This window comes from Burkholderia sp. ABCPW 111, from assembly GCF_000773065.1.
Taxonomy (GTDB): Bacteria; Pseudomonadota; Gammaproteobacteria; order Burkholderiales; family Burkholderiaceae; genus Burkholderia; species Burkholderia savannae.
The window spans coordinates 57,672-115,342 of record NZ_JPWT01000110.1; the positions used below are offsets into that span (position 1 = coordinate 57,672).

Genomic DNA, 57,671 nt, shown 5'->3' on the forward strand with positions numbered 1-57,671 from the left:
GCATCGACAAGTGGCTCTGGGCCGCGCGCTTTTTCAAGACCCGTTCGCTCGCGGCCGACGCCGTCGAAAAAGGGCGGGTGAGGATCGGCGGCGCGGCCGTCAAGCCGGCGAAGGAGGTGCGCGTCGGCGATCGGGTCGACGTGACGATCGAAGGCGTCGTCTGGGAGGTCGACGTGCTCGGCGTGTGCGACGTGCGCGGGCCCGCGAGCGTCGCGCAGACGCTCTACGCGGAGACGGAAGCGGGGCGGGAGAAGCGTCTCGCGGAACTCGAGCGGCGCCGGCATTTCCGCGAGCCGGCGGCGCAGTTGCACGGGCGGCCGACGAAGCGGGACCGCCGCGTCATCGACAGATTTTCGAATGAGAACTGAATAGCTGATCGAACGTCGCGCGTGCGCTGCCGTATTCGGTCGTCCGTTCGGTGACGGCGCCCGATAGGCAGATGGTCGTCGTGCCGGCGATGAGTACCAGCGCGACTGCCGAGATAGCGAAGGTCAGTTTCACGGTACTCCCCTCGAGAAGACGGGTGAAAGGGCCTCTGGTCCGGTGTCGGGCGACTGTCGGGGTAGGGTATACGTGCTCCGCGACACGCCTGATGGAAGTGTAGTTCAGCGCATTGGTGCGATCCAGCGAACGGTCGGTAAGGGTTGTTACAGGCCGTTTCGGCCCGAATTCGCGACGCGCGGCCGCATCGCACCGCAATGCGGCGCGATGCCTTCGCCGGGGGCGCGATTCTTGCGGAAACTCCTCTTGAATTTGCCGCCCCGGGCCCCATTTGCACCGATATTGTGCGGCGCCGGCCGTTTGCCCGCAAAAGCGCGGAACCGGTTGCCGTTTTGGCTTTAACCTCTAAACCGACTTTCTAGCGATATGGAAAACACGCAAGAGAACCCGACTGACCAAACGACTGAAGAAACCGGTCGCGAGGCGCAGGCCGTGGAAAACGCGGCGTCGGCTGCCGAAGCCGCGCTCGCCGAGGCTCAAGCCAAGATCGCCGAGTTGCAGGAAAGCTTCCTGCGCGCGAAGGCGGAAACCGAAAACGTGCGCCGCCGCGCGCAGGATGACGTCGCGAAGGCGCACAAGTTCGCGATCGAGGGCTTCGCCGAAAACCTGCTGCCCGTGCTCGACAGCCTCGAGGCGGCGCTCGGCGATACGTCCGGCGATCTCGCGAAGGTCCGCGAAGGCGTCGAGCTGACGCTGCGCCAACTGGCGAGTGCGCTCGAGAAGGGCCGTGTCGCGGCGCTCAATCCGGTCGGCGAGAAGTTCGATCCGCATCTGCACCAGGCGATTTCGATGGTGCCGGCCGACCAGGAGCCGAACACGGTCGTCGCCGTGCTGCAAAAGGGGTACACGATCGCCGACCGCGTGCTGCGTCCGGCGCTCGTGACGGTCGCGCAGTCGAAGTAAGCGGCGGCGATGGCGGGCACGGGCGTCGACGCGGCGGCGTTCGCGGCGTTCGACATGCGGGCGCTGGATGCCGCGAATTTCGACGCCGGGCTCGCGAGCGCGGGCGATGCGCTCGCCGCCGTGTCCTTCTGGGGCGCCCCCAAGGGGGCTTGGCTCGCGGCGCCGACTGCTTCAACTGCGAAATCGCGAAGAAGGCGATGCTCGCGAACCCTGACGCGATCCGCGCGCTCGGCCTCGAATGGTTCCATGGCGACGCCTACGAACATCGCGCGCTCGCGCGGCGCTTCGCGCTGCACGGCGTGCCGACCTGGTTGTTCTTTCGGCGCGTCAGGAAGCTCGGCCGGGCGACCAGCCGGCACGGGCTCGCGCAGTTCGAGGCGGCCGTCGCCGCGGCCCGCGCGAAGGCTGACGCCGCGGGCGAAGCCGGGCGTCCCGCCGATTGAAAAAATTTAATGGCCGCATCGTCTTCGGGGTCTTGAAAACGGCGCGGCCGCACTTATTTCGAGTGCAGAGTCGAATTTGGCGCGGCGCGGCGGATGCAACCCGGCGCGACGCAGCGAACGGAATTTCTGGAGATTAGGAAAAATGGGAAAGATCATCGGTATTGACCTCGGCACCACGAACTCGTGCGTCGCCGTGATGGAAGGCAATCAGGTCAAGGTCATCGAGAACTCGGAAGGCGCGCGCACGACGCCGTCGATCATCGCCTACATGGACGACAACGAGGTCCTCGTCGGCGCGCCCGCCAAGCGTCAATCGGTGACGAACCCGAAAAACACGCTCTTCGCGGTCAAGCGCCTGATCGGCCGCCGCTTCGAGGAAAAGGAAGTGCAGAAGGACATCGGCCTGATGCCCTACAAGATCACCAAGGCGGACAACGGCGACGCGTGGGTGGAAGCGCACGACCAGAAGCTCGCGCCGCCGCAGGTATCGGCCGAAGTGCTGCGCAAGATGAAGAAAACCGCTGAGGATTACCTCGGCGAGCCGGTCACGGAAGCCGTGATCACGGTGCCGGCGTACTTCAACGACAGCCAGCGTCAGGCGACGAAGGACGCAGGCCGCATCGCCGGCCTCGAAGTCAAGCGGATCATCAACGAGCCGACGGCCGCGGCGCTCGCGTTCGGCCTCGACAAGGCCGAGAAGGGCGACCGCAAGATCGCGGTGTATGACCTCGGCGGCGGCACGTTCGACGTGTCGATCATCGAGATCGCGGACGTCGACGGCGAAATGCAGTTCGAAGTGCTGTCGACCAACGGCGACACGTTCCTCGGCGGCGAGGACTTCGACCAGCGCATCATCGACTACATCATCGGCGAGTTCAAGAAGGAGCAGGGCGTCGACCTGTCGAAGGACGTGCTCGCGCTGCAGCGCCTGAAGGAAGCCGCCGAAAAGGCGAAGATCGAGCTGTCGTCGGGCCAGCAGACCGAAATCAACCTGCCGTACATCACGGCCGACGCGTCGGGCCCGAAGCACCTGAACCTGAAGGTCACGCGCGCGAAGCTCGAGGCGCTCGTCGAGGAACTGGTCGAGCGCACGATCGAGCCGTGCCGGATCGCGATCAAGGACGCGGGCGTCAAGGTGTCGGACATCGACGACGTGATTCTCGTCGGCGGCCAGACCCGCATGCCGAAGGTCATGGAGAAGGTGAAGGAGTTCTTCGGCAAGGACCCGCGCCGCGACGTGAACCCGGACGAAGCCGTTGCCGTCGGCGCGGCGATCCAGGGCCAGGTGCTGTCGGGTGACCGCAAGGACGTGCTGCTGCTCGACGTGACCCCGCTGTCGCTCGGCATCGAGACGTTGGGCGGCGTGATGACGAAGATGATCAACAAGAACACGACGATCCCGACGAAGCACGCGCAGGTGTATTCGACGGCGGACGACAACCAGGGCGCCGTGACGATCAAGGTGTTCCAGGGCGAGCGCGAGATGGCGGCGGGCAACAAGCTGCTCGGCGAGTTCAACCTCGAGGGCATCCCGCCCGCGCCGCGCGGCGTGCCGCAGATCGAAGTGACCTTCGACATCGACGCGAACGGCATCCTGCACGTCGGTGCGAAGGACAAGGCGACCGGCAAGGAGAACAAGATCACGATCAAGGCGAACTCGGGCCTGTCCGAAGCCGAGATCGAGAAGATGGTGAAGGACGCGGAAGCGAACGCGGCGGAAGACCACAAGCTGCGTGAGCTCGCCGAATCCCGCAACCAGGGCGACGCGCTCGTGCACAGCACGAAGAAGGCGCTCACCGAGTACGGCGACAAGCTGGAGGCGGGCGAGAAGGAGAAGATCGAAGCGGCGCTCAAGGAGCTCGAGGACGTGCTGAAGAGCGCGTCGAGCGACAAGGCGGCGATCGATGCGAAGATCGAAGCGGTCGCGACGGCGTCGCAGAAGCTCGGCGAGAAGATGTACGCCGACATGCAGGCGCAGCAGGCCGGCGCGGCGGGCGCTGCCGGCGCGGCAGCCGAAGGTGCGGCGCAGGGCGGCGCGCAGGCGGCCGACGACGTCGTCGACGCCGACTTCAAGGAAGTGAAGAAGGACTGAAGCCGGGTCGAGGTTCGGCCGCGCCGGGCGCCCACGCGAGGCGCCCGGCGCGGCCTTCCCGGGTCCGTTGCTTCACTGCCGAATTGGCGGATCATACTTGCGCCTGGCGGGCCTCGCGGCTCTCCGGGCACATTTGTTTTATGGCGAGCGCCGCGCCGGCCGGCTTCTGCGGGCCGGCCGGCGCGGCGCTCAACCAGTCGCAAGACTTTACTGGAAGCGAGAGGAGCCGTTGCGCGCGCTTCGCGCGGCGGCATTGAAACGATATGGCGAAACGGGATTACTACGAGGTTCTGGGCGTCGCGAAGAACGCGAGCGACGACGAAATCAAGAAGGCATATCGCAAGCTCGCGATGAAGTACCACCCCGACCGCAATCCGGACAGCAAGGACGCGGAAGAGCATTTCAAGGAAGCGAAGGAAGCCTATGAAATGCTGTCGGACGGCCAGAAGCGGGCGGCGTACGACCAGTACGGCCACGCGGGCGTCGACCCGAACGTGGGGGCGGCCGGCGCGCAAGGCTTCGGCGGTTTCGCCGATGCGTTCGGCGACATCTTCGGCGACATCTTCGGCCAGGCGGCGGGCGGCGGCCGCGCGCGCGGCGGCCCGCAGGTGTATCGCGGCGCGGACCTGCGCTACAGCATGGAAATCACGCTCGAGCAGGCGGCGCACGGCTACGACACGCAGATCCGCGTGCCGAGCTGGGCGTCGTGCGGCGTTTGCCACGGCTCGGGCGCGAAGCCGGGCACGAAGCCGGAAACCTGCCCGACCTGTCACGGCCAGGGCACGGTGCGGATGTCGCAGGGCTTCTTCAGCATCCAGCAGACCTGTCCGAAGTGCCACGGCACCGGCACCTACATCCCGGAGCCATGCGTGCATTGCCACGGCTCGGGCAAGGTGAAGGAAACCAAGACGCTCGAGGTGAAGATTCCGGCGGGCATCGACGACGGCATGCGTATCCGCTCGGCGGGCAACGGCGAGCCGGGCATCAACGGCGGGCCGTCCGGCGATCTGTACGTCGAGATCCACATCAAGCCGCACTCGGTGTTCGAGCGAGACGGCGACGATCTGCACTGCCAGATGCCGATTCCGTTCACGACGGCGGCGCTGGGCGGCGAGATCGAAGTGCCGACGCTCGCCGGCCGCGCGTCGTTTACGGTGCCGGAAGGCACGCAGTCGGGCAAGACGTTCCGTCTGCGCGGCAAGGGCATCAAGGGGCTGCGCTCCAGCATCGCGGGCGATCTGTACGTGCACGTGCAGGTCGAGACGCCCGTGAAGCTCACCGAGCAGCAGCGCGATTTGCTCAAGCAGTTCGAGAAGTCGCTCGCGGAAGGCGGCCCGCGTCATAGCCCGCAGAGCAAGAGCTGGTTCGACCGGGTGAAGAGCTTCTTCGAGTGACGGACGGCACGCAGCACGCAGGTGATGCAGGATGACTGACGAAGCGGGCGCGGTGTTCGCGCTCTTCGACGATTGCGACTCGACCGCGGCAGCGCGGTCGAGTCGTTTGTATTTGGGGTTCTCGCACGAGCGCGTCTGCGCCGATCCGGCCGAGCTCGACGCGGTGTGCGCGGCCGTCGCCGACGATGCGCGGCGCGGGCTGCACGCGGCCGTGCTCGGCGATTACGAATTCGGGCGCGACCTGCAGCTCGGAACGCGCGGCGGCGGCGCGCTGCGTTTTCTGCTGTTTTCCGAATGCGCGAAGCTGTCGCGCGACGAAGTCGACGCGTGGCTCGCTGCGCGCGACGGCGGCTTGGCCGAGCCGTCGGCGGCGGGCGTCGCGCACGTGACGAAGAGCGTCGCGCGCGACGCGTTCGACGCGGCGATCGCCGCCGTGCACGACGCGCTGCGCGCGGGCGACTCGTATCAGATCAACTACACGTACCGGCTGCGCTTCGAGGCGTTCGGCGCGCCGCTCGCACTGTATCGCCGCCTGCGCGCGCGCCAGCCGGTGCGCTACGGCGCGCTCGTCGCGCTGCCGGGCGGTGCGTGGGTCGTGTCGTGCTCGCCGGAGCTGTTCGTCGAGAAGTCGGGCGCGCTCCTGCGCGCGCGGCCGATGAAGGGCACCGCGCCGCGCTCGGACGATCCGCGCGAGGATGCGGCAGCGGCCGTGTTTCTCGCGAACGACGCGAAAAACCGCGCCGAGAACGTCATGATCGTCGATCTGCTGCGCAACGATCTCGCGCGGATCGCGCGCACGGGATCGGTGACGGTGCCGGCGCTCTTTTCGGTCGAGCCGTATGCATCGGTGTGGCAGATGACGTCGACGGTCGAAGCCGGCATCGTCGGCGGCGCGACGTTCGCCGACGTGCTGCGCGCGCTTTTCCCGTGCGGCTCGATCACGGGGGCGCCGAAGCACAAGACGATGCAACTGATCGACGCGATCGAGACGACGCCGCGCGGGCTCTATACGGGCGCGATCGGTTGGCTCGATGCGCCGCCGGACGACGGCGGGCGCGAAATTGCCGGAAAGGGCGGTGCGGCCGACGTTCCTTCGGCGCGCGCGCCGAAGGATGGCGGCCACGGATCGACGCATAACGAACCGCGTGCGGAAACCGCCGCGAAAAACCGAGAGGCGCATGCGTCGAGCGAACCCCGCTCGTGCGCCGCGACGCATGCGTGCGGCGACTTCTGCCTGTCGGTCGCGATCCGCACGCTGACGCTCGCCGCGCCGGCGGCCGACGGCGCGCGGTGCGGCACGATGGGCGTCGGCGCGGGCATCGTGCTCGACAGCGTCGCCGCCGACGAATATGCGGAGTGCGAATTGAAAGCGCGATTCCTGACCGATGCCGATCCCGGCCTTCAGCTGTTCGAGACGATGCACGCGACGCGCGAGGCCGGCGTGCGCCATCTCGAGCGCCATCTCGCGCGGCTGCGTTCGAGCGCCGACGCGCTCGGCTTCGTGTTCGACGAAGCGCAGGCGAAGCGGCGCATCGACGCGCGCTGTGCGCAGCTCGCCGATGGCGAGCACCGCGTTCGCGTCGCGCTCGCGAAGGACGGCGCGCTCGATGTCGCGGCCGCGCCGCTTGCGCCGCTCGCGGGCGACGCGGTCGACGTGCTGCTCGCCCCCGAGCACGGCTTCGCGCCGATGCGCTCGGGCGACCTGTTGCTCGCGCACAAGACGACGCGCCGCGCCGATTACGATCGCGCGTGGAAGGACGCCGAGACGTACGGCGCGTTCGACATGCTGTTCTTCAACGAGCGCGGCGAGCTGACGGAAGGCGGGCGGGCGAACGTGTTCGTGAAGCTGGACGGGCGCTGGCTCACGCCGCCGCTGGCGTCGGGCGTGCTGCCGGGCGTGATGCGCGGCGTGCTGCTCGACGATCCGGCGCTGCAGGCGTCCGAGTGCGTGCTCACGCTCGACGACGTGCTGCGCGCCGACGCGCTGATGCTGACGAACGCGCTGCGCGGCGCGGTGCCTGCGCGGCTCGTGCGAGGCGGCGAGACGGCGGCGGAACGGGGGCGATAGGCGCGCCGGCGGCGGCCGGACACGCGCTCGTTTTGTGGCCCGGCCCGCGACGACTGCAGTCGGCACGGTCTGGACGGGCGGCGTTGTCGCGGCGACGGGCATGCTCCCGAGCGAGGGCGGCCGCGTCGACGTGCGCCGCAGGCCGCGGTTGCCGGTTCGCGGTTGCGGCCTGCGGGTTGCATGATGTGGCGATCGCGCGAGCGCGGCGACGGTGGCGGCGTGCGCGCAACATCGATATCGCATCAGGAGCGGCATACGCGTGGAGCGCCCGATCAGCCGCGGTCGGGCGGCGGTCGACGGGCCGCGCGGAGCGCCGCATTGTTTCGACAGGGCGGCTCGCACCGGCGCGAGCTCCGAGGCGCGACGCCGTTCGGGCGCGCGCGCCACGAATGCATCGGCTCGTGCACCCGCCCGCTCTCGCATTGCGCCGCGACCAATAAAAAAGCGGCATCCGCCTGCGTCAGATGCCGCACTTTTTTGACGGTGCGGCGCCCGAACCTCGCTTGCGCCGCGTAAGCGAAGCGCCGCCGTGCGAAACGATTCGGACGGCCGCGCCGTCAGAACGAATGCTCGGGCCCGGGGAAACCGCCGTCCTTCACCGCGCGCACGTAAGCCTCCACCGCCGCGAAGATGCCCGGCTGCCCGTGCATGAAATCCTTGACGAAGCGCGGCCGCTTGCCCGGGAAGATGCCGAGCATGTCGTGCAGCACGAGCACCTGGCCCGAGCACTCGACGCCCGCGCCGATGCCGATCGTCGGAATCGACAGCTCGCGCGTGACTTCGGCCGCGACGAGCGTCGGCACCGCTTCGAGCACGACGAGTTGCGCGCCCGCTTCCTCGACCGCGCGGGCGTCGCGCAGCAACTGCGCGGCGCCCGCTTCCGTCTTGCCCTGCACCTTGAAGCCGCCGAACGCGTGAACCGACTGCGGCGTGAGCCCGACGTGCGCGCACACGGGCACCGACCGCTCGACGAGGAAGCGCACCGTGTCGCCGAGCCATTCGCCGCCTTCGAGCTTGACCATCTGCGCGCCCGCGCGCATCAGCTTCACCGCGCTCGCGAACGCGTCGGCGGGCGTGCCGTACGAGCCGAACGGCAGGTCCGCGACGACGAGCGCGCGCGGCTGCACGCGCGCGACGCAGGCGGTGTGATACGCGATGTCGTCGAGCGTGACGGGCAGCGTCGTCGTCTGGCCTTGCAGCACGTTGCCGAGCGAATCGCCGATCAGCAGCACGTCGACGTTCGCGCGGTCGAGGAGGGCGGCGAAGCTCGCGTCGTAGCAGGTCAGCATCGCGATCTTCTCGCCGGCTTCACGCATCGCCTGCAGCTTGGGTACCGTCACGGCCGGTCGGCTGGATTCCTGGAGGTAGGTCATGGGAGGTCCGATTCGATGGTGAAAGAAAGGGCGGCGTCGCGACGGGCGACCGCGCGCGTGCGTCAGCGCGCGCTGCCGCCCTTGACGAAGAATTCCTTGCGGCCGCGCATCGACGCGATGCGGTCGACGAGCAGCGCAAGGTCGTCGGGGGAGTCGAGCGGATTCAGGTGCTCGGCCGCGACCGTCAGTACGGGCGTACGGTCGTAGTGATAGAAGAATTCGTTGTATGCGTCGCAGAGCGAGCGCAGATAGGCATCGCCGATCTGCAGCTCCATCGGCTCGCCGCGCTTCTGGATTCGCGCAAACAGCACTTCGGGGCTCGCCTGCAGATAGACGACGAGGTCGGGGGCGGGCGCCGGCGTGTCGAGGTGCGCGGCGAGCGACCGGTACAGCTGCCATTCGTCGTCGGGCAGCGTGAGCCGCGCGAAGATTTCGTTCTTCTGCGGCATGAAATCCGCAACGATCGGCGTGTTCGATTCGTATGTCGCAGCAATCTCGCGCGCCTGGCGCTCGCGCTGCAGCGCGAACGCGAGCTGCGTCGGCAGCGCGTAGCGCGCGGTGTCGCGATAGAAGCGTTCGAGAAACGGGTTGTCCTGCGGGCGTTCGAGGAGCGCGCGCATCGACCAGCGTTCGGCGAGCAGCGTCGCGAGCGTCGTCTTGCCGACGCCGATCGGCCCTTCGATCGCGAGGTAGCGGCACGGCGGCCGCCAGTCGGGGGCAGTGACGGTGAGCGGTGTCGAGTTCATCGGCAGCGGTTTTTTTCGGCGGCGGCCCGCATGGCCAGGCACTGGCAGGTCTGGACCTTCTCGATGCGCTGGTGCGCGACGTCCGCGAGGAATTCGTCGGCGCGGCCGCGCGCGGGAATCGCGAGCGCCGGATCGATCTCGACGAGCGGCACGAGCGCGAACGCGCGTTCGGTCAGGCGCGGATGCGGGACGACGAGGTCGGGTTCGGCGATCGTCAGTTCGCCGTAGAGCAGGATGTCGATGTCGAGCGTGCGCGGCGCGTTCCGGTACGGACGCTCGCGGCCGAAGTGGTGCTCGATCTTCTGGCAAAGCGCGAGGAGCGCACGCGCGGCGAGCGTCGTGTCGATCTTCACGACGCAGTTGTAGTAATCGCCGCCGTCCGCGTCGACGGGCGCCGTCCGGTACAGGCTCGACTTGCCGAGCACCGTGATGGTGTGCTGCTGGGCGAGGCAGACCACTGCGTCCTTCAAGGCCTGGCGCGCGTCGCCGAGATTGGCCCCCAGCCCGAGATAAGCAACCGTCATGGCTTTCCTTCCTACGTCGTTCGACGGCGCAAGCGTCAGTCGTTCGCGTCGGACTCGCCGCGCACGGCGCCTTCCGTGCCCTCGGCGCTTTCGTCCGTCCGGCGGCTGCGTCCGCCGCGGCGGCGCCGCTTGCGAGGCGACTTGTCGCGGCTGCCGCCCTGCGTGAGGAGAGCCTCGCGCGTCGCGGCGTCGCCGTCGATGAAATCAGTCCACCACTGTCCGACGGCGGGATCGAGCTCGCCGGATTCGCAGCGTAACAGGAGGAAATCATACCCCGCTCTGAATCGTTGGTGTTCGAGCAGCCGCAGCGCGCTGCGGCCGGAGCGCTTCTCGAGGCGCAACTGCAGCCCCCAGATCTCGCGCATGTCGGCCGAATAGCGCTTGTGGATCGCGAGCTTCTCGGTCTGCATGTCGATCACGTCGTCCATCGCGCGATTGATCGCGGGGACCGGATACTCGCCGTTTGCGGCGTACTGCTCGAAGCGCTGGCGCATGTCGTGCCAGAGGAGCGTCGCGAACAGGAAGCCGGGCGACACCGGCTTGCCCGCGCGCACGCGCGCGTCGGTGTTGTTCAGCGCGAGCGTGACGAACTTCTCGCCCTGCGGCTGTTCGAGCACGACGTCGAGGAGCGGCAGCAGCCCGTGGTGCAGCCCCTGCTTGCGCAACTGCTTCAGGCACGCGAGCGCGTGGCCCGACAGCAGCAGCTTCAGCATCTCGTCGAAGAGGCGCGCGGCCGGCACGTTGTTGATCAGATCGGCGAGCTCCTTGATCGGCTCGCGCGTCTTTTCCTCGATGTCGAAGCCGAGCTTCGCCGCGAAGCGCACGACGCGCAGCATCCGCACCGGGTCCTCGCGGTAGCGCGTCGCCGGATCGCCGATCATCCGCAGCAGGCGCGCGCGCATGTCGGCCATCCCGTCGTGATAGTCGAGCACGGTCTGCGACGCGGGATCGTAGTACATCGCGTTGATCGTGAAGTCGCGGCGCGCCGCGTCCTCGTGCTGCTCGCCCCACACGTTGTCGCGCAGCACGCGGCCGCTCGCGTCGACCGCGTGCGTGCGGCGGTCGAGCTCGTCGCGCTTCAGGCGCTTCGCGGGCGCGGGGTCGGCGGGCTCCTGCGGCGCGTCGACGAGCGCGCGGAACGTCGACACCTCGATCAGCTCCTGCCCGAACTGCACGTGGACGATCTGGAAGCGCCGGCCGATCAGCCGCGCGCGGCGGAACAGGCGCTGGACCTCGGTCGGCGTCGCGTCGGTCGCGACGTCGAAATCCTTCGGCGCGATGCCGAGCAGCAGGTCGCGCACGGCGCCGCCGACGATGAACGCGCGAAAGCCCGCTTGCTGCAGCGTGTCGGTCACGCGGATCGCGTTTTTCGAGATGAGCGCGGGATCGATCGCGTGAACGCTCGCGGGCACGACGGTCGGCTCGCCGTTGCGGGCCTTCTTTGGCGCGCTACGCGCGGATTTCGCGCGGCTCGCGGCGGCGGGCGCGGCCGATGCGCCGCCAACGGCGGCTTCGCGCGGGGCGGCCGGGGCCTGCGGCGCGTCTTGCGCCTCGCGGGCGTCCTGCCCGAACAGCTTGCGGATGAGTTTCTTGATCACGACGGTTGGAAGAGGTCGAGGATGCGCCAGCCGTGTTCGCGTGCGTATGCGCGCAGCGTGTCGTCGGGATTGGTCGCGATCGGGTCGGTGACTTTTTCGAGGAGCGGAATGTCGTTGTGCGAATCGCTGTAGAAGTAGCTGCGATCGAAGTCTTCCCAGCGCTTGCCGAGCGACGCGAGCCACGCCTGCGTGCGCGTGATCTTGCCTTCGCGGTAGCTCGGCGTGCCGCGCGGGCGGCCGGTGAACGCGGAGTCGGGACGGCCGTCGACGGTTTCCACTTCGCACGCGATCAGCGTGTCGACGCCGAACGCGGTCGCGATCGGGCGCGTGATGAATTCGTTCGTCGCGGTGACGATGCAGCAGAGGTCGCCCGCGTCCTGGTGCCGGCGCACGAGCTCGATCGCGGCGGGCAGCATCGCCGGCCGGATCACCTCGTGCATGTACTGGTCGTGCCATTGCGCGAGCTGCGCGCGCGAATACTTCGCGAGCGGCGTGAGCATCGCGCTCAGGTACGCGTGGATGTCGAGCTTGCCGGCCTTGTAGTCGGCGTAGAAGCTGTCGTTCTGACGCGAGAAGCTGTCCGCGTCGACGATGCCGAGACGGACCATGAAGCGGCCCCACTCGTGGTCGCTGTCGGTCGGGATCAACGTGTGATCCAAGTCGAAAAGTGCCAAATTAGTCATGGATGCGCATTTTACTTGAAGCTACTTGAACCGGCCCGGGGCGGCCTCGTCGCGCTCCGGCGCGGCCAGCATCGCGCGCAGGAGCGGCAGCGTCACCGCCCGCTTTTGCTCGAGCGAGAAGCGGTCGAGCGCGTCGAGGAGCGCCATCAGGCTCGGCATGTCGCGGCGGAAATGGGTAAGGAGGTAGAACGGCACGTCGTCGGCGAGCGCGATCCCGCGCTCCTTCGCCGCGTGCTTGAGCACGGCCACCTTGCCTTCGTCGGTGAGCGGCGCGAGATGGAACACGAGCCCCCAGCCGAGGCGGGTGCGCAGGTCCTCGCGGACGTCGAGCGCGAGCGGCGCGGCGGGGCCGGCCGCGACGAGCGCCGTCATCGGATGCGCGCGCACTTCGTTGAACAGGTTGAAGAGCGCGATCTGCTGCGCATCGTTGAGCGCGTCGCAGTCGTCGACCGCGTAGAGCGACGCGCGCGGATCGAACACGAACGCGTCGAGCCCGCTTTGCGGGCTCACGTAGCGCGCGTGGCCGTACGTCGTGTCGTGCACGAGCGCCTGCAGCAGGTGACTGCGGCCGCTGCCCGCTTCGCCCCATACGTAGAACGTGCGGTCGGCCACGGGGCCGGCCGCGAGCGCGAGATCGAGCTCGCGCAGGCGCGTGACGAGCTCGGCGTTCGTGCCCGAGTAGAAATTGTCGAACGTCGCGGGCGGCGGGGTGCCGAGGTCGAGCGTCAGTTGACGGGATACAGTCACGGTGCGAATCGGGTCCGGTGTTGCGTGCCCGAAGGGCGGCGGCGCGTGAACGGCATCGTCGGCGAGCGTCCGCGTCCGCGGCCGCTCGCGGCGGGCCGGCAGGCGGCGCGCCGCGAGCGGGCGGCCCGCCGTGCGGCGGCGCCCGCCAGGCGAGGGCGCGGCCGCTCGAGCGGCGAAAACGGTGACGAATGGAGCACGATGCGTTCCCTGATGAATCGATGCGGGGAATTCCGGCCGCCCGGCCGGCTTCGGGTAAAATCGCATTTTACCGACCTTCTCGCATTCCCCCATGAATCCTCCGAAATCCGCTCCTGACGCTCAAGGTCTGTCCTATCGCGACGCGGGCGTCGACATCGACGCGGGCGATGCGCTCGTCGACAAGATCAAGCCCTTTGCGAAGAAAACGCTGCGCGACGGCGTGCTCGGCGGCATCGGCGGGTTCGGCGCGCTGTTCGAAGTGCCGAAGAAGTATCGCGAACCGGTGCTCGTGTCGGGCACCGACGGCGTCGGCACGAAGCTCAAGCTCGCGTTTCATCTGAACAAACACGACACGGTCGGCCAGGATCTCGTCGCGATGAGCGTGAACGACATCCTCGTGCAGGGCGCCGAGCCGCTGTTCTTCCTCGACTATTTCGCGTGCGGCAAGCTCGACGTCGACACGGCCGCGACCGTCGTCAAGGGCATCGCGCAGGGCTGCGAGCTGTCGGGCTGCGCGCTGATCGGCGGCGAGACGGCGGAGATGCCGGGCATGTATCCGGACGGCGAATACGATCTGGCGGGCTTCGCGGTCGGCGCGGTCGAGAAAAGCAAGATCATCGACGGCAGCACGATCGTCGAGGGCGACGCGGTGCTGGGCCTCGCGTCGAGCGGCATCCATTCGAACGGCTTCTCGCTCGTGCGCAAGATCATCGAACGCGCGAATCCGGACCTGTCGGCCGATTTCCACGGCCGCTCGCTCGCCGACGCGCTGATGGCGCCGACCCGCATCTACGTGAAGCCGCTCCTCGCGCTGATGGAGAAGATCGCGGTGAAGGGCATGGCGCACATCACGGGCGGCGGCCTCGTCGAGAACATTCCGCGCGTGCTGCGCGACGGCCTCACCGCCGAACTCGACCAGCGTACGTGGCCGCTGCCGCCGCTGTTCCAGTGGCTGCAGCAGCACGGCGGCGTCGCCGACGCGGAAATGCACCGCGTGTTCAACTGCGGGATCGGGATGGCCGTGATCGTATCGGCCGCCGATGCGGACGAAGCGCTCCGCCAGCTGACCGACGCCGGCGAGCAGGTGTGGAAGATCGGCGCCGTGCGCGCGAGCCGCGAGGGCGAGGCGCAGACGGTCGTGGTCTGACGCGCCGCGCCGTCGGGATGTTCATCGAAAGCCGCCCGGAGCCGATCCGGGCGGCTTTTTTTCTGGGCCGCGCGCTGCGCCGATGACGGCCGCGCATGGGGCCGGAGCAAGTGCCGAAGCGCCAGCAGCTTTGCACGGGTCGGGATTAGGCGCTGATGCGCCGAGTTTCGTCGACGTCCGCCCGGCATGAGCGCTGAAGCGCCACCTGTGGTCGATAGGAGGAACGACGATGACCGACGACGAACACGCGATTCGCGAACTGATCGAAACCTGGTTCGTCGCGAGCCGGCGCGGCGATCTGACGACGGTGCTCGATCTGATCGCCGACGACGCGATCTTCATGGTGCCCGGCCGGCCGCCGTTCGACAAGGCGGCGTTCGCCGCCGCGTCGCGGGACGCGAATGCGGTGAGCCCGCCGCCGCGGATCGACGGCCGCTACCGGATCGACGAATTGCGCGTGCTGGGCGACTGGGCGTACCTGCGCAACTTCCTCGAAATCGACGTGACGCCGCCGGGCGGCGACACCATGCGCCGCTGCGGCCATACGCTGACGATCCTGCGCAAATCGGACGGCCGCTGGCGGCTCGTGCGCGACGCGAATCTGCTCGCGTCGCCCGCCTGACGGGCGGGGCGGGCGGCGTGCAGCCCGTCAGGCCGGCGCGCGGCCGTCGAGCACCCGCTCGAGCGCGTCGACCGCGCGCGCGGTCGCGTCCGTGGCGCAGCAATCGACGACGACCCGCTCCGGCATCGCGCGCAGCCATGTCAACTGCCGCTTGCAGAGCTGCCGGGTCGCGAAGATGCCCTTGTCGCGCATCGTCCGGTAGTCGGTCACGCCGTCCAGATACTCCCACGCCTGCCGGTAGCCGACGCAGCGCATCGACGGCAGGCCGAGATGCAGATCCTCGCGCCGGCGCAGGCGCTCGACTTCGTCGATGAAGCCCGCCTCCAGCATCGCGTCGAAGCGCGCGGCGATGCGCGCGTGCAGCACCGCGCGGTCCGACGGCTCGAGCGCGACGGGCACGAACCGCAGGCCCGCCGCCGCGTCGTCGTCGCGCGGCGGCGCGGCGAGGAGCGCGGACATCGGCCGCCCCGTCAGCCGATACACCTCGAGCGCGCGCTGAATGCGCTGCGAATCGTTCGGCGCGAGCCGCGCGGCCGTCGCCGGATCGACGCTCGCCAGGCGCGCGTGCAGCGCGGGCCATCCGTCGCGCGCGGCTTCGGCGTCGAGCGTCGCGCGCACCTCCGGGTCGGCCGCCGGCAGGTCGTTCAGGCCCTGCGTCAGCGCCTTGTAGTAGAGCATCGTGCCGCCCGCGAGGAGCGGCGTGCGGCCGCGCGCGGCGATTTCGGCGACGACGCGCAGCGCGTCTGCGCGGAATTCGGCGGCCGAGTAAGCGTCGGCCGGATCGACGATGTCGATCAGATGATGCGGCACGGCCGCGCGCTCGTCGCGCGTCGGCTTCGCGGTGCCGATGTCCATTCCGCGGTAGACGAGCGCCGAATCGACGCTGACGATCTCGATCGGCCGGCGCGCGGCGAGCGCGAGCGCGGCGGCCGTCTTGCCGGACGCGGTCGGGCCGAGCAGGCACGCGACCGTCCGCGCGGGTGCTGCGGTGCGTTCGCTCATTGGCCGCGCATGAAGAGCCGGTCGAGATCGCCGAGCGTCAATTGATACCAGGTCGGCCGGCCGTGGTTGCATTGGTCCGCGCGCTCGGTCGCCTCCATCTGGCGCAGCAGCGCGTTCATCTCGTCGAGCGTGAGCCGCCGGTTCGCGCGCACCGCGTGATGGCACGCGAGCGTGCCGAGCAGTTCGTGCTGGCGCTCGGTCAGCACCCGCGAGCCGCCGAATGCGTGCAGATCCGCGAGCACCGCGCGCGCGAGCGCCTGCAGGTCGGCATCCTTCAGGAGCGCGGGCACCGCGCGGATCGCGAGCGTCGTCGGCGACAGCACCGCGAGATCGAAGCCGAGCGCGTCGAGCGTCTCGCGCTCTTCCTCGGCCGTGCCGATCTCGACGGGCGTCGCGCTCATCGACACAGGAATCAGCAGCGTCTGCACGGCCACCGTGCGGTCGGCGAGCGCGCGTTTGAACTGCTCGTACAGAATCCGCTCGTGCGCGGCGTGCATGTCGACGATCACGAGGCCGCGCGCGTTCTGCGCGAGCACGTAGATGCCGTGGATCTGGCCGACCGCGAAGCCGAGCGGCTGCTCGTCGTGCATCGGGAGGGCGGACGCATCCGCCGCCGAGAACGCGGGCGACGCGGCGCCGCCCGGCATGGTCGCGAAGCGGTGCGCGCTCGGCGTATCCGCTGCATCCGTCGCGTCGCGTGCCTCGAGCCCGTCGCCCGTCGTTCCGTGCGGCGTGCCCGCGTCGTTCCGGCCGAAAAGCGCGTCGTACAGCGCGAGCGGTTGCGCGACGGGCAGCGTGCCTTGCGTCATCCGCGATTGCCGCAGCCACGTGTGGCCGGGCGCCGGCTGGCCGGCGCCGGCGTCCGCGCCGGCCGCGAGGCCCGGGCGGACGAACGACGCGCCCGGCGCGGCGAACGATTCGGTCGACGCCGGCTCGACCGGCGAAAGATGCGCGGCGTGGCCGCCCGCGGTCGTTTCCGGCGACGCGCCCGCATGCCGCGCGAGCGCGCGCTGCACCGCATGGAACACGAACTGGTGGATCGAGCGCGAATCGCGGAAGCGCACCTCGATCTTCGACGGATGGACGTTCACGTCGACGGCTTCCGGCGGCAGGTCGAGGAACAGCACGTACGACGGATAGCGGTCGCCGTGCAGCACGTCCTCGTACGCGGCGCGCGCCGCATGCGTGAGCAGCTTGTCGCGCACGAAGCGGCCGTTGACGAAGAAGTATTGCTGGTCCGCGCGGCCGCGGCTCGCGGTGGGCAGCCCCGCGCAGCCGTAGACGGCAAGCGGCCCGGCGCGCTCGTCGAGCGGCAGATGCGCGCTCGAGAAGCCTTCGCCGAGAATCTTCGCCACGCGCGCCGCCGGCTCGCTCGCGTTCCAGTGCTCGACCGCGCGGCCGTTGTGCAGCACCGAGATCGCGACGTCCGGCCGCGCGAGCGCCGCGCGGCGGATCATCTCGAGGCAATGGCCGAATTCGGTCTGCTCGCTCTTCAGGAATTTGCGGCGCGCGGGCGTGCTGAAGTACAGCTCGCGCACTTCGATCGTCGTGCCGCGCGTGCCGGCCGCGGGCGCGAGCACGCCCGTCTGCGCGTCGATGCGCGTCGCGTGCGCGGCCTCCTCGGTGCGGCTCGTGATGAACATTTCGGCGACCGATGCGATCGACGCGAGCGCCTCGCCGCGGAACCCGAGCGTCGCGACCGCCTCGAGCTCGGCGAGCGAGCGGATCTTGCTCGTCGCGTGGCGCATCAGCGCGAGCGGCAGCTCGTCGGCGGGAATCCCGCAGCCGTCGTCGGTGATCGAGATGCGCTTGACGCCGCCTTCGTCGAGCATGATGCGCAGCGTGCTCGCGCCCGCGTCGAGCGCGTTTTCGACGAGCTCCTTGACGACGGACGCGGGCCGCTCGACCACTTCGCCCGCCGCGATCTGGCTGATCAGCTGATCGGGCAGCGGCTGGATCGCGCGCAGCTGGCGCGGCGCGGACGGGGAGGCGCCGTCGGGCGTCGCGCCCACGGCGGAATCGGTGAATTCGGACATGGCGGAATTATAGCGAGCCTGTGCCGGGCGTCGCCCGCCGCGCTCGGTGCGCGACGTCGCTCGCCGACCAAATTTCACGGTCGCTTAAGGCACTTTCGGTATCATGACAGCATGGATTTTTCGCATCCGGCCCTGCTTCTGGCCTTTTTGCGGCCGGCGCGCGCTCACTTCGTCACCGACACAAGGAAACGCATTTGGAAACGCTGCTTCATTTCGTCAGCCTCGTCTTGCACATCGATGCATTTCTCGGCGATTTCATCCGGCAGTATGGCGCCTGGGTCTATCTGGTGCTGTTCCTGATCGTTTTCTGCGAAACCGGGCTCGTGGTCTTCCCGTTCCTGCCGGGCGATTCGCTGCTCTTCATCGCGGGCGCGTTCGCGGCGACGGGCGAAATGACGCTCGCGGGGCTCATCGTGCTGCTGCTCGTCGCGGCGGTCGGCGGCAATACGGTCAACTATCTGATCGGCCGCGCGATCGGGCCGAGAGTCTTCAACACGCACATTCCGGGGCTCGAGCGCTTCCTCGATCGCGCCGCGCTGCAAAAGACTCACAACTTCTACGAGCGGCACGGCGGCAAGACGCTCGTGCTCGCGCGTTTCATCCCGGTCGTGCGCACGTTCGCGCCGTTCGTCGCGGGCGCATCGGCGATGAGCTTCGCGCGCTTTCAGCTGTTCAACGTGATCGGCGCGCTGATCTGGGTGCTGCTGCTCGTGTTCCTCGGCTACTTCTTCGGCAACATTCCGTTCATTCGCCATTACCTGAACGTGATCGTGCTCGTCGGGATCGGCGCGGCGGTGATTCCCGTCGCGATCGGCGCGCTGTGGAAGCTGCTGCGCCGCAAGTCGGACGGGCAGAAGACGCAGGGGAGCCGCTGAGCGGCGAGAGGCGGGAGCCGCCGCGACGCGCGCGGCCTGCGACGCGCGCGGCACGGTGCGCAGGATTGCACGGCGTGGCATGAGCCACGCCGTTTTTCATGGTGCGTCGTGCGGCGTGATTCGGCTCGACGCGTGAACGGCCTGTCGCCGCATGGCAAGCTGGAACGGAAACGATCGCCGAATGCGACGCCGCCCGCTTCGAAGAGGGGGGCGACGATGGAAGGGCCAAGCGGGGCGGCCTGCGCGGTGCGCACCGCGCGAGCATGTCGTCGCGACGGTGCGATTGCGCGGCGCGCGCCGCGCGACGGCGTCAGGACTTGACGGCATCCGCGGTCGTCCGATGCGCGATCGGGGTTTCCGGCGTCGGATAGCCGGCTTCGCGGAACGTGTCGAGGATCGCGCGATTGGTGTCGCAGTACACCTGCCAGTAGTTCCCGGGTTGCGTCGACGGCCGCACGAACAGGAGCGGGCCTTCCGGCGTGAACGACAGCACGCCGACGTCGGGCGCCGGATGCTTGACGACGTTCGGGATCAGCTCGAGCGCCGCCTTCAGGCGCCGGATCGCATCGGACGCGTCGACGCCGTTCGCGATCTTCGCCGTCAGATCGACGCGACGCGTCGGCGTCGCGCTGTAGTTCGCGATGTTGTCGGAGAAGATCTTGTTGTTGCCGACGAGCGTGACGACGTTGTCTCCCGTGACGATCGTCGTGCCGAAGAGGCCGAGCTCCTTGACGGTGCCTGTCACGCCGCCCGCCGAGATCACGTCGCCGACCTTGAACGGGCGCAGCACCTGCATGAACACGCCGGCCGCGAAGTGCGCGAGCAGGCCGCCCCACGCGGTGCCGACCGCGAGGCCGAGGCCCGCGAGCAGCGCGGCGAACGAAGTGGTTTGCACTCCGAACACTTGCAGGATCGCGAGGATCAGGAGCACCGTGAGCAGCACGCTGACGACGGACTCCAGATAGTGCGACAGCGTCGCGTCGACTTTTCCGCTTCTGCGGATGATCTTGCCCATCAGGTTCGTGACGATCCGGATCGCCCAGCGTCCGATGATCCAGAGCGCGATCGATGCGATGACTTGCAGGCCGAAATCGATGCCGCGAGTGACGATGAAGGTTTGCACGGAGGCGAGATCCACGAAGAGGTCTCCAAATGAATTGAACGGAGGCGGCCGTGAAGCCACGCGAAAAGGGGCTTTGTTATAACCGACTCGCGGCGATGGGGCAACCTTCGCCGCGCGACCGGTGCGTCACGTGGAGCGATGCGGCGTGAAAGGAACCTGCCGGATGTTGCCGCGGCGCGCAATGATCGCCGTGCTTTCCGGGATCTTTTCCCACGCGTCGTGCAGGTCGACGAGCGGCTCGGACAGCACGAGGAAAGCGTCGTCGCCGATTGCCTGGATGCGCGGATCGTGCGGATACAGCTCGTGCAGATGGTGGAACGACGCGCTGTGAAAGAGCGAGCGCGAGTCGCGCTCGCTCGAATAGCGGACCGCGACGACCTGCTCGCCGTCGGTCGCGCAGACGGTCATGTTGAGCGGCGCGTCGACGCGATGATGTGCGCCCGCATCCTCGATCGTTCCCGCCATTCGCTCGAGCGCGGGCAGCGGATCGTGCTCGAGCCCGAACGTGAGCGCGAGATGGAACATCACTTCGGAGTCCGTCGAACCTTCGATCGACGCGAAGAGCGCGGGATCGATGCGCATCATCAGCTCGCGCCGCAGCGTGTGATAGTGACGGATCAGCCCGTTGTGAGCGAACAGCCAGCGGCCGCGGCGAAACGGGTGGCAGTTGGTTTCCTGCACGGGCGTGTCGGTCGCCGAGCGAACGTGCGCGACGAAGAGCGGCGAGCGGATCGCACGCGCCGCTTCGCGCAGGTTGCGGTCGTTCCATGCGGGACTCACGCAGCGGTAGAGGAACGGAATCTCGTCGGGTTCTCCGTACCAGCCGATGCCGAAGCCGTCGCCGTTGGTCGTCGTCGCGCCCATCCGCGAATGCAGGCTCTGGTCGATCAGCGAATGCTTTGCGCGAAACAGCACGGTTTCGAGCTGGATCGGATTGCCGGTGTAGGCGAGCCAGCGGCACATCGTAAGCACCTCCGTCGAACGCGCGCGGGCGGATCGATCGCCGCGATCATCGTGATCGCCGAGATTCGCCGCGCAGACTGCGATGTGCGAAGCCTAGCCGATTTTGCGCGCGCCTGCTGCTAGGCGGCTCTGGGCCGAGCGCGGCGCAAAACGAAACGGGCCGCATGCGCGCGCATGCGGCCCGTTGCCGGGGCGGCCCCGTTTCGTCACGCATCGTCACGCTCCGCCCGCGCTCGCGCGCGTGCGGAGCGCGGCTCGACGCGTTATGTCGCGGACGTGCGTCCGTACGTATCCTCGAAGCGAACGATATCGTCCTCGCCGAGGTACGCGCCCGACTGGACTTCGATCAGCTCGAGCGGAATCTTGCCGGGGTTCTTCAGGCGGTGCGTGGCGCCGAGCGGAATGTAGGTGGACTGATTTTCGGTCAGGATGATTTCGTTGCCGTCGTTCGTGACGAGCGCGGTGCCCTTCACGACGATCCAGTGCTCCGCGCGATGATGATGCATCTGCAGGCTCAGTTGCGCGCCCGGATTGACGACGATGCGCTTCACCTGGAAGCGGTCGCCCTGATCGATGCCTTCGTACGAGCCCCACGGCCGGATCACGCGGCGATGCGTGACGGATTCGTGCCGGCCCGACGCGTTCAGCCATTCGACGACCTTCTTCACGTCCTGCGCGCGGTCGCGATGCGCGACGAGCACGGCGTCCGCGGTTTCGACGATGACGATGTTGTCGATGCCGATCGCGGCGACCATTCGATGCTCGGCGCGGATGTACGAGTTCTCGACCGAGTCGGTGTATACATCGCCGATGAGCGCGTTGCGCTGCGCGTCGGTGGCCGCGATGTCGGCGAGCGCGCTCCACGAGCCGATGTCGTTCCAGCCGAGATTCGCGGCGACGACGACGGCTGCGCGCTCGGTCTTCTCCATCACCGCATAGTCGATCGACACGTTCGGGCTTGCCGCGAACGCTTGCGGATCGAGCCGCAGGAAATCGCAATCGCGCTTCGCCGCATCGAGCGCGAGCTCGGCCTGGCGCGCGATGTCGGGCGCGTGGCTGCGCAGCTCGTCGAGATACGTCGACGCCTTCAGCATGAACATCCCGCTGTTCCAGTAGTAGCCGCCGTCCGCGACGAAGCGCTCGGCGGTCGGGGCATCCGGCTTCTCGACGAACGCGTCGACGCGATAGACCTGCGCGTCGCCCGCGAGCGCCGCGCCGCGGCGGATGTAGCCATAGCCGGTGTGCGCCTGCGCCGGGGTGACGCCGAAGGTGACGAGATGCTCGTCGGCCGCGACGGTCGCCGCCGTCTTCACGACGTCGACGAATGCGGCTTCGTTGTCGATTGCGTGATCGGACGGCAGCACGAGCAGTAGCGCATCGGGCGATTCGCGCAGCGCGAGGAGAGCGGCGATCGCGATCGCGGGCGCGGTGTTGCGCCCCATCGGCTCGAGGACGATCGACGACGGCGTGATCCCGACCTGGCGCAACTGCTCGGCGACGAGGAAGCGCTGCTCGTTGTTGGTGACGACGATCGGCGCGCCGATGCCTTCGACGTCGCGTACGCGCAGTGCGGTCTGTTGGACGAGCGTGTTGTCGCCGGTGAGCTTCAGATACTGTTTCGGATAGCCGCCGCGCGACATCGGCCAGAGGCGAGTGCCGCTGCCGCCGCACAGGATCACCGGAAAAATGTTCATGAATGACCTCGGTTTGCAAAGCTGTTCTGGCTCGTGCCGCTGAACCAGTGGTTTTCGATTCTTTCGACGCGCCGGCCTGCCTTGTTTCGTCGGCCGATTTTCAACTGTCAGGATGATCTTGGCGAATCGCATTTCCCCGTGCGATTCGCCATCGTGCGTGCGATAGTACATTACGCATCCAACGCCAAGCCTTCACGAGCGGCCGCGCTCGATTGCCGCGCACCCGCTCCAGCGGCCGCGCGGCGGCGCCGGCGAGCCGCGCGACGACGGCCTCCGGCGTCGTGAACGCGTGCAGCCGCCAGTCCCAGTACAGCGGATAGCGCAGCAGGGCGCCCGCCGTCAGCATGTCGAGCGTGAGCGTGCGCTCGCGCCACGGCAGCGGTGCGAGCGCGTCGTGCGTGAGGCCCCATCCGGCATAGAACGGCAATCCGTACGTGTAGACGGTCTTGCCGCGCAACAACGCGTCGAAGCCTGCAAGCGATGAAAGCGTGTGAACTTCGTCGGCCGCTTCGATCAGCGACAGCAGATCGGATTCCATGTCGACGACGTCGGCGAGCCGCGCGGCGTCGACGAGGCCCTTGCGGTTGCCCGACAGGACGTCGGGGTGCGGTTTGTAGACGACGAACGCATCGGGACGGCGCGAGCGGACTTCGCGCAGCAGCGCGTCGGCTGTGCTGAGCGTGCGCGTGCCGAGGCGGATCGACGCGTCGTCTGCGACCTGTCCGGGCACGAGCGCGATCGGCCGTCCCGCGGGTCGCGACCACGCAGGCGCGCGGCGGCCGAGGTTGTACTTCGTGATGCCGTGGCGCACGATGCGCTCGCGTAGCGCGGCCGCGCGCGCGAGTTCGGCGTCGGTGAAATCGGCGTCGTTGAAAATCGTTGTCAGATCGCTCGGTCGGCTCGCGTCGAAATAGAGCCCGCGACGGTCGATCGCCTGGCTATACGGCGCGTTCATGTCGGAGCCGAGTCCGAGCGAATGTATGAAGCCGTCTTCGATGCGCACGTGCGCGACGCCGGGGTCGAGCCCCTCTGTGCTGCGCGCGCCCCAGAGCGCGGCGCATTCGTTCGCGTGCACCGCCGCGGGCGCATGCGCCCAGCGCAGTCGGCCTCCGCCTGCCGCGAGGAACGGCGTCGCGAACGGCCGCTTCCAACGCTGGAAGCGCACGCCGACAACCCGCTCGAGATCCTTGAACCGTTCCGCGACCACGTGCTGCAGCTCGATGCCGTCAAGCGCGGCGGACAGGCTACCCGGCGCGTGCGTCGTGGGATCGAGGTAGTGTGCGATGCGCACGAACACGACGTCGAAGAGCGCTGCGAGCGTCGGGCGCGCGCCGCGGCCAGGCAGCGCATGGCGGTCGTCGGTGAGGCCCCAGCCGGCATAGTACGGCGTTCCGAATACATGCGTACGCACACCGGCAAGGAGTGCGCTCATGCCTTCGGACGCGTCGACGACATACACATGATCGACGTGGCGCAGCAAGTCGGCGAGCGAATACGGCGGCGCGACGTGACGCACGCCGCCCGGCAGCGCGTTCGAATCCACGGACAGCCAGCGCCCCGTCGCGACGTCGCCGCTTCGAATCATCCAGAATTCCGCATCAGGGTGTGCTGCACGCGCCGTTTGCATCATCGCCTCGAAATCGTTTGAACGGACGCGCGCGGATGCGTGAACGTTCGCCGAGGTTGCTCGTCGCTCGTCGATCAACAGCACACGCTTGCGGCGCGTGGAGGTGTCGATCGCCAAGGGGGCGCGTGCGGCGCGTCCGCGCAGATGCAATGCGTCGGCGAGCAATACGCGTTGCATGAGCGCGGCGATTTCGGGGCCGCTGCCGGCGGACGGATGGGTCGCGAGCGCATCGGCGATCGCGTCGGCGAACGCCTGGGGGCCGCTCGCCTCGGCCGGCACGCAGAACCACGAGCGCAGAGGCGCGCCGCGCGCCTCGGGCGGCGCGATCGGTCCCGGCCATGCGGCGCGCGCGCGGATGCCGACGATGCGCGCGATGCGCAGCGCGGCACGCCCGCTCCAGTGATCGAGCCACAGACGATCCGAACAGCGTGCGGTCCAGCTCGCGAGCCGCGCGCCGTATGTGATGCTGCGCAAGTCGAATCGAGGAGCTGGGGACGCGGCCATCTAATCCAGCGATGCAATGAAGCGGTCGACGATATCGAAATGCGCCGCCCAGGTCGGCGCGCGAAAGCCGGCGATGCGATCGAGTTGCGCGCGCCGCTCGGGGCTGTCCGCGCGTGCATACGCTTCGATGCGGGCGAGCCATCCGGGACCGTCGAGCGGATCGAGATAATCGGGAACGTCGGCCGCGATTTCGCGGAACACGTCGAGATCGCTCGCGAGCACGGGTACGTTTGACTCGAGCGCTTCGACGAGCGGCATGCCGTAGCCTTCGACAAACGACGGAAAGAGCAGCGCGCGCGCGTGCTGCAGCCATGCATGCAGCCGGTCATCAGAGCAATCGGATTGTTCGATCACCGCGCCGCGCAGGCTCGCGCAACGCTCCAGCATGTCGATCACGTTTTCGCATTCCCAGCCGCGTCGGCCGATCACGACGAGTTTCGGTGCGGCATCGCCGAGGCGTTCGACGAGCCTGCGCCACACGTGCAGCATGAACCAGTGATTCTTGCGCGGCTCGATCGTGCCGAGCATCACGAAGTACGGTGACGCGAGCGGTGCGGCTTGCGCAGGCCGCGGCTCGGTGCCGCCCGCGAGCGGCGCGACGATGGCGGGCGGCAGCGCGAGCGCAGCGCGCTTTGCTTCCTGCGCAAGCGAGTCGAGCGTCGCCTGCGAATTCGCGATGAGGCCGTCGGCGTGACGAAGGGCGGTGTGGATTCGCTTGCGGTGGACGTCGTCGATGCCCGGCCGGCTGTACTCCGAGTGCGTCAACGGAATCAGGTCGTGCACCATGAATACCGCGCGGCCGCTTCTTCGCTGCGCCGACTGGTAATAGCGCGGGTATTCCATTCCGGTGTGGCTCGTGTGCAGCAGTGTCGAGCCGGCGGGCGCCGGCCGCATCCGGTTGATGGTCCATGTGCGAGCGAGCAGGTTCGCGATGTAGCGCCGGTCCGGGTGCTGGGCGAGCAGCATCGCAAACGTTCGCTGCGAGTCGGCTTCGCTCAGAACGGCGGAGTAGCCGAATTCGCTCAGCATTCCGCGCGCGCAGGCGCCGTACCGCTCGACGTACGCGAGGCCGACGCGATCGATCCCTGTCGGTAGCAGCCTCTTGTAGCATCGGCTTATCAGGCGTGTGACGTTCAGGCAAATATGTGTCACGGGGATGCAATCTTTCTATGAGAATACGGGCGGCTTGAATGACCTTCACGCGCACGGACGGCTATTCGCGCGCGGCTGGTCGCGTTCCGGAATGCGTTTGCAATAGGCGACAATTGATGCTGAAATATTTTATTGCATCTCCGAAAGTGCGACAATTTTCGCCTCTGTCTATATCTGGGGCCCAACGATACATGTCACGTTTGTCTTGCGGTGCTTCTTATATCACGCTTGCGGTTGGCGCGATTTTGCTCGTGGGCTGTTCGGCCATTCCCACGTCTGGGCCTAGTCGTTCCCAGATCGACAAGGCGCCCGGCCAGTCACAGAATCAGGCGAGTGCGTCCGTTCCGGGCATTCAGATCGTCGACGTGACCGACGGCGTTGCGCGGCGGCTTTATGCGGAGCGCAACCGCGGTGATTTTTCGGCGTTGCTCGGCAACAATGCCCGCTTCCAGCAGGAGCTTGGCGTCGGCGATACGATCGAAGTGTCGATCTGGGAGGCGCCACCCGCGACGCTCTTCGGCGTAGCGCAAACGAGCGATTCGAAGGCGGGCGCAACCAACGCGAAAGTGACGGTGTTGCCTGACCAAGTGATCAACGGCGACGGTACAATCGACGTGCCGTTTGCCGGCCCGATCAAAGCGGCGGGCCGCACGCCGGCGGAACTGCAGCGGATCATCGCCGCGCGTCTGAAGAACATGGCGCACGATCCGCAGGTACTCGTGAAGCTGTCGCGCAATGCAACCTCGTACGTCACAGTCGTCGGCGACGTCGTGAAGAGCGACCGGATGCAGTTGTCCGCGCGCGGCGAGCGTCTGCTTGATGCGTTGGCGAGCGCAGGGGGGGTGCGCCAACCAGTTGACAAGATTACGATTCAGGTGACGCGCGGCGATGTCGTCGCGTCGCTGCCGCTCCAGTCGGTGATCCGCGATCCAAAACAAAACGTCCCGTTGCGCGCCGGCGATGTCGTGACGGCGCTATTTCAGCCATACAGCTTCATGGCACTCGGTGCCACCGGCAAGAACGAGGAAATCAACTTCGAGGCGCAGGGCATCACGCTTGCGCAGGCGCTTGCGCGAGCGGGGGGCTTACAGGATGCGCGCTCGGATGCGCAAGGCGTGTTCATCTTCCGGCTGGAGGACGCAAAGGCGCTGCAGTGGCCGAACGCGCCAGCGCGCACGACGGCCGACGGCAGGGTGCCTGTCGTCTATCGCGTGAATCTGCGTGATCCAAGTTCATTTTTTGTCGCCCAAAGTTTCATGATGGACAACAAGGACGTGCTGTATGTCTCGAATGCGCCTGTTGCCGAGCTGCAGAAGTTCTTGAATCTCGTGTTCTCGGTTGCCTATCCGCTCGTGACGGGCGTACAGACTTTCCGTTGACTCGACGCCGAATGGGCGTGGGTGATGTGGGTTCGCGGCCGGCATGCGTCGTGGGTATGCGTTTGCGGCGTTGTTTCTTCAGGCACACGGCGTAGCCGCATCGGGGGCGAACTCGCCGGCCTGGGGATGTCGGCGGGCTGGGCCGCGGCAATGTCCGGGACGAAAGAGGGAAATCCAAACCGGAAGGGTGGGAAGTAGCACCGGCCGAATATGAAGTTACGAATCTGGCTTGTCACGAATGATATTAACGAGTGAGTCGACAATGAGCGTCACGGCAATCATTACAGGAATTACAGGGCAAGACGGTGCATACCTCGCTCAGCTCCTGCTCGAGAAAGGTTATGTCGTGTACGGTACTTACCGACGCACGAGCTCGGTGAATTTCTGGCGTGCGGAGGAACTCGGCATCGCTGCGCATCCGAATTTCCATCTCGTCGAGTACGATCTGACGGACTTGAGTGCGAGCATTCGTCTGCTGAAAACGACGCAAGCAACGGAGGTCTACAATCTCGCCGCACAGAGTTTCGTCGGCGTATCGTTCGAGCAACCGATCACCACTGCGGAAATCACGGGCGTCGGGCCTCTGAATCTGCTCGAGGCGATCCGCATCGTCAATCCCGCGATCCGCTTCTATCAGGCCAGCACGTCTGAGATGTTCGGCAAGGTACAGGCGGTTCCGCAGACCGAGCTGACGCCTTTCTACCCGCGCAGTCCATATGGCGTGGCAAAGCTCTACGCGCACTGGATTACCGTCAACTATCGCGAGAGCTACGGCATCTTCGGATGCAGCGGAATCTTGTTTAATCACGAGTCGCCATTGCGGGGCCGGGAGTTCGTGACGCGCAAGATTACCGATAGCATCGCGAAGATTCGCCTCGGTAAACTCGATGTGCTCGAGCTCGGCAATCTTGACGCGAAGCGAGACTGGGGTTACGCGAAGGAGTATGTCGAGGGGATGTGGCGAATGCTGCAGGCCGACAAGCCCGACACTTACGTGTTGGCCACCAACCGCACCGAGAAAGTCCGGGATTTCGTCGATATGGCCGCGTGCGCCGCGGGCTTCGCGCTCGCTTGGGAAGGCCGCGATGAGAACGAGGTGGGTATCGAACGGTCGTCCGGCAAGACGATCGTGAAGATCAATCCGAAGTTCTATCGGCCAGCGGAAGTCGATTTGCTGATCGGCGACCCGGCGAAGGCGCGCGATTCGCTTGGCTGGCGGCCCGGCACGACGCTCGAGCAACTGTGTCAGATGATGGTCGAGGCGGATATCCGCCGCAACGAGGCTGGCTTTTCGTTCTGACGTTTTCGCTATGGCAAAGATTCTGATTACGGGGATCGACGGTTTTACCGGACGCTATCTCGCAAGACGGCTGGCGGGCAGCGGGCACGATGTGTGCGGGATCGCTCATCGGGCGGACAACGGGTGCGAATGGCGAACGTACATGGCGGATTTGCTCGATCGCGCCCGCCTCGCGGAAATCTGCGAGTTAGAACGGCCCGATGCTGTCGCGCACCTGGCTGCGATCGCGTTCGTCGCGCATGACAACGTGAGCGCGATCTATCAGACCAATGTGGTCGGCACGCGCAATCTGCTCGACGCCCTGGCCTCATGCTCGCATGTGCCGCGGTCCGTCTTGCTTGCAAGCAGCGCAAACGTCTACGGTAACGCCAATCATGAATGGATCGACGAGTCGACGCCGCCTGCGCCTGCCAACGACTATGCGGTCAGCAAGCTGGCGATGGAGTTCGTCGCGCGGCTATGGTGCGAGCGGCTGCCGATCGTCGTCGTGCGCCCGTTCAATTACACGGGCGTTGGCCAAGCCGCCAATTTTCTGCTGCCGAAGATCGTCGCGCATTATCGTGACCGGGCACGAGTTCTCGAACTCGGGAATCTTGACGTCATCCGTGATTTTTCCGATGTGCGCACCGTGGTCGCGACCTACGAGAAGCTGCTTGGCGGCGCTTTCGCGGGCGAGACGTTCAATGTTTGCTCCGGCATTGGGCATTCTCTACAGGACGTATTGTTGACGATGGCGGCGTTGACCGGTCATCGGCCGGAGATTCGCGTTAATCCGAATTTCATCAGAGCGAATGAGGTTCACAAACTCGTCGGCAATGGTGGCAAGCTGTGCAGCGCGATCGGGGCCATTCCTTCGATCGCATTGCGCGATACGCTGCAATGGATGCTGGAGAGCCCCGTTTGAAACTGATTTTGGCAGTGGACGCGATTGTCCCGCCGCTGACCGGAATCGGACGCTACACATGGGAGTTGGCGCGGTATTACGCGACGTCTGATAGCGGGCTGGAGGCCGTTCGCTATTTCTTTGCCGGGCATTGGATCGACGACCCGAAAACGCTTCTTTCCCGCCGTCCGCTCCAGAAGCGAGGCTGGCAGCGGATTGCCGTCGGCTGGCGGCACTGGCATCAGCGTCGGTTGGCAAGAGAGTGCGTGTTTCATTCGCCGAACTATTTCTTGCCGGAGTGGGTCGAGGGTGGCGTTGTCACGGTGCACGACCTGTCGGTGTTCCGTTATCCGGAGACACACCCGGTCGAGCGCGTACGTCAGTTCGAGCGAGGGTTCGCGTCAACGCTCGCGCGTGCTGCGCACCTCATCACGGATTCTGAAGCAATTCGTCGTGAGATTGCTGACGACTTCGGCTGGCCGCTGGAGAAGATCACGGCTGTTCATCTGGGCGTGCCGCCGGAGTTCAGACGATACGATCGAATGTCGCTCGTCGCGCCGCTTGCGCGATGTGGCCTTGAGCCGGGCGCCTATACGCTTTGCGTGTCGACACTCGAACCGAGAAAGCGGATTGGCGCGCTGCTTGCAGCTTATGCGGATCTGCCGGCAGCGCTGCGAACGCGGTTCCCGCTGGTGCTCGTCGGCAGCGACGGCTGGCTCGGCGAGGGGCTGCGCCAGGCGATTGCGCGTGGCGAGAGTGAGGGCTGGCTGCGTTATCTCGGTTTCGTTTCCGACATGATGTTGCCGTTCATCTACGCTGGCGCGCACGCATTTTTCTTTCCGTCGCTCTACGAAGGATTCGGTCTGCCGGTACTCGAGGCATTGGCGAGCGGCGTGCCGACATTGACGTCCGCGTGCTCGTCGCTGCCGGAGGTCGCGGGCGGTGCTGCATGGCTTGTGGAACCCGGGGATCATGCGGCATTGCGTGAAGGCATCTTCAATGTGATATCCGACGAGCAATGGCGGGCGGCCGCAATCGAGAGAGGGCTGCAGGTGACGAGCGAAGCGACTTGGGAGCGGTGCGCACGCAAGACGCTCGACGTCTGCCGGCGATTCGCGTGATTTAGCGTGTTTCGGCGAGCATAGCGACAAGGGTTTTGAATTGGTCCGCGCTCGCCGCCCACGTCCGGGGTTCGATTGCTTCGCTTGTCGGTGCCTCGCCGGCCGCGACGCGCGAAACCCAGTTCGAAATCTCGCGTGCTAGCGCGGCGCGATTGCGAGCAGAAAAATAGGTTGCATGCTTGCCGGCGATTTCGCGAAATACCGGAAGATCGCGTAGAAATAGCGGCTTACCGTAGCGGGCGGCTTCGATGATCGGCAATCCGAAGCCTTCGGCCTCGGACGCCATGACGAGGCCATCGGCTAGGGCGTATAGCGTCTCGAGCTGCGCGTCGTCGACGTCCGGCAGCCAGAAAAGCCGCCGGCCAATTTCCACATGACCTTGCAGCCGGCGCATCACCGTCTCAACGTGCCATCCTTGCGCCCCGACGATCACGAGGGTGAGGTCGCGGCCACTCTGCCAGAGCGTTTCAAGCGCATCGAGCACGTGGGCATGGCCTTTGCGCGGCTCGACCGTTCCCACCATCAACAGTAGCGGGCGACCGTAGTGATGGCGGGGGGCAGGGCGTGCCGACGGCATTGCGACGTGCACGCGGTCGAGGGTGTCGGCGCCGAGATCGAACGATCGAATCGCAATGTCGGCATCGTTCAGGCCGAAGCGCGCAGGCATCAGCGCACACGTGTCAGTCGCGACCGTGTGTGAAATGCACCACAGCTCATCGGCGTGGACGGCGAGCGTCGATAGCCAATGCCGGAACGCACGTTGTGCGCGCGGCGTAAACCACTGCGGATGCTGTAGCGGCAGCAGATCGTAGACGACGAATGCGCAGCGCACACCTTGCTTTTTCCATGCGAGCAATTCGCGTTGCCGGTGGGGCGTGATGCGGCTCGTCAAGTCGAGTCCGACGAACACGTCGCCGTGCTCCACTTGAATGTCGCGCATGTCCGATGCCGACGCGTGGCTTGCCACTTGGGGCGCAAGAAAATTGCCGGCGTAGCGATAGCTCGACTTGCGGGTTGCGCAGACAGGGCGCACGTCGAATCCGACGGGTGGGGATTGCATCAACTGAGCAAGGAGCGAGCGCACGACGCGTTGGATGCCCGTTCCGGCATCGTACGCGGCAACGATCGACACATCGACGAGCAACTGGCGTGTGCGATTGCTCGGCGCCGGATATGCGGGGCGCAACGAATACATGGTGCGCCTCGCCGCACGAGCAAAGCGCGGCGACCACCAGATCGCTGCGAACTGGAGGATGGCGGCTTTGATGGTTGAGGCCATGCGTCGAACGATGACGGGACTACGGGTCAGGTCACGCTTTCCTGGTAGAAGGCGTATGCCTCCTCCACGGCGTCGAACGAGTGCAACTTGCCCTGGATCAACACTGATGCGCGGTCGCAGTGCTGCCGGATGTAGCCTGCGTCGTGGCTCACGATGATGAGCGCGCGATCCTTGCGCTGCTCGAACAGTTCGTGATGACACTTCGCGTGAAAGCGGCTGTCGCCGACGGCGACGATCTCGTCGATCAGAAAGCAATCGAACTCGATTGCCATTGAAATGGCGAATGCGAGCCGCGCTCGCATCCCCGCGGAGTAGCTCTTGACGGGCTCGCGCAGATAGTAGCCGAGCTCCGAAAATTCCTGGACGAACGGCTCAGCGGCTTTCGAATCGGCACCGTACACTCGGCAGATGAAGCGCAGATTGTCCATTCCGGTCAGACTGCCTTGAAACGCTCCGCCGAACGCGAGCGGCCATGAAACTTTCATGGTGCGTCGAATGTGGCCTGAGGTCGGTAGCTCGGCGCCACTGATCATGCGGATCAGTGTGGATTTACCGGCGCCATTGCGGCCGAGGATGCCGACTTTTTCGCCCGGCTCGACTCGAAGATCGATATTGTTCAGCACGCGATGGATGCCTTGCCGCGTGCGGTAGTCTTTGCAGACGCGAGCGAGCTCGATCATTCTGGTTCTACCCTGAGGCTTGCGTCGCGAACGAGATACAAACCGATCAGCAACAAGACCATGTCGCTGAACACCATGTACGGAATGTCGTAATGGGGTTGGACGAGTGCGCCGAAATAGCCGCCGCGAAGCATTTCTGTTCCATGGACCATCGGCAGCAGCAGAATGATTGGATGAAATTTCTCCGGCAGCCATGAGACCATGAAGAGCGAACCGGAGAGAGGGAAAAGCAGGTACGCGATCGTGTGCCAAATGCGTTCAACCGATTCGCTGCGCTCGGACAGAGCGCCGATGATGAGCGCGAGACCGAAGCCGAAAGCGATGAGATGCAGCCATGCGCCGAGAACCAACGCCAGATCGTGCGGCGGTTTCATCATGCCGGCGATCACGAAGAAGACGGTCAGGAACGTGAACGACATCGTTGCTCCCGAGATTTCGAGTAGCAGCCGTGCGAAGAAGAAGTCGACCACGCGTACGTTCCGGTGATACAGGAGCGCCTGGTTGGGTTGAATGGCGAGTGCGCAGCGGTTTGCACAATTGCGCCAAAGCAACACGGGTGAATAGCCGGTGACTGCGAACGCGGTGATCGGAAGCGTCGAGCCGTGCGTCTGCTTTGTCACCGTCCACAGTCCGAGCACACCCAGCGTGAACATCATCGGCTCGAAGAATATCCACAGAAAGCCGATATTGTGCCTCCCGAATCTCGTCAGGATCTCCCGCATCAGCAACGCGCCGACGACACGCATCTGGATCGTCAACGAACGGGACAGCGGGGTGTCGTGGTGCGCCATCGCCACCTCGTTTTAGTCGTGGTGCTCGCGCACGCCAGCGAGCAGGAGGCTCAGGATACCCCATGCGATCATGCCGAGCGCGAACACTTCGAAGATCGATTTGAGCCGCTTCGGTTCGATCGCGACATCAGGCGTGTTGGGTTTGACGAGTAGATCAAGGTAGAGCTGCTGGCGCTGCGCTTCTGCGCGCGCTGCCTCGAGCGCAGCCATTGCCGATGCGAGTTGCTTGTCTGCAAACTGCGAGTCGAGCTGCAGCCGCGTGTAGTTCGTCGCCTTGTTTGACAGGGAGTTCCTGCCGCCTGCAACTCCGCCCGTCGCTTCCTTGATCTGCTTTTCGAGTTCCTCGATGCTCTTTTTCAGCACGCTAATCTGCGGGTTTTGAGGTGCGATCGCTTGGAGTTGCCGCAACTGCGTTTGCGCGTTGAAAAGCTGCGTTTGCAGGCTCGTGACCTGCTGTAGCTGGAGCGCCGATTGCTTGTCCGGATCGAACACGACGTTCGAGTTCCGGTATGAGGCGAGCGCGACGGCGGCGTTCTTCGCCTTTGCTTCGGCCTCCTCGACCTGCCCCTTGGCGAAGCTCACGGTGTCGCGGGCCGCGCGCTCGTTCATCCGGTTGATGAGCTGCTCGCTCAGTTCGAGCAGGTTCGCATTGATTTTCGCCGCATCCTGCGCCGTAAATGCCCGCACTTGCAGCGTGACGATACTGGACGATGTCTCGAGATTGACCGATACGATCCGCTTGTCATAGTACTTCCAAAGCGCTTCGAAGCTGCCGTCGAGCATCGAGTTGAAACGACTGATGATGTCCCCTCGGCTCGAGTACGCGTCGACGACGTAGTTTCCTCGATTCAGCTCGGCGAGCGCGTCGCGCGACTGGATGTAATCAATGACGGGGTATGTATCGTCTTGCCCGCGGACAAGTCCACTGCCCTGCAGCAGCGCGCCGACGACGCTCGGCTGCATCGAGCGCTGTGCGGTTCGGACGACGAAACGCGATTCGGACACGTAGATGTCGGACCCGATAAGGCCGTAGTAGAGCGTCGCGATGAGGGTGGGGGCCGCCACCGTCAACAAGAACAGCTTGTTGAGTTTCTTGAACCGCCCGACCAGATTCGTGCTGTTTCCGGTCGCCGAGGCCGATGCGTTGCCAGATACGTTTTCCAACTTCCTTCCATCCAAGCTGATTGGCTCTTGACATTTTGTCAAAAGACTAGAATTGCCTTTCAACTCAAAGAGCGGATTCGATCAAATGACACGGCCGTGCAACATTCGTCGCGCAGATAGCACGTCTATGGCCTCGCGACCTTTCGCTGCATCGAGCCGTGGGCGGATGATTTCAGGCAAACACGTCTTCCCAGTGACAGGGCCCGCAAGAACACCGACGATCAGGAGGGGCGGCTGATTATAGCCAGCGAGGGTGAAATGCGCCATCTCTGGCACCTCTACGTCAGATTTGCGCCATACTTCGCGCCGCCGCTTGGAGCGACTGTTTTTCTTTTTCCGGCAGAATGCTATATTCGTCCCACTCAAAAAACGCGCACGGTTGTCTGTCGCATATTTCTATACTCATAGGGGCTCGTTCCGGAAAGACCACCGGGGCTTTCCGTCGACCGAGTCATTTCGCCGGTTGACATTTTTCGATGCCTCGCTCATTTCTTGTGCTGCAAGGCACGGCTTCATCGTTTTTCAGCAGATTGGCCGAAGCATTGTCGACGCGGGGTCATGCGGTCCGCCGGGTCAATTTCTGCGGCGGCGATCTTCTGTATGGCGGGGCGGCCGCGGCCTGGGACTATCGGGACGAATTCGACGCGTTGCCCGAGTGGTACTTGCAAGCAGTCCGAACGGAGGGAGTGACGGATGTAGTCATGTTCGGCGACTGTCGTGAAATCCATCGGCACATGCATCCGATCGCGCGTGCTTGCGAGCTGCGTACGCATGTATTCGAGGAAGGTTACGTCCGTCCGCACTGGCTGACGCTTGAGAAGCACGGCGTCAACGGGCGGTCGCTGCTGCCGCGCGACCCCGCGTGGTATCTTGAGCAGCGCGGCGTCACGCCACCCAGTCTGCCGGGGCAACCGACCGGTTACAACCTTTACGAGCGCGCATTCCACGACATCCGGTATCGTAGTGCGAATGCATTGTACGCACGCCGTTTTCCGTATTACAGCAGCCATCGCCCGCGCAACGGTTTCGTCGAATATGCAGGACTCGCCGCGCGCGCGCTCCAGCAGAGCCGCCATCGTGGCGAAGCGGAGAGGGTGGTGCGAGCGTTGCTCGAATCGAAATGCACCTATTATTTTTTTCCGCTGCAGCTCGGTTCGGATGCGCAGATCGTCGTCCATTCGCCATTCGACGGCATCCGCGACGCGATTGAGCGGGTGATGCGCACTTTTGCACGGCATGCGCGTTCCGATGCGGTACTCGTCATCAAGAATCACCCGCTCGATACAGGATTGATCGATTATCGGCGCTTCGCGTACGAACTGGCAGCCGAGCTCGATATCGCAAAGCGCCTGCGTTTCATCGACGCCGGTCATTTGCCGACGCTGCTCGAGCATGCGGCCGGCGTCGTGGTCGTCAACAGTACGGTGGGGCTGTCGGCGTTGCATCATCGCCGCCCGCTGATCGCTCTCGGCGGCGCGGTGTACGCGATACCGGGGCTGACGTGGCAAGGCAGTCTCGAGGATTTTTGGACGGAGGCTGGACCGCCCGACATGACTCTCTACCAAGCGTTTCTCGACTACGTGATGCATCACACCCAGATCAACGGTGACTTCTACACGCGCACCGGCATCGAGATGGCGACGGCGGGCGCGGTCGCGCGGCTGGAGGCCGTACGTGACTAGCGCTGCTGCCGCGCCGCGCCACGTCGTCGTCACGGGCGCGAGCGCCGGGCTCGGCCGCGCGCTTGCGCAAGCGTATGCGGCGCCGGGCGTGGTGCTCGGCCTCGTCGGGCGCGACGCGGCGCGGCTCGACGACTGCGCGCAAGCCTGCCGCGCGCGCGGCGCGACCGTCGTCGTCGGACAGTTCGACGTGCGCGACGCCGAGCGCACGCAGGCATGGCTGTGGCAATTCGATGACACGTATCCGATCGATTTGCTGATCGCGAATGCGGGCGTCGCGAGCACGCTCGCGTCCGCGTCCGACTGGGAGGGGCTCGAGCGCACCGCGACCGTCGTCGACACCAATTTCTACGGCGCGCTGCAGGCGGTGCTGCCCGTCATCGAGCGGATGAGGCCGCGCGGGCGCGGCCAGATCGCGATGGTCAGCTCGCTCGCCGCGCTGCGCGGCATGGCGATTTCGCCCGCTTACTGCGCGAGCAAGGCGGCCGTCAAGGCGTACGCCGACTCGGTCCGTCCGTTGCTTGCACGCGACGGCGTCAAGTTGTCGGTGATCCTGCCCGGCTTCGTGAAGACCGCGATGAGCGACGTGTTTCCGGGCGACAAGCCGTTCCTGTGGTCGGCCGACAGGGCGGCCGCGCACATCCGCGGCACGCTTGCCGCCGGGCGCGCGGAAATCGCGTTTCCGGGGCTGCTCGCGTTCGGCATGCGTCTGCTGCAATTGCTGCCTGCGGCGCTGGCGGACGCGATCCTCGGCAGGCTGTCGTATTTGCCGCGCGAGGAGCGCTAGCGTGAGCGGCGGGCTCGCGCTCACCCTTGCGATCGCGGCTGCGCTGTCGTTCGCCCTCGATGCGCTCGCGACGCCGCGCGCACGCTGGCGGCGGCCACCCGCGGCCGTCGCGCTGCACGGGCTCGCGGTCGCGTTCGTCGGCTGCTGCGTGTTGTTCGTCACTGCGCGCGTGCTGTTCTCGACGTTCGTCGCGGTTGCGCTCGTGGGCCTGACGGCGGTTGTCAGCAACGCGAAATACGAGTCGCTGCGCGAGCCTTTCGTGTTCACCGATCTCAGTCTTTTCAGCCAGTTGTTTTCTCATCCGCGTCTGTATCTGCCGTTCCTGAGCGTGGGCAAGGTCGCGGCGATCGCGGCAGGGATCGCGCTGCTCGCCGCCGGGTACTGGGCCGAGACGCCGCTCGCGCCGCGTCCGTTTGCGACGTCGGCCGCGGCAATCGTCGCGTGCTTCGTTTGCGGCGGCGCGCTTGCAAAGCGCCTCGCGCTCACGCTCGACGCGAGCGCCGACCAGCTGCGCAACGGATTCTTCGCGACCTTCGTCGCCTATCTGCTGAACGGGCTGCGGCCGGCGACGCTGCGCGCGTTCGAGCGCGCGGCGGCGGCGAGCCCGTTCGCCGACGGCCGGCCCGCCGCGTATCCGGACGTGATCGTGATCCAGAGCGAATCGTTCTTCGATGCGCGGCGTGTCGTGAGCAGCGTCGAGCCGTCGCTCTTCGAGCATTTTGATCGCGCTCGGCGCGAGTCAATGTTTTACGGCGAGCTTGCAGTGCCCGCGTGGGGCGCCAACACGATGCGCACCGAGTTCGCGATGCTGACGGGGCTCGCGTCGGATCGCCTCGGCTACGCGCGCTTCTATCCTTACGCGTTTCTGCGCCGCGCGTGCGATTCGCTCGCCGGCTGGTTCCGGCGCGGCGGCTACGGGACGGTTGCGATTCATCCTTACTATGCGGACTTCTTCGGCCGCGCGCGCGTGTTCCCGCTATTGCATTTCGAGCGCTTCCTCGACATTCGGCATTTTGGCGACGCGCCGCGCGCGGGCCCGTACGTGGCCGACGCGGCGGTCGCGGATGCGCTGATCGCCGAGCTCGACGCGCCGCGCGCGAAGCCGCTCTTCGCGTTCGCGATGACGATGGAGAACCACGGCCCGCTGCATCTGGAGACGGTCGAGCCGGACGAATCGCGCGCGCGCCACGCGCTCGGCGACGGCGCCGATTGGCGCGACTTCACTGTTTACTTGCGTCACGCCGCAAATGCGGATGCAATGATCGGGCGACTGCTCGAGCATTTGCGCGCTCGACGGCGTGACACGGTCGTGTGCTTCTATGGCGACCATGTCCCGGCGCTGCCGCACGTTTTCGGTAAGCTGGGCGTCGCGCCCGAGCGCAGCGACTACTTTATCTGGCGGAACTTCGGCACTCCTGACGCTTGTCGGCGGGATGCGCGCGTCGAAGAGCTCGGCTCGATTCTGCTTCGTGCGACCGAGGCGGAAGAGGCGGGCAGTCCTCGGGCCAGTGCATCGGAAAAAACGACACAAAGATGAATGTAAAGATTGCAATTGTTGGGATGGCGTGTCGCTTTCCCGGTGGCGTAGAGAGCCCGGACGCGTTCTGGCGGCTGCTGTGCGACGAGCGCGACGCGGTCACCGAGATGCCCGCCGAGCGATTCGGTACGGACTTCTATCGACATCCGTCGAAGCGCGAACCGGGTAAGAGCTACACGTTCGCCGCGGGCGTGCTGGACAATGTTGCCGGTTTCGACGCGGCCTTCTTCGGCATTTCGCCGCGCGAGGCGACCCAGATGGACCCGCAGCAGCGCCTGCTGCTCGAGCTCGCGTGGGAAGCGTTCGAGGACGCCGGCGTGCGTCCTGCCGACATGCGCGGACGCAACTGCGGCGTATACGTCGGCGTCGCGAGCCCGGACTACGGCAATCGCAGCATGGACGACCTGAATTCGGTCGATCCGTACTCGGCGACGGGCAACACGCTCAGCATCGCGTCGAATCGCGTGTCCTATCTGTTCGATCTGCGCGGGCCGAGCATGTCGATCGACACCGCGTGCTCGTCGTCGCTCGTCGCGCTGCATCAGGCGATTCAGGCGCTGCAGACGGGCGATGCCGAGCTCGCCCTCGCGGGCGGCGTGAATCTGCTCGCGCATCCTTTCGGTTTCGTCAGCTTCTCGAAGGCATCGATGCTGTCGCCGCGCGGCCGCTGCCGCGCGTTTGACGCGACGGGCGACGGCTACGTGCGCGCCGAGGGCGGCGCGTTCGTGCTGCTGAAACCGCTCGAGCGCGCGCTCGCCGACGGCGACACGATTCATGCGGTGATCGCGGGCTCAGGCGTGAACTCGGACGGCTACTCGCCGGGCGGCATCAGCGTGCCGGGCGCCGCGACGCAGGCCGCGCTGCTGCGCGACGTGTATCGGCGCGCGGGCATCGATCCGCGCTCGCTCGCCTATCTCGAAGCGCACGGCACGGGCACGGCGGTCGGCGATCCGATCGAGGCGCGCGCGCTGATCGACGTCGCGGGCGCGCAGCGTCCGGAGCACGATCCGCTGCTGATCGGCTCGGTGAAGACCAACATCGGCCATCTCGAGACCGCGTCCGGAATGGCGGGCCTCGTCAAGGCCGTGTGCTGCCTCAAGCACCGCGCGGTGCCGCGCTCGCTGCATTTCGAGACGCCGAATCCCAACATCGATTTCGCGGGCGGGCGGCTGCGCGTCGTCGATCGCTATACGCCGCTCGATGCGCGCGGCGCGCCGCTCGCGATCGGCGTCAATTCGTTCGGCTTCGGCGGGACGAATGCGCACGTCGTGCTGACGGAAGCGCCCGCGCCGGGCGACGCCGCGGCGCGCAATGCGCGGTTCGCCGCCGATGCGAGTGCGAACGACGCGCCGCCGCCGCTCGTGCTGACGGCGCGTGCGCCGCAGGCGCTCGCCGCGCTGGCCGCGCGTTATCTGCAGCGTCTCGACGACGGCTGCGCGTGGCACGCGCTCGCCGCCAACGCGGTGCGGCGCAAGCAATGGTTTGAAGCGCGGGCGGTTGTCGGGCCCGCGAGCGCGGCCGACGGTCGCGCGGCGCTCGCCGCGCTCGCGCAGGGCGGCGCGCCGGTGCCCGCGTGCGTCGCGCAGGCGCACGCTGCCGAGCACGATGTGCGCGTCGCGCTCGTCTTTTCAGGCAACGGCTCGCAATGGACGGGGATGGGCCGGCAGCTCTACGCGGAAGATGCGGTGTTTCGCGCTGCGCTCGCCGAAGTCGACGCACTATGGTGCGCGGACGGCAGCGCATCGCTCGTCGACGTGATGTGCGCTGGCGCGAGCGCCGAATGGCTCGCCGCGACCGAGAACGCGCAACCGCTTCTGTTCGCGATTCAAGTGGGGATCGTGCGCGTGCTCGACGCGCGCGGCGTGTGCTTCGACCGGGTCGTCGGCCACAGCGTCGGCGAGATCGCGGCGGCGTGGGCGGCGGATGCGCTGTCGCTCGCCGACGCGGTGCACGTCATCAAGATTCGCAGCCGAGCGCAAGGGCTCACGCGCGGCAGCGGACGGATGGCTGCAGCGGGCGTCGGCGAGGACGTCGCGCGCGCGCTGATCGCGCAGCTCGAGCTCGGTGCGAGCGTCGAGATCGCAGGCGTGAACAGTCCGCAGTCGGTGACGCTCGCGGGCGCGCTCGACGCGCTGCAGGCGATCGAGGCGTCGCTGCGCGCGAACGGTCAGTTCTTCCAGTTGCTCGACCTCGATTACGCCTTCCACAGTCGGCAGATGGAGCACATCGAGCCCGTCGTGCTCGAGCAGCTCGCGGGCCTCGCGCCGCGTGCGGGCACGGGCGGATTCGTGTCGACCGTCACGGGCGGGCGCTTTGCAGGCGACGCGCTTGACGCGCGCTATTGGTGGCGCAACATCCGCGAGCCGGTGCGTTTCGGAGACGCGATTGCGGCCATCGTGTCCGAGGGCATTCGTCTGTTCATCGAAGTATCGCCGCATTCGATCCTGCGCACATACGTGAAGCAGACGCTGACCGCGCTCAAGCTGTCCGGCGCGACGCTGCCGACGCTCAAGCGCCAACAGGACGGCGCGCAGATGTTGCGCTATGCAGTCGCGTCCGCGGTCGCACACGGCGCGCGGATCGATCCCGACCGCCTCGCGCCCGACGCGCCGCGCGTCGCGCTGCCGACTTATCCGTGGCAGCGCGAGCGCCACTGGCTCGATCCGAGCCCCGAGGGCTACGATCTAGTCAATCGCCGCCGCGCGCATCCGCTCCTCGGCTACCGGCTGCGAGAGCATGCGTTCGCGTGGGAGAACCAGCTCGATCCCGCGCGCGTGCCGATGCTCGCCGATCACGTCGTCGACGGCGGCGCCACGTTCCCCGGCGCGGGCTACGTCGAGATGGCGCTCGCCGCCGCGTGCGCGTTTTTCGGCACGTCGGACTGCGCGATCGAGAATCTCGAGATCCGAGCGCCCGTCGTGTTTCAGGGGCAGCACGCGAAGCTGTTTCGCTTCACGATCGAGCCGCGCACCGCGTCGTTCAGGATCGAGACTCGCGATCGGATGAGCGATGCGCCGTGGGTCGAGAACGTCGTCGGCCGGCTGCTCGAAAGCGGCAATGCGCTGAGCGCGTCGAGCGCCGTGTCGCCCGAGACGCTCGCGCGCCTCTACGCGCAGCCCGCGTCGAGCGCCGACGCGCTCTACGACGGCGCGGCGGCGCTCGGTCTCGCGTACGGCCCTGCATTTCGCTGGGTGCGTGCGCTGAGGATCGCGGGCGACGCGGCGCTCGCCGACGTCGCCGCGCCACAGGCCTGTGGCGATGCCGCCGAGCTCGCTGCGTACCTGCTGCATCCGGCGTTGACGGACAGCGGCTTTCATCCGCTGTTCGCGCTGCTCGCGCATGGCGGCGGCGCCGATGCGCACGCGGCGTACGTGCCGGTTCAACTGGGACGCATCGATTTTCTGCGCGGGGATGTCGTCGCGCGGGTGCTCGCGCGGATCGAGCGGCGCAATCCGCATTCGATCGTCGCGTCGTTCGAGTTTCTCGACGCAGGCGGCGCGATCGTCGCGCGTCTCGCCGCGTGCCGGTTCCGCCGCGTCGACCTCGTCGGACGGCGGCACGCGCCGCCCGCGCGCTTTGTCTATGCGCTCGATGCGAAGCCGCTGCCGTCGGCGTTCGACGCGAGCGCGCTGCCCGCGCCCGAACGGCTCGTCGAGGGCGCGGTTGCGACGCTCGCGTCCCGCGAGGATCTCGCGCGACGCACGAGCCATCTGACCGAGATGCTGCCGCTCTTCGACGTGCTCGCGAGCGCATACGCACTGCGCGCGCTCGATGCGATCGACGCGTTTCAGCAGCCGGTGCCGCCCTCGGACGAGCGCGCGGGGCTCGTTGCGCGTCTTGCCGCGATGCTCGTCGAGGACGGGCTCGCGCAGTGGGACCGCGCGCGGCTCGTGCGCAGCGATGTCGCGTGCGCGACGCTGCCCGCGCTCGACGAATTGTGGCGCGGCCTGCTCGCCGAGTCGCCCGCGCATGTCGCGGAGCTGACGCTGCTCGCGCATTGCGGCGCCGAGCTGCCGGCCGTGTTGCGCGGCGAGAAGCCGGCCGCGCAGGTGCTGTCGCCGACGGGGGGCAGCCTCGTCGAGCACTTCTACGAAGCGTCGCCGACCTGGTCTCATGCTCAGGCGCTCGTCACGGCCTGCGTCGAGCAGGCGCTCGACGCGTGGCGCGTACCGCGGCGGCTGCGCGTGCTCGAGATCGGTGCGCCCGGCCGCGACGTGCTGCAGCCGCTTTGCGCCGCGCAGTTGGCCGCGCGCTGCGACTATGCGATCGCCGGCACACCTCGGCAGCTCGCGGGCTTCGACGCGGCGGCGCATCCGTCGGTGCAGACGGTCGCGTTGAAGACGGGCGACGGCTTTGCGCTCGACACCGACGATCGCACGCCCTACGACGTCATACTGATCGATCGCGCGCTCGCCGCGCAGCACGATTCGCTCGGATTCCTGAACGTCGTGTTCGGGCATCTGGCGCCGGGTGGGCTCGTCGTCGCCGTGGAGGCGCGCGGCGGCCGTTTCGCCGACATCGTGTTCTCGCTCGCCGAGGGCGGCGCGAATGCATCGCGCGGCACGCCGCTAGCGCCGGCCGAGATTCAGTCGTTGCTCACGCACGCGGGCTTTCGCGACATCGTGCGCCATCTCGAGCAATCGCTCGATCTCGAGGGCGTGCCGACGTTCATCGTCGCACGCAAGCCCGCGGCGAAGGCGGGTGACGCGCGCGAAGCGCTCGACGGCGGCGTGTGGGACAGCCTCGATACCGCCGCGTACGCAGAGCGCTGGCTCGTGGCGACGGGTGACGACGGCGACGCGGGCATGGTGCTCGCGGGTGCGCTCGCGAGCACCGGCTGCTATGCGGAGGCCGTGTCGCTGCAGCGGATGGCCGAGATCGTTGCGGTCGCGTCGCCCGCGCAGCAGCATCATCTGGTGTTCGTCGCGCCCGATGCGGCGCTGGCGGCTGATGCCGACGGCGCCGCGATGATGCGTGCGCAGCAAACGGGCGTCGTCTCGCTCGCGCGGCTCGTGCGCGAACTCGGCGTCGTCGACGCGACGGCGAGCGTGCGGCTGTCGGTCGTCACGCGCGGCGGCGCGCCGTTCGCGCTCGACGCGCCGCTCGATCCGGCGCAGGCGGGCCTCTGGGGATTCGGCCGCGTGCTCGCGAACGAGCATCCCGAATTGTCGTGCCGGCTTGTCGACGTGCATCCCGACTGCGACGCGGCGCCCGATGCGCTCGTGCGCGAGCTGCTAGCCGACGATGCCGAGGAAGAGGTGCTGCTCACGCCGCGCGGGCGCTTCGTGCCGCGCATGCTGAGCGCCGCGCAGATCGACGCGCGCGCGGTTGACGCGATCGGCGAGCGGCGGCCGGCGGTGCTCGCCTTCGATTCGCCGGGTTCGCTGCGCAATCTCGAATGGTTCGCGCTGCCGGCGCGCGAGCTGGAGCCGGACGAAGTCGAGATCGAGCCCGTCGCGACTGGCCTGAACTTCCGCGACGTGATGTACGCGATGGGGTTGCTGTCCGACGAGGCGGTCGAGGCGGGCTTCGCCGGTGCGACGATCGGCATGGAGTTCGCCGGGCGCATCGTGCGCGCCGGCCGCGACGTCGACGGCTTCGCGGCGGGCGACGCGGTGCTCGGCTTCGCGCCCGCATCGTTCGCGACACGCGTGACGACACGCGCTGCCGCAATCGCGCGCAAACCTTCACGGCTGTCGTTCGAAGAGGCGGCGACGATCCCGACGACGTTCTTCACCGCGTACTACGCGCTCGCCGAGCTCGCGCGGCTGCGCCGCGGCGAACGGGTGCTCGTTCACGGCGCGGCGGGCGGCGTCGGCGTCGCGGCGATCCAGCTCGCGCGCCACTTCGGCGCCGAGGTGTTCGCGACGGCGGGCAGCGACGAGAAGCGCGAGTTCGTGCGGCTGGTTGGCGCCGATCACGTGCTCGATTCACGCAGCCTGTCGTTCGCCGACGAGATCCGCGCATTGACGCTCGGCGAGGGCGTGGACGTCGTGCTCAACTCGCTCGCGGGCGAGGCGATGGTGCGCGGCATCGACACGCTGCGTCCGTTCGGCCGTTTCCTCGAGCTCGGCAAGCGCGATTTCTACGAGAACAGCTATATCGGTCTGCGGCCGTTTCGCAACAACATCAGCTATTTCGGCATCGACGCCGATCAACTGATGGGCGTGCGCGCCGATTTGACCGCGCGCCTGTTCGGCGAGGTGATCGCGCTGTTCGACGACGGCGTGCTGCATCCGCTGCCGTATCGCGCATTCCCGGCTGCGCGCGTCGAAGATGCGTTCCGCTACATGCAGCAGGCGCGCCAGATCGGCAAGGTGCTCGTCACGTATCCGGCGGGCACGCCCGCGCCAACGCGCGGCGTCGCCGCTGCGCACGGATGCGCATTGACGCTCGATCCGCGGGGGGCGTATTTCGTTGTCGGCGGCACGGGCGGATTCGGTTTCGCCACCGCGCGCTGGATGGTGTCGCGCGGCGCGCGGCACCTGACGCTCGCGAGCCGCGGCGGCGCGCTCGCCGAGCCGCTGCGCGCCGAGGTCGAGCGCTGGCGAGAGGAACTGGGCGTCAGGACGCACGTCGTCGCGTGCGACGCGACTGATGCGACCGCACTCGCGTGCGCGATCGGCGAGATCGACGCGCGCGGCACGCCGCTGAAGGGCGTGCTGCATTCGGCGATGCACATCGACGACGGCCTCGTGCGCAATCTCGACGACGAGCGTTTTGCCGCCGTGCTCGCGCCGAAGGTGGCGGGCGCGTGGAACCTGCATCGCGCAACGCGCGAGCATGCGCTCGATTTCTTTGTCGTCTACTCGTCGGCAACGACCTATCTCGGCAATCCGGGGCAGGCGAGCTACGTCGCCGCGAACAGCTTCGTCGAGGCGCTCGTCGAGCAGCGCCGCGCGGCGGGGCTGCCCGGCACGTTCATGGCGTGGGGTCCGCTCGAGGACGTCGGCTTTCTGGCACGCAACGCCGAGACGCGCGAGGCTCTGCAAGCGCGGATCGGCGGCGTGTCGATCACGTCCGCAGAGGCGCTCGCCGCGCTCGAGCGGGTGCTGCTTTCGGGCGACGCGGGCGAGGCAGTCGTGCGGCTCGACTGGCACGCGGTGTCGCGGGGAATGCCCGCCGCCGCCGCGCGCCGCTACGCGCTGTTGCGCGCGCGCGGCACGAACGAGCCCGCACGCGACGGCGGCACGCGGCTGCGCGCAGAAGTCGCGGCGCTGCCGCGCGACGAGGCGGTCGGCGTCGTCGAACAGAATCTGCGCGCGCAGATCGCACGCATCCTTCATCTGTCGCCGGAGCGGATCGAACTCGACAAGTCGGTGCTCGATCTCGGCATGGATTCGCTGATGGGCATGGAGCTCGGGATGGCGGTCGAGGAGACGTTCGAGGTCAAGCTGTCGGTGATGTCGATCGCGGACGGCGCGACCGTGCACTTGCTCGCCGGGCGGATCGTCGACATGATCTCGGGCGCGGTGGACGGCGAGCCGGGCACGGGCGACGGCGACGACGCGCGGCTTGCCGCGGTCGCTGCGCAACACGCGCTCGACGGCGACGCGCGCCGGGCGTTGAAGGTCGGCGAAGACGAGCACGTGGCCGGCTCGCCGACGACGCTGGTGACGGCATGAGCGCGCCCGCCGGCTGGCAGGCGTGCGAAGGCACGCTCGCGCGCGAGCTCGCGCTCGGAGGCCACGGGCTGCACACCGGGCGGCGCGTGCGCGTGCGGATTCTGCCCGCGCGCGGTCGCGAGCGGGAGCGCGGCATCGCGTTCCGGCGGATGAAGGACGGCCGCGAGCTTGCGACCCTCGCCGCCGATCCCGCGCTGCGCCGCGCGCAGCCGCTTTGCACGATGCTGTGCAATGCGGACGGCGTCGGCGTGCGCACGGTCGAGCACCTGCTCGCATCGCTGCTCGCGTGCGAGATCGATCACGCCATCGTCGAGCTCGATGCGGAAGAGGTGCCGATTCTGGACGGCAGCGCGCGGCCCTGGATCGACGCGCTTCGCGCGTGCGGGCGCACGGCGCTGCCGGCGCCGAAGCGTTTCATACGCGTGCTGCGGACAGTGACGGTGACGGATGGCGACGGCACCGCTCGGCGGGAAATGCGCATCGAGCCCGCCACGCGTTATGAGCTCAGCGTGCGCAACGACCTGAAAGGTTTCGGCGACATGCAATGGAGCGGGGTGCTGACGCCCGCCGTGTTCGCCGCTGAGATCGCGCCGTCGCGCTCGTACGGACGGGTCAAATGGGCGATTCCCGCGATCGTCGCCGGCTACCTGCGTGGCGTGCCGATCCTGCGCGGCGCGCGTCCGTCGTGCACGGCGTCGATCGTCGGCTCGCGCGTCGTTGGCGGCTTGCGGCAGCCGGACGAGTTCGTCCGCCACCGCGTGCTCGATCTGATCGGCGATCTCGCGCTCGCGGGCGCGCCGCTGCTCGGCCGCATATCGGCGTTTCGGCCGAGCCACGAGATGAACTTCCGGCTCGTCGAGAAACTGTTGTCGACGACGAATGCCTGGGAATGGGCCGAGTTCGTCGCGTAATATGTAGACTTCACTGACTAAAACAGGCGAACGGTTCAGATGGGATTGGGTGATCACCTGCGCCAGCAACTTGCGGCAAAAGCTTTGAAGCGGCAACTGGATCGCGTCTCCGACGATGGCGGCGCGCGTCGTGCGCCGGTTTCCGCCACTGCACACGTAACGGGCGATCCGCGCAGCTGGTTCGAGGCGATGCCGCAATACCAGCAGGTCAAGATCATCCGCGAGATGGGCGAGAAGCTGCGCGTCGAGTCGCCGTTCTTTCGCGTGCACGAGGGCGTCGCCGGCGCGACGACGCACATCGGCGGCCGCGAATACCTGAACTATGCGAACTACAACTACCTCGGCCTTGCGGGCGACCCCGTCGTGTCGGCGCGCGCGAAGGATGCGATCGACCGCTACGGCACGTCCGCGTCGGCGAGCCGGATGGTCGCGGGCGAGCGGCCCGTGCAGCGCGAGCTCGAGCGCGGCCTCGCGTCGTTCTACGAAACCGACGACTGTGTCGCATTCGTGAGTGGCCATGCGACGAACGTGACCGTGATCGGCTCGCTGTTCGGGCCGGGCGATCTCGTCGTGCACGACGCGCTCGCGCACAACAGCATCGTGCAGGGTGCGCAGCTGAGCGGCGCGAAGCGCCTGAGCTTTCCGCACAACGACTGGCGCGCGCTCGACGCGCTCCTCGCGCGCGTGCGCCGCGAATATCGGCACGTGCTGGTCGCGATCGAAGGGCTCTACAGCATGGACGGCGATCTGCCGGACCTCGCGCGCTTCGTCGAGATCAAGCAGCGCTACGGCGCGTTCCTGATGGTCGACGAGGCGCACTCGCTCGGCGTGCTCGGCAAGCAAGGCAAGGGCATCCGCGAGCACTGCGGCGTGCCGTCCGCCGACGTCGATCTGTGGATGGGCACGCTGAGCAAGGTGCTCGCCGGATGCGGCGGCTTCATCGCCGGCTGTCAGCCGCTCATCGACATCCTGCGCCATCTCGCGCCGGGCTTCCTGTACAGCGTCGGGCTTTCGCCCGTGCTCGCGGCTGCGTCGCTCGCCGCGCTCGAACGCCTGCAGGCCGAACCGCAGCGGATCGCGACGCTACGCGAGCGCGGGTTGCAATTCCTCACGCAGGCGCGCGACGCCGGTCTCAACACGGGCACGAGCGAAGGCTATGCGGTCGTGCCCGTCATCACCGGCAGCTCGCTGAAGGCCGCGCAATGGGCGAACGCGCTCTTCGACGAAGGCATCAACGTGCAGCCGATCTTCTATCCGGCCGTCGAAGAGAAGGCCGCGCGCCTGCGCTTTTTCATCTGCTCGACGCACGAGCCCGAGCAGATCGAGCGCACGATCGCGGTGCTCGTGCGGCTCGCGCGCTGACGGCGGCGCCGAAGACGATGGCGACTTCGCCCGCCGAAGGTGAGCACGGCGCATCGGCCGAGGCCGCATCGCGCTCGTCTTCGTGGCGCTTTCGCCCGGCCGCCGCGAGCGATGCGCACGCATGCGCGCCGCTCGTGTTCGAATCCGGCGTGCGGGAATTCGGCTACTTTCTCGGCGAGCCGCCCGCACGATGCATCGCATTCCTCGAATTCGCGTTCGCGTCGAAGCAAGGGCGTTTTTCGTGGCGGCGTCATCGCGTCGCGGTTGCCGAAAGCGGCGCGATCGACGCGGTGCTCGCCGCGCACGACGGACGCGCGACAGCCTTGGACGATCTGCACGTCGCGTGGATGTTGCTGCGCTTCTTCGGCCTCGCGCGCACGATCCGGATGCTGCTGCGCGGGCTCGTGCTCGAAAGTGAGCTGCCTGCGCCGAAGCGTACGCAGACGCTGATCGCGCATTGCGCGACCGACGCGCGCGTGCGCGGTTGCGGTGCGTTCAGCGCGCTGTTCGACGAAGCGATGCGCTCGGGCGTATTCGGTAGAGAAGTGGGGCGGGAAATCGTGCTCGACGTTCGGCTCGAGAATGTACGGGCGAGGACGCTTTATGAAAGGTTGGGATTCGAATCGGTTCCGCGGCGGCGGCCACCATCCACGCGATTGCCAGCTGATCTGGAGTCGATTCGGATGCGCCTTGGTTGAGCGAAGGACGCCGTGTCAAGCGGCGTTCTGCGCCTTCGCTGCGGCGCAAATCGCTGATTCGTCGAGCGGTTCAAAATGATTCGCATCCCGGCAGTGAGATGAAACGAACGTCGGTGAACCGGCTGATGAGAGGTCCATTCGACAGTCGTTCACGGCAGGAATCGGTGACAGCAAGCAGAAGAGGATTTCACAACATGCAGGGGTCGCAGCCTGTTTTTTCCGGTCGCATAATTTTTGACCACTTGCCCAAAACAGCTGGACAGGCTGTGAATGCGTGGTTGCGTAGTGAGTTGGGGCGGGACAATGTCACGCCGAATTTGATCGGCGAGCATCGTGAATTGATTCGCCGTTACGGTGGCGAATATTCGGTGATTTCAGCGCATATCGAATTCGAGGGCGGGCGGCTCGATCCGAGATATCAGTACTTCACCTGTTTGCGCGAACCGATCGATCGCGCGCTGTCGTGGCTCTTCTTCGTGGTGAAAAACCACGATCGCGGTCAACTGCCCGATTTGTGGGAGCATGCTCGTCGGTTTATCGACATGCATCGCGACGACGAGGGACATGTGCACGCCGCAGACCGATTAGGCGATGTCAACCTCGATTTCGGCCATTTCGCAAACGTATACGTCGAGCATTTTGCAAACGCCTCCAGTGTTGCCCTACGAAGCGACGATGAAAAGTTGGCGGCCGCATTGGAGACAATCGAGCAATACGATGTGTGGGGCTTGTATGAAGAAATGTCGGATTTTGTCGCCGCGGTTGCGTTGAAGGTCGGTATAGAGGTGCCCGCGCAGCTTGCGAAGGTGAACGTGACCGTTGCTCGGCCGAAGGTGAACGAAGTGCCGTCGGCGCTGCTGAGGCGGTTGAGCGCACTCAACGAGCTCGACATCGAGTTCTATCGCTTGATGCATGAACGCTGGCAGCGTGAACGCAGTCTTCGCACAACGTCGCTCGTCGCGCTGCCGGACGGATGGCATCCATATGAACGGGAAGGCAGCCGGCCGTACACGGCGCCCGAGTTCACGTTGCTTTCCGTCACGCGGGAAGGGGGCGGCGTCTATACGTATGGGCAGATCATTCGCTTCGATCTCTGCTTCTCGCTGGCGACCGATGTCGACTGCATCGAGATCGGCATCGACATTCGCGACGAGGACAAGAGACGAGTATTCGGGGTAACTCGTGCTTGCCCGCGTCGACTTGTTGGGCCGATGTCCGCAGGAACGTACCGCGCGCAGTACCACCTCGTTGCGAACTTCCCGGAAGGACGGCATACGGTCGGATTCGCATTCGTCGGTTATGGCGCAGGGGAACGCGTCGAACTCGGGCGGTACGAGGATTTGGCGTCATTCCACGTTACGATTCCGCGGGCGATGCCAAGCGTCGGCTATACGAGCGTGCCCATCGAGCTCGATTGCGAATGGGTCGATTCAAGCGTTTTCGGGCATGTGGCTGATGCGGCGGGCACGCTCACGAGCGATGCCGTGCTGGCCGACTTGGTTGCCGGAGACACGTTCAATTCCGTCACGTCGTGTATTCGGGGCCGTCCCATTGCCGATTCCGTGGCGGTATCGGCGCGCCGGTGCTGGCCGAACAGCAGCGTTTTCATTCGTGTCTTTCGTTCTTCTTCCAGCTCAGGGAATTGATGTGGCAATCGCAAATTGGTGCGCGATGCAAGTTGGTCGTGCACGACGCGCGCAACCGCGAATTGCGTCGCTGCGCTCAATAACTTCCATGAAAATTTCGTGAACTCCGGGAAAATATTGCTGGGCGCACGCATGTAAAGGAGACCCCCGCGATCCGGCACTGGTGTCCGGCCTCGGGCTAGAACCTGCACTCGAATCACGTGATCTCATGAATTCTTTTGTTCGCAACCGGGTGTTACCATGCGCCAACTGCAGCGGCAGCGCAGGCATTCAGAAACCAGCAACATGGAGGCGTAATGGCATATGCGCACGTTGACTTTCCGGCCCTCGAAAGAAAGCATCTTGTGGACGCGAAGTTGTTTGCACATCGGGTGGATATGGTGTCCTGGTTCGGTACGTTTGGCGGCACTATTGCGGAATTGGGTGTGGCGGCGGGAGATTTTTCAAATGTCATGATTGAAAGGCTCAAGCCGAGTAAATTTGTTGCTATTGACTTGTTCGATATGCACAAATATCCGGTCATCTGGGGAAGGCCGTCAAGTGAGCTGTTCAACAACAAAACCCAGCTGGATTTTTTCCGTGATCGATTTTCCGGCGAGGGGGATCGCCTCGTTACCGAAGTGGGGCTGAGCTATGAAATGCTCGGAAAATACCCGGATCACTCGTTTGATTTGATCTATGTCGATGCTGGACATGATTACGAGAGTGTCAAGCGCGACGCGGAAATATCTGCACGAAAATTGAAGTCCACCGGGACGATCATTTTCAACGATTATGTCCTTTACGATCCTTTCGGGGAGGGGCCTTACGGCGTTGTTCAGGCGGTCAACGAACTTGTAACGTCCGGGGATTTCAGCGTAACCGGTTTTGCGCTCGAAAAGAACATGTTCTGTGATATCGCGGTAAAGCGCACGAGGTCTTTCGCGTGACGCTGCTCCAACAGTTGAGAGGCCTTGCGGCAGACGACTGATATACACGTTCCCTCATCCGCGTGGTCGCCGCGGAAGAGCATCGTTCGAGCATGCGTCACATAGGGGCATATCGATTTGCGGCCTATGGGTTCGGTGCTTTTTCGCACGTGCGAGCCTGAGTCGTGAAAGCGCAATTGAGCGCCGCGTGCGGTGGGACGCGCGTGCCGCGTGGCGTTCGGCCTTGTTGGTGCGAGCGTCATTTGGATCATGTAAGAGTCTTTTGTCGACTGCGGGATCGGGCGGCGTAGTGGTGTGTCGGTCTGTGGTTTGTTTTTGAGCGAACTATGCTGTCTTCGCTCTTCGCTGACTAGGCGGTTGATGACATCGGCCCGAGGTTGGCGGATGGCAGACACGGCACCGGCCGCTCGTCTCATCGATGTGTTGCCCGTTAGCGTTCGTCGTCGCGCATCGGGCTTCCGAGGCGTCTGAGGTGACGGGAATGTCTGCTGAATGACGTGGGCATGGATCTGGAGTCGTTGTCCGTCGGCGAGTGCGTCGCATACGCAATGCCATCGCTTCTATACGGTATGATGGTGCGCTCGCCGGGGAGGGGCGTTTGACATGGCAATCGGTTAAACGCAGTGTCGGCTGGCTTCGAGTTGCGCCGTTCCAGCGGCCGTGCGCTGTTGGACCATGACAACCATCAATCACTGTCATATGACAAGTTTCATTTCTTATGCGCAGAATTTCGAAGATGTGATGCTTTGGCGTGCGCTGGGTGGTATCGAGAGCGGCTTTTACATAGATATAGGAGCTCACCACCCGATCATCGATTCTGTCAGTAAGGCGTTCTACGAAAGAGGCTGGCGAGGCATTCACGTCGAACCCACTGCGCATTACGCGGATCTGCTGAGCCGCGACCGCCCCGACGAAGTGATCGTGCAGGCGGCTTTGTCCGATCGCCACGGAACGATTGCCTTTCACGAAATGTCGGGGCTTTCCACCGGGAAGGCCGAAATCGCGCAACGACATCGCGAGTGCGGCATCGAATCGCGGGAAATTCATGTTCCCTGTCTGCAACTGGATGACATCTTCGCTCAGGCAGGTAAGCGAGACATCCACTGGCTAAAAATCGACGTTGAAGGAATGGAGCAGCTGGTGCTGCGCGGATGGCGTTGTCCGATGCTGCCGTGGATCGTCGTGATCGAAAGCACGCTGCCTACGCTGCCGGATGAAAATTGGGAAGAGTGGGAACCTCTTCTGCTGGAAAAGGGTTATCGCTTCGTTTATTTCGATGGCCTGAATCGCTTTTACATCTCATCTCAGCATCTCGAACTCGAGACCGCGTTTCGTGCGTCGCCGAACGTCTTTGACGGATTCTCGTTCCATGGCGATTCGAGCGCTCCGTACTGTGACTATGTGAACGAAATGCACAGGAAGCAGGAGCAGGAGCTCGGGGCACGCATTGAATCGCTGAACGGCACCATCTCGTCGTTGCGAGGAGATCTGGATTGTCGCGAACAGGCTCGGCAGGATCTGATACGGCAACATGACGCGCGCGAGAAGGAATTATCCAATGGCCTCGTGAGCCTCGCGGAGGAGGCGCAACGGGACAGACAGTCGCTGTCCGAGACCTTTGCCGCTCGCGAGCAAGATCTGACGAACCAGTTGCAAGCGACGCGAGCGCAACTTGACGCGCTGGTGGAGCGATCCGCTGCGCGGGAAGCGTCGTTGTCCGAGCAACTGGCGACGGCGAGAAACGACGGCCAACGCGAGCAGCAAGCGCTGCTTCGGGAACTGCACGACAGCGAGTGCGCGCATCGAAATGCGTTGACGCAGCTCAGCGCTGAAATGATCGAGCGTGAGCGTGCGCTGTCAAATCAAGTCGTCGAAATTACCAGAAGCGCCGAACAAAGGACGCAGTCGCTTTTCGCCGAGCTTTTCGCCCGGGAGAAGTCTCATAGTGAGAAGCTCGCCCAACTCCAACGGGATATGGGAGATCGGATCGCTTCGCTGACGGACGCGCATGGTATACGCGAACGCGAGCTGCGGGAGCGAACCGAGGTCATGCGTACGGAACGGGATATCGCGGTACGCGAATGGGAGGAGCGTGAGCGCGCACTTCTCCGTGATTTGCGCGCTCGGGAGACCGTGCATACCACTTCGATTGCCCAGTCCAGGCGAGAATTCGACGAATACGCCGCACGATTGACCGCCGCCCACGATCAGCGCCAGCAGTACCTGACGGAGCAGATCGAGTCATTGCGTCATGAGAAGAGCCGCCTCATGGAGCATTGGGACGACTACCGGCTGGAAGTCGGCAAAAATCAGGCTGCGAGCGACGAGGCGAAGTGTGCGTTGCTGTCCAAAATTGCGGAGCTCGAACAACAGGTGCAGTCGGCCAAGCTTGCCAACGCGGCATTGGATGACGAGATCGCGCAATTGAAGCACATCGAAGCAGAAATCGACGCGCTGAGCAGAACGGTGTGGTGGCGTGCGATGACTCCGGTCAGAGCACTGGCGGGAGTGTTCGGGGCACGCCTCGCGTTGCCGTCTCGCCGGCCGTCGATGGCCCGACGTGAGCCGATCGAAAGGTCTCGACCGCTCGTCGACGAGTCGGACACCGGCCCGTCCCGGCATCGTGGAGACGATGTCGAGCACGCAAGCGTTGCATTGCCGCTGTCGGACGTGAATCCATTGAATCAATCGATCGAGCTTGGAGATTTCATGAAGGCTATAGAACATATCGATCAGTTACTGGATCTCGCCGGGTCCGATTTTGTCGAGGCGGTCTATCGGGTGTTGCTCAACCGATCGACGGACGCCGAGGGAATGAACTATTATCTCGGCCGACTCCGTTCCGGATACGGCAAACAGAATGTCATCGCGCAAGTCGCTCAGTCTCCGGAAGCGAAGATTCATCGTGTTCGCATTCCCGGTTTGGACAACCTCGTAAGAATGCAAAAGCGTTCGCGGCATTGGCTATGGGGGCGTTTCTGCCGGCAGGCGAGTCTGGTTGCCCAGGTTCAGCGGCTCGAATATGTCGTTGACCGTCATGAGCAGCGAATGGACGTAAGGTTGCTAGCCATGGAACGAGGACTCCATGCGATTGTCGAGCGTCTCGAGCGCCTGAAAAACGAAACCGTTGCGACGCATAACAACGCGCTGAGCCCGAGCGGTACTGGGGTCGAAGCGGCTGACATTGAAAAGACGCAGATGGCATCGATTATTGGTGGGCTTGTCCTGCCCGTCGATGGAACGCCGAAGGAACTCATGATTGCGCTGGAAGAAAAAATTGCTGCGTCTCGGGAAGCGGCGTCGTTTGCCCGATAGTTTCCAATGCTGAGGTTTGGTTAGATGCGATTCAACACATCGTTTGCTGGTCGAGTGGTGCAGGTTACAGAGGCTTTGGATTTTGGTGATGCGGTCTCCAGCCACGTCATTGAACTCGACAAGCTGATGAAGGGTTGGGGGCTCGATGCCGCAATATGCTCTAAATGGCACCACGACAGAGTCGCACACCACCGCCACGATATCGACGACCTGCGTTTGACCGAGCGGGACGTGGTGATTTACCACTTCTACGGCTTCTCCGAATACGCACTCGATGCAGTGCTGAGCCAGTATTGCACGAAGATTCTCGTTTATCACAATGTTACGCCGCATGATTTCTTCGAGAAGGGATCGAAGTTTCATCAGTTCTGTTTGAAAGGGCGTCAGCAGCTAAAAGAGGCCATTGGCAGCTTTCACTGTTTTTGGGGAGACAGTGAATTCAATCTCAGCGAGCTTCGTGAACTGGGTGCGAGTTCGCAGAAATGCTTCGTCGTGCCCATCATCGTGCCGTCTCGGGATCGGCGCGGCGCGCAGCGGGCACGCGAGCCCGGTTCGTGGCTCTTCCTCGGACGGATCGCACCCAACAAGAGGCAAGTCGAATTGGTGAGGGCGTTCGCACGGATGCACGCCAGCAAGCCCGACTTAGCCCGCGTACTCTATATCGTCGGCGGTTATGAGGTGGATGATCCGTATTTTCAGACGCTGATGCGTGAGATTGATTCACTGAAAATTCGAGATAGGATCAAGCTAACCGGAAAGATATCAGACGAGGAGCGCGAAGATATTTTTTCGCGCGTCGAAGTTTTTGCTTCGATGAGCGCGCATGAAGGATTCGGCGCGCCCTTGATCGAAGCTCCGCTTCGCGACGTGCCCGTGGCGGCTCTCGAGAAAGCCGCGGTAGGCGAGACGATGGGGGGCGTTCCCGGCTTGGCACGCGACGGTGACGCGTTGATCGCGCTGATCGAGCGGTTCATGTCGGACGATGCGTTTCGTGCAGCCGCGCTTCTCGCTCAGCAGCACAACGCCAGGCGATTCACACCCGAGGCGGTCGCTCGCTCGCTGTTCACCGCCTTGCGAGCCGTCTTGCCTGCGCGCCGGCATTTCAAGACGGTTTCGGTCGTCGTTTGCACCTATAACCGGCGCGATCATCTCGAACGCTGCCTGGATTATCTTCGCCACCAGACTTGCCCCGATTTCGAGGTTATCGTGGTCGACGGCCCGTCGGACGATGGCACGCGGGAATTGCTTGACCGGCAGGCGGCATATGTCAAGATCGCTCGGAATCCTGAGAGAAATCTGGCGATCTCCCGCAATCTCGGCATCGATCTGGCCGACGGCGACATCGTCGCCTTCATCGACGACGATGCGATTCCGTTCGACGATTGGATCGACGCCATCCTGCGCGAATACAACGCTCGCCCGTTGACGACAGCCGGGCTGGGCGGCCCCGCTTACTACGCGGGCTCGTTTTGGTTTCAGGCCGAAGACAATGGTATCAATCGCTTTTCCGAGGCGAAGGTCAACATCGATAGCGACGATATCGGAAAGCACGGGTGGTATCGGTACAATACAGGCACCAATGCGACGTTTGTGCGCCGTCATCTGGATGCGGTGGACGGATTCGACGAGCAATTCGACTATTATCTAGATGAAGCCGAGCTGTGCTTCCGCCTTCAACAGTCGAATACGCTGATCGGGTACTCCCCTGAGGTGATTGTTCGCCACGAATTCGCGCAGAGCCACAATCGCGGCGGAAAGTACAATTACAACTGGGCGACGATCTGCAAGAACACGGCCTATTTCATTGCCGCCTATTCCGGCCTGTCGCAGGCGGATCTGCGCTCGTATATCGAAACGCGCATGAAAGCGGAACGTGTCGCACCGCTCGACGCCGCTGTGAATTCAGGCGATTTGCCCGCCGTCGATCGGGACCGTCACGTTCAAGCAATTTGGCGCGGCGTCGAACAAGGTCTAGCAGACGCCAAACATCATCCGCGAACCCGCAAGCTTGCCCCGTCGCCAGGCGCGTTCAAGCCATATCGCGTGACCGCGTCGTATCCCCGCGTCGGTATGGAGGTCAAGCGGCTTCACGTTTGCATCGTCACGAAAGAGTTTCCACCGTTTGCTGGCAACGGCGGCGTCGGCACCCTGTATTACCATTTGGCGAGCGAACTGCTGCTCATGGGGCATGAAGTATCGATCATTACCCCATCAGGTGAGGACAAGGTTCATCGCCAGGGACGCTTCAGCGTCTATTTCTCGAAAGTGCAACCGGACGCCTGGGTGGACGGACTCGATCGCGGCTTCACTGGTAATCTGCAGTGGTCGCTAAGCGCGCTGTCTGCGCTCGCGAAGCTCCATCGAGAGCGCCCGATCGATGTGGTGGATTCATCGCTGTGGGACAGCGAAGCTTTGGCGTTCTCGCTTTTGCCGAAAACGGCGCGTCCACCGCTGGTATTGCGTCTTGTCACACCATTTCCGGTCACGTCTCGCATTAATGGCTGGTCGGTTCCCGACGACGTGACGGAACTTTTCGTCGAGGCGGAAAGAACGCTGCTGAACAACGCGAA

General features: G+C 65.6%; 41 protein-coding genes and 1 pseudogene (2 of these 42 cut by a window edge). 24 read left to right on the forward strand and 18 right to left on the reverse strand.

The annotated features are described in order from the left end of the window. Positions 1-368 carry the 3' portion of an RNA-binding S4 domain-containing protein gene (locus X946_RS24960; RefSeq protein ID WP_038753327.1) on the forward strand. It extends 40 nt beyond the left edge of the window, so the window shows 368 of its 408 coding nt (coding positions 41-408); the start codon falls outside the window, past its left edge; it ends in the stop codon at positions 366-368. On the opposite strand, the gene X946_RS35785 is transcribed toward X946_RS24960, so the two are convergent. Beyond that, positions 340-501 carry a hypothetical protein gene (locus X946_RS35785; RefSeq protein WP_162836178.1) on the reverse strand — a complete coding sequence of 54 codons (162 nt, stop codon included), beginning with the start codon at positions 499-501 and terminating at the stop codon, positions 340-342. The genes X946_RS24960 and X946_RS35785 overlap by 29 nt on opposite strands. Positions 502-867: 366 nt before the next feature. Here X946_RS35785 and grpE point away from each other — a divergent pair, with 366 nt between their 5' ends. From grpE to X946_RS24985, 5 genes and pseudogenes are all read left to right on the forward strand, one after another. Then, on the forward strand, positions 868-1,404 hold the full coding sequence (gene grpE, locus X946_RS24965) for a nucleotide exchange factor GrpE (protein ID WP_038753328.1): 537 nt from the start codon (positions 868-870) through the stop codon (positions 1,402-1,404). 9 nt (positions 1,405-1,413) lie between these two features. Next, a pseudogene (locus X946_RS24970) lies at positions 1,414-1,847 on the forward strand (thioredoxin family protein). 142 nt (positions 1,848-1,989) lie between these two features. Further along, a complete protein-coding gene (gene dnaK / locus X946_RS24975) occupies positions 1,990-3,939 on the forward strand; it encodes a molecular chaperone DnaK (protein ID WP_038753329.1) in 1,950 nt (649 codons plus the stop codon). A gap of 263 nt (positions 3,940-4,202) precedes the next feature. Then, positions 4,203-5,333 carry a molecular chaperone DnaJ gene (dnaJ, locus tag X946_RS24980; protein ID WP_038753330.1) on the forward strand — a complete coding sequence of 377 codons (1,131 nt, stop codon included), beginning with the start codon at positions 4,203-4,205 and terminating at the stop codon, positions 5,331-5,333. A gap of 31 nt (positions 5,334-5,364) precedes the next feature. Continuing rightward, a complete protein-coding gene (locus X946_RS24985; protein ID WP_038753331.1) occupies positions 5,365-7,401 on the forward strand; it encodes a chorismate-binding protein in 2,037 nt (678 codons plus the stop codon). Between the two features lie 557 nt (positions 7,402-7,958). Here the strand turns inward: X946_RS24985 and panB are convergent. The 6 genes from panB to hda all read right to left on the reverse strand — a co-directional run bounded on the left by panB (position 7,959) and on the right by hda (position 13,072). Continuing rightward, positions 7,959-8,774 carry a 3-methyl-2-oxobutanoate hydroxymethyltransferase gene (panB, locus tag X946_RS24990; protein WP_038753332.1) on the reverse strand — a complete coding sequence of 272 codons (816 nt, stop codon included), beginning with the start codon at positions 8,772-8,774 and terminating at the stop codon, positions 7,959-7,961. Positions 8,775-8,836: 62 nt separating this feature from the next. Then, positions 8,837-9,520 (reverse strand): deoxynucleoside kinase, encoded by a 684-nt coding sequence (locus X946_RS24995; RefSeq protein ID WP_038753333.1) that lies wholly within the window; start codon positions 9,518-9,520, stop codon positions 8,837-8,839. Next, complete coding sequence (gene folK, locus X946_RS25000; RefSeq protein ID WP_038753334.1) at positions 9,517-10,044, reverse strand: 2-amino-4-hydroxy-6-hydroxymethyldihydropteridine diphosphokinase; 528 nt, start codon at positions 10,042-10,044, stop codon at positions 9,517-9,519. Before folK ends, X946_RS24995 begins: the two co-directional genes overlap by 4 nt. Before the next feature lie 35 nt (positions 10,045-10,079). After that, positions 10,080-11,642, reverse strand: coding sequence for a polynucleotide adenylyltransferase PcnB (gene pcnB / locus X946_RS25005; protein WP_038753335.1), 1,563 nt, complete (start codon positions 11,640-11,642; stop codon positions 10,080-10,082). Next, positions 11,639-12,325, reverse strand: coding sequence for an HAD family hydrolase (locus tag X946_RS25010; RefSeq protein ID WP_038753336.1), 687 nt, complete (start codon positions 12,323-12,325; stop codon positions 11,639-11,641). Before X946_RS25010 ends, pcnB begins: the two co-directional genes overlap by 4 nt. Positions 12,326-12,346: 21 nt before the next feature. Beyond that, on the reverse strand, positions 12,347-13,072 hold the full coding sequence (gene hda, locus X946_RS25015; protein WP_038753435.1) for a DnaA regulatory inactivator Hda: 726 nt from the start codon (positions 13,070-13,072) through the stop codon (positions 12,347-12,349). A gap of 289 nt (positions 13,073-13,361) precedes the next feature. On the opposite strand from hda, the gene purM reads away from it, so the two are divergent. After that, on the forward strand, positions 13,362-14,417 hold the full coding sequence (gene purM, locus X946_RS25020; RefSeq protein ID WP_038753337.1) for a phosphoribosylformylglycinamidine cyclo-ligase: 1,056 nt from the start codon (positions 13,362-13,364) through the stop codon (positions 14,415-14,417). 229 nt (positions 14,418-14,646) lie between these two features. Then, on the forward strand, positions 14,647-15,039 hold the full coding sequence (locus X946_RS25025) for a YybH family protein (protein WP_038753338.1): 393 nt from the start codon (positions 14,647-14,649) through the stop codon (positions 15,037-15,039). Positions 15,040-15,066: 27 nt separating this feature from the next. Here X946_RS25025 and miaA read toward each other — a convergent pair whose 3' ends face one another. Together miaA and mutL are read right to left on the reverse strand one after the other, a co-directional pair. Then, positions 15,067-16,041: a tRNA (adenosine(37)-N6)-dimethylallyltransferase MiaA gene (miaA, locus tag X946_RS25030; protein WP_038753339.1), complete on the reverse strand. Its 975-nt coding sequence runs from the start codon at positions 16,039-16,041 to the stop codon at positions 15,067-15,069. Beyond that, complete coding sequence (mutL, locus tag X946_RS25035) at positions 16,038-18,077, reverse strand: DNA mismatch repair endonuclease MutL (RefSeq protein WP_038753340.1); 2,040 nt, start codon at positions 18,075-18,077, stop codon at positions 16,038-16,040. The genes miaA and mutL overlap by 4 nt, the downstream gene beginning before the upstream one ends. 194 nt (positions 18,078-18,271) lie before the next feature. On the opposite strand from mutL, the gene X946_RS25040 reads away from it, so the two are divergent. Then, positions 18,272-18,952 carry a DedA family protein gene (locus X946_RS25040; RefSeq protein ID WP_038753341.1) on the forward strand — a complete coding sequence of 227 codons (681 nt, stop codon included), beginning with the start codon at positions 18,272-18,274 and terminating at the stop codon, positions 18,950-18,952. A gap of 310 nt (positions 18,953-19,262) precedes the next feature. Here X946_RS25040 and X946_RS25045 read toward each other — a convergent pair whose 3' ends face one another. The 5 genes from X946_RS25045 to X946_RS25065 form a co-directional block, all read right to left on the reverse strand. Further along, positions 19,263-20,090 carry a mechanosensitive ion channel family protein gene (locus X946_RS25045; protein ID WP_038753342.1) on the reverse strand — a complete coding sequence of 276 codons (828 nt, stop codon included), beginning with the start codon at positions 20,088-20,090 and terminating at the stop codon, positions 19,263-19,265. A gap of 111 nt (positions 20,091-20,201) precedes the next feature. Beyond that, positions 20,202-21,038 carry a class II glutamine amidotransferase gene (locus tag X946_RS25050; RefSeq protein ID WP_038753343.1) on the reverse strand — a complete coding sequence of 279 codons (837 nt, stop codon included), beginning with the start codon at positions 21,036-21,038 and terminating at the stop codon, positions 20,202-20,204. A 263-nt stretch (positions 21,039-21,301) separates the two neighbouring features. Further along, the gene (locus tag X946_RS25055; protein WP_038753344.1) at positions 21,302-22,732 is read right to left on the reverse strand and encodes a mannose-1-phosphate guanylyltransferase/mannose-6-phosphate isomerase; all 1,431 of its coding nucleotides are present in this window, start codon (positions 22,730-22,732) and stop codon (positions 21,302-21,304) included. Positions 22,733-22,832: 100 nt separating this feature from the next. Continuing rightward, positions 22,833-24,863 (reverse strand): capsular polysaccharide export protein, LipB/KpsS family, encoded by a 2,031-nt coding sequence (locus X946_RS25060; protein WP_038753345.1) that lies wholly within the window; start codon positions 24,861-24,863, stop codon positions 22,833-22,835. After that, positions 24,864-26,015 carry a glycosyltransferase family 4 protein gene (locus X946_RS25065; protein ID WP_038753346.1) on the reverse strand — a complete coding sequence of 384 codons (1,152 nt, stop codon included), beginning with the start codon at positions 26,013-26,015 and terminating at the stop codon, positions 24,864-24,866. 191 nt (positions 26,016-26,206) lie between these two features. Between X946_RS25065 and X946_RS25070 the strand changes: the two genes are divergently transcribed. The 4 genes from X946_RS25070 to X946_RS25085 all read left to right on the forward strand — a co-directional run bounded on the left by X946_RS25070 (position 26,207) and on the right by X946_RS25085 (position 30,698). Beyond that, complete coding sequence (locus tag X946_RS25070) at positions 26,207-27,394, forward strand: polysaccharide biosynthesis/export family protein (protein ID WP_038753347.1); 1,188 nt, start codon at positions 26,207-26,209, stop codon at positions 27,392-27,394. Between the two features lie 262 nt (positions 27,395-27,656). After that, positions 27,657-28,694 carry a GDP-mannose 4,6-dehydratase gene (gene gmd / locus X946_RS25075; RefSeq protein WP_038753348.1) on the forward strand — a complete coding sequence of 346 codons (1,038 nt, stop codon included), beginning with the start codon at positions 27,657-27,659 and terminating at the stop codon, positions 28,692-28,694. A 10-nt stretch (positions 28,695-28,704) separates the two neighbouring features. Then, positions 28,705-29,598: an NAD-dependent epimerase/dehydratase family protein gene (locus X946_RS25080; RefSeq protein ID WP_038753349.1), complete on the forward strand. Its 894-nt coding sequence runs from the start codon at positions 28,705-28,707 to the stop codon at positions 29,596-29,598. After that, the gene (locus tag X946_RS25085; RefSeq protein ID WP_038753438.1) at positions 29,595-30,698 is read left to right on the forward strand and encodes a glycosyltransferase family 4 protein; all 1,104 of its coding nucleotides are present in this window, start codon (positions 29,595-29,597) and stop codon (positions 30,696-30,698) included. Before X946_RS25080 ends, X946_RS25085 begins: the two co-directional genes overlap by 4 nt. Before the next feature lies 1 nt (position 30,699). Here the strand turns inward: X946_RS25085 and X946_RS25090 are convergent, their stop codons facing one another. The 4 genes from X946_RS25090 to X946_RS25105 are packed head-to-tail and all read right to left on the reverse strand — an operon-like array spanning position 30,700 to position 34,612. Then, a complete protein-coding gene (locus X946_RS25090) occupies positions 30,700-31,977 on the reverse strand; it encodes a glycosyltransferase family 4 protein (protein ID WP_038753350.1) in 1,278 nt (425 codons plus the stop codon). Between the two features lie 26 nt (positions 31,978-32,003). After that, positions 32,004-32,657 carry an ABC transporter ATP-binding protein gene (locus X946_RS25095; protein WP_038753351.1) on the reverse strand — a complete coding sequence of 218 codons (654 nt, stop codon included), beginning with the start codon at positions 32,655-32,657 and terminating at the stop codon, positions 32,004-32,006. Continuing rightward, on the reverse strand, positions 32,654-33,448 hold the full coding sequence (locus tag X946_RS25100; protein ID WP_038753352.1) for an ABC transporter permease: 795 nt from the start codon (positions 33,446-33,448) through the stop codon (positions 32,654-32,656). Before X946_RS25100 ends, X946_RS25095 begins: the two co-directional genes overlap by 4 nt. Positions 33,449-33,460: 12 nt before the next feature. Then, on the reverse strand, positions 33,461-34,612 hold the full coding sequence (locus tag X946_RS25105) for a capsule polysaccharide export protein (protein ID WP_038753353.1): 1,152 nt from the start codon (positions 34,610-34,612) through the stop codon (positions 33,461-33,463). A gap of 476 nt (positions 34,613-35,088) precedes the next feature. Between X946_RS25105 and X946_RS25110 the strand changes: the two genes are divergently transcribed. From X946_RS25110 to X946_RS25160, 11 genes are all read left to right on the forward strand, one after another. Continuing rightward, entirely contained in the window at positions 35,089-36,294 is a 1,206-nt protein-coding gene (locus tag X946_RS25110) for a capsule biosynthesis protein (RefSeq protein ID WP_038753354.1), read from the forward strand. Then, positions 36,287-37,078, forward strand: a complete 792-nt coding sequence (locus X946_RS25115) for an SDR family NAD(P)-dependent oxidoreductase (protein ID WP_038753355.1) — start codon at positions 36,287-36,289, stop codon at positions 37,076-37,078. Before X946_RS25110 ends, X946_RS25115 begins: the two co-directional genes overlap by 8 nt. A gap of 1 nt (position 37,079) precedes the next feature. Next, the gene (locus tag X946_RS25120) at positions 37,080-38,615 is read left to right on the forward strand and encodes an LTA synthase family protein (RefSeq protein WP_038753356.1); all 1,536 of its coding nucleotides are present in this window, start codon (positions 37,080-37,082) and stop codon (positions 38,613-38,615) included. Next, complete coding sequence (locus X946_RS25125) at positions 38,612-46,240, forward strand: type I polyketide synthase (protein WP_038753357.1); 7,629 nt, start codon at positions 38,612-38,614, stop codon at positions 46,238-46,240. Before X946_RS25120 ends, X946_RS25125 begins: the two co-directional genes overlap by 4 nt. After that, positions 46,237-47,151, forward strand: coding sequence for a UDP-3-O-acyl N-acetylglycosamine deacetylase (locus X946_RS25130; protein WP_038753358.1), 915 nt, complete (start codon positions 46,237-46,239; stop codon positions 47,149-47,151). Before X946_RS25125 ends, X946_RS25130 begins: the two co-directional genes overlap by 4 nt. Before the next feature lie 39 nt (positions 47,152-47,190). Continuing rightward, positions 47,191-48,513, forward strand: coding sequence for an aminotransferase class I/II-fold pyridoxal phosphate-dependent enzyme (locus X946_RS25135; RefSeq protein WP_038753359.1), 1,323 nt, complete (start codon positions 47,191-47,193; stop codon positions 48,511-48,513). 17 nt (positions 48,514-48,530) lie between these two features. Next, positions 48,531-49,211 carry a GNAT family N-acetyltransferase gene (locus X946_RS25140; RefSeq protein WP_038753360.1) on the forward strand — a complete coding sequence of 227 codons (681 nt, stop codon included), beginning with the start codon at positions 48,531-48,533 and terminating at the stop codon, positions 49,209-49,211. Beyond that, entirely contained in the window at positions 49,208-50,857 is a 1,650-nt protein-coding gene (locus tag X946_RS25145) for a sulfotransferase family 2 domain-containing protein (RefSeq protein ID WP_152611810.1), read from the forward strand. Before X946_RS25140 ends, X946_RS25145 begins: the two co-directional genes overlap by 4 nt. A gap of 296 nt (positions 50,858-51,153) precedes the next feature. Further along, positions 51,154-51,786: a class I SAM-dependent methyltransferase gene (locus X946_RS25150; protein WP_038753361.1), complete on the forward strand. Its 633-nt coding sequence runs from the start codon at positions 51,154-51,156 to the stop codon at positions 51,784-51,786. Between the two features lie 675 nt (positions 51,787-52,461). After that, positions 52,462-55,101, forward strand: coding sequence for an FkbM family methyltransferase (locus X946_RS29615; RefSeq protein ID WP_152611811.1), 2,640 nt, complete (start codon positions 52,462-52,464; stop codon positions 55,099-55,101). A gap of 24 nt (positions 55,102-55,125) precedes the next feature. After that, positions 55,126-57,671, forward strand: the 5' portion of a protein-coding gene (locus tag X946_RS25160; protein ID WP_081990016.1) for a glycosyltransferase. It continues 727 nt past the right edge of the window; 2,546 of the gene's 3,273 nt are visible here — the first part of the coding sequence; it begins with the start codon at positions 55,126-55,128; the stop codon falls past the right edge of the window.

Bases quoted from the DNA above. Each gene is read 5' to 3' on its own strand.
- grpE (WP_038753328.1), top strand. From the start codon at position 868: ATGGAAAACACGCAAGAGAACCCGACTGACCAAACGACTGAAGAAACC.
- dnaK (WP_038753329.1), top strand. From the start codon at position 1,990: ATGGGAAAGATCATCGGTATTGACCTCGGCACCACGAACTCGTGCGTC.
- dnaJ (WP_038753330.1), top strand. From the start codon at position 4,203: ATGGCGAAACGGGATTACTACGAGGTTCTGGGCGTCGCGAAGAACGCG.
- X946_RS24985 (WP_038753331.1), top strand. From the start codon at position 5,365: ATGACTGACGAAGCGGGCGCGGTGTTCGCGCTCTTCGACGATTGCGAC.
- panB (WP_038753332.1), bottom strand. From the start codon at position 8,774: ATGACCTACCTCCAGGAATCCAGCCGACCGGCCGTGACGGTACCCAAG.
- X946_RS24995 (WP_038753333.1), bottom strand. From the start codon at position 9,520: ATGAACTCGACACCGCTCACCGTCACTGCCCCCGACTGGCGGCCGCCG.
- folK (WP_038753334.1), bottom strand. From the start codon at position 10,044: ATGACGGTTGCTTATCTCGGGCTGGGGGCCAATCTCGGCGACGCGCGC.
- X946_RS25010 (WP_038753336.1), bottom strand. From the start codon at position 12,325: ATGACTAATTTGGCACTTTTCGACTTGGATCACACGTTGATCCCGACC.
- purM (WP_038753337.1), top strand. From the start codon at position 13,362: ATGAATCCTCCGAAATCCGCTCCTGACGCTCAAGGTCTGTCCTATCGC.
- X946_RS25025 (WP_038753338.1), top strand. From the start codon at position 14,647: ATGACCGACGACGAACACGCGATTCGCGAACTGATCGAAACCTGGTTC.
- miaA (WP_038753339.1), bottom strand. From the start codon at position 16,041: ATGAGCGAACGCACCGCAGCACCCGCGCGGACGGTCGCGTGCCTGCTC.
- mutL (WP_038753340.1), bottom strand. From the start codon at position 18,077: ATGTCCGAATTCACCGATTCCGCCGTGGGCGCGACGCCCGACGGCGCC.
- X946_RS25050 (WP_038753343.1), bottom strand. From the start codon at position 21,038: ATGTGCCGCTGGCTCGCCTACACCGGCAATCCGATCCAGCTCGAAACC.
- X946_RS25055 (WP_038753344.1), bottom strand. From the start codon at position 22,732: ATGAACATTTTTCCGGTGATCCTGTGCGGCGGCAGCGGCACTCGCCTC.
- X946_RS25060 (WP_038753345.1), bottom strand. From the start codon at position 24,863: ATGGCCGCGTCCCCAGCTCCTCGATTCGACTTGCGCAGCATCACATAC.
- X946_RS25070 (WP_038753347.1), top strand. From the start codon at position 26,207: ATGTCACGTTTGTCTTGCGGTGCTTCTTATATCACGCTTGCGGTTGGC.
- gmd (WP_038753348.1), top strand. From the start codon at position 27,657: ATGAGCGTCACGGCAATCATTACAGGAATTACAGGGCAAGACGGTGCA.
- X946_RS25080 (WP_038753349.1), top strand. From the start codon at position 28,705: ATGGCAAAGATTCTGATTACGGGGATCGACGGTTTTACCGGACGCTAT.
- X946_RS25090 (WP_038753350.1), bottom strand. From the start codon at position 31,977: ATGGCCTCAACCATCAAAGCCGCCATCCTCCAGTTCGCAGCGATCTGG.
- X946_RS25095 (WP_038753351.1), bottom strand. From the start codon at position 32,657: ATGATCGAGCTCGCTCGCGTCTGCAAAGACTACCGCACGCGGCAAGGC.
- X946_RS25100 (WP_038753352.1), bottom strand. From the start codon at position 33,448: ATGGCGCACCACGACACCCCGCTGTCCCGTTCGTTGACGATCCAGATG.
- X946_RS25110 (WP_038753354.1), top strand. From the start codon at position 35,089: ATGCCTCGCTCATTTCTTGTGCTGCAAGGCACGGCTTCATCGTTTTTC.
- X946_RS25125 (WP_038753357.1), top strand. From the start codon at position 38,612: ATGAATGTAAAGATTGCAATTGTTGGGATGGCGTGTCGCTTTCCCGGT.
- X946_RS25130 (WP_038753358.1), top strand. From the start codon at position 46,237: ATGAGCGCGCCCGCCGGCTGGCAGGCGTGCGAAGGCACGCTCGCGCGC.
- X946_RS25135 (WP_038753359.1), top strand. From the start codon at position 47,191: ATGGGATTGGGTGATCACCTGCGCCAGCAACTTGCGGCAAAAGCTTTG.
- X946_RS25140 (WP_038753360.1), top strand. From the start codon at position 48,531: ATGGCGACTTCGCCCGCCGAAGGTGAGCACGGCGCATCGGCCGAGGCC.
- X946_RS25150 (WP_038753361.1), top strand. From the start codon at position 51,154: ATGGCATATGCGCACGTTGACTTTCCGGCCCTCGAAAGAAAGCATCTT.
- X946_RS29615 (WP_152611811.1), top strand. From the start codon at position 52,462: ATGACAACCATCAATCACTGTCATATGACAAGTTTCATTTCTTATGCG.